Annotated in this window: 54 protein-coding genes and 6 pseudogenes (1 of these 60 running past the window's edge); 33 read left to right on the top strand and 27 right to left on the bottom strand. The window is 71.8% G+C overall.

Annotation, left to right across the window (positions count from 1 at the left end; all coding sequences use genetic code 11):
- From ACIRU3_RS36875 to ACIRU3_RS36865, 3 genes are all read right to left on the bottom strand, one after another.
- Positions 1 to 402 carry the beginning of a hypothetical protein gene (locus ACIRU3_RS36875; RefSeq protein ID WP_404066104.1) on the bottom strand. Its footprint begins 795 nt before the window's first position, so the window shows 402 of its 1,197 coding nt (coding positions 1-402); it begins with the start codon at positions 400 to 402; the stop codon falls past the left edge of the window.
- Between the two features lie 218 nt (positions 403 to 620).
- Positions 621 to 1,274, bottom strand: coding sequence for a hypothetical protein (locus tag ACIRU3_RS36870; protein WP_404066101.1), 654 nt, complete (start codon positions 1,272 to 1,274; stop codon positions 621 to 623).
- A 161-nt stretch (positions 1,275 to 1,435) separates the two neighbouring features.
- Positions 1,436 to 1,888, bottom strand: a complete 453-nt coding sequence (locus tag ACIRU3_RS36865; RefSeq protein ID WP_404066098.1) for a hypothetical protein — start codon at positions 1,886 to 1,888, stop codon at positions 1,436 to 1,438.
- A 527-nt stretch (positions 1,889 to 2,415) separates the two neighbouring features.
- On the opposite strand from ACIRU3_RS36865, the pseudogene ACIRU3_RS36860 reads away from it, so the two are divergent.
- A pseudogene (locus ACIRU3_RS36860) lies at positions 2,416 to 2,643 on the top strand (IS5/IS1182 family transposase); the annotation flags it as partial.
- A 50-nt stretch (positions 2,644 to 2,693) separates the two neighbouring features.
- On the opposite strand, the gene ACIRU3_RS36855 reads toward ACIRU3_RS36860, so the two are convergent.
- Complete coding sequence (locus ACIRU3_RS36855; protein ID WP_404066096.1) at positions 2,694 to 3,248, bottom strand: hypothetical protein; 555 nt, start codon at positions 3,246 to 3,248, stop codon at positions 2,694 to 2,696.
- A 98-nt stretch (positions 3,249 to 3,346) separates the two neighbouring features.
- Between ACIRU3_RS36855 and ACIRU3_RS36850 the strand changes: the two are divergent.
- The 15 genes and pseudogenes from ACIRU3_RS36850 to ACIRU3_RS36780 all read left to right on the top strand — a co-directional run.
- Positions 3,347 to 3,687 (top strand): annotated as a pseudogene (locus ACIRU3_RS36850) (transposase family protein); the annotation flags it as partial.
- A gap of 186 nt (positions 3,688 to 3,873) precedes the next feature.
- Positions 3,874 to 4,213, top strand: a pseudogene (locus ACIRU3_RS36845) (glycosyl hydrolase 53 family protein); the annotation flags it as partial.
- A 161-nt stretch (positions 4,214 to 4,374) separates the two neighbouring features.
- On the top strand, positions 4,375 to 4,665 hold the full coding sequence (locus ACIRU3_RS36840) for an ArsR family transcriptional regulator (RefSeq protein WP_404066094.1): 291 nt from the start codon (positions 4,375 to 4,377) through the stop codon (positions 4,663 to 4,665).
- Positions 4,666 to 4,717: 52 nt separating this feature from the next.
- Positions 4,718 to 5,668, top strand: a complete 951-nt coding sequence (locus tag ACIRU3_RS36835; protein ID WP_404066092.1) for an SMP-30/gluconolactonase/LRE family protein — start codon at positions 4,718 to 4,720, stop codon at positions 5,666 to 5,668.
- 69 nt (positions 5,669 to 5,737) lie between these two features.
- Entirely contained in the window at positions 5,738 to 6,199 is a 462-nt protein-coding gene (locus ACIRU3_RS36830; RefSeq protein WP_404066089.1) for a CrcB family protein, read from the top strand.
- Complete coding sequence (locus tag ACIRU3_RS36825; protein WP_404066087.1) at positions 6,196 to 6,576, top strand: DUF190 domain-containing protein; 381 nt, start codon at positions 6,196 to 6,198, stop codon at positions 6,574 to 6,576. The genes ACIRU3_RS36830 and ACIRU3_RS36825 overlap by 4 nt, the downstream gene beginning before the upstream one ends.
- The gene (gene crcB / locus ACIRU3_RS36820; RefSeq protein WP_404066084.1) at positions 6,573 to 6,947 is read left to right on the top strand and encodes a fluoride efflux transporter CrcB; all 375 of its coding nucleotides are present in this window, start codon (positions 6,573 to 6,575) and stop codon (positions 6,945 to 6,947) included. Before ACIRU3_RS36825 ends, crcB begins: the two co-directional genes overlap by 4 nt.
- Positions 6,948 to 7,040: 93 nt before the next feature.
- Complete coding sequence (locus ACIRU3_RS36815) at positions 7,041 to 7,877, top strand: undecaprenyl-diphosphate phosphatase (RefSeq protein WP_404066082.1); 837 nt, start codon at positions 7,041 to 7,043, stop codon at positions 7,875 to 7,877.
- Between the two features lie 171 nt (positions 7,878 to 8,048).
- Positions 8,049 to 8,726, top strand: a complete 678-nt coding sequence (locus ACIRU3_RS36810) for a FadR/GntR family transcriptional regulator (protein WP_404066200.1) — start codon at positions 8,049 to 8,051, stop codon at positions 8,724 to 8,726.
- Entirely contained in the window at positions 8,723 to 10,177 is a 1,455-nt protein-coding gene (locus ACIRU3_RS36805; RefSeq protein WP_404066080.1) for an amino acid permease, read from the top strand. Before ACIRU3_RS36810 ends, ACIRU3_RS36805 begins: the two co-directional genes overlap by 4 nt.
- Positions 10,178 to 10,209: 32 nt before the next feature.
- Positions 10,210 to 11,226 (top strand): asparaginase, encoded by a 1,017-nt coding sequence (locus tag ACIRU3_RS36800; RefSeq protein ID WP_404066197.1) that lies wholly within the window; start codon positions 10,210 to 10,212, stop codon positions 11,224 to 11,226.
- A 49-nt stretch (positions 11,227 to 11,275) separates the two neighbouring features.
- On the top strand, positions 11,276 to 12,685 hold the full coding sequence (gene aspA, locus ACIRU3_RS36795) for an aspartate ammonia-lyase (RefSeq protein ID WP_404066078.1): 1,410 nt from the start codon (positions 11,276 to 11,278) through the stop codon (positions 12,683 to 12,685).
- Positions 12,686 to 12,735: 50 nt separating this feature from the next.
- Positions 12,736 to 13,674, top strand: a complete 939-nt coding sequence (locus ACIRU3_RS36790) for a glutaminase (protein ID WP_404066075.1) — start codon at positions 12,736 to 12,738, stop codon at positions 13,672 to 13,674.
- 194 nt (positions 13,675 to 13,868) lie between these two features.
- On the top strand, positions 13,869 to 15,263 hold the full coding sequence (mptB, locus tag ACIRU3_RS36785) for a polyprenol phosphomannose-dependent alpha 1,6 mannosyltransferase MptB (RefSeq protein WP_404066072.1): 1,395 nt from the start codon (positions 13,869 to 13,871) through the stop codon (positions 15,261 to 15,263).
- A 5-nt stretch (positions 15,264 to 15,268) separates the two neighbouring features.
- Positions 15,269 to 16,648, top strand: a complete 1,380-nt coding sequence (locus ACIRU3_RS36780; RefSeq protein WP_404066195.1) for a glycosyltransferase 87 family protein — start codon at positions 15,269 to 15,271, stop codon at positions 16,646 to 16,648.
- A gap of 59 nt (positions 16,649 to 16,707) precedes the next feature.
- On the opposite strand, the pseudogene ACIRU3_RS36775 reads toward ACIRU3_RS36780, so the two are convergent.
- Positions 16,708 to 17,541: pseudogene (locus ACIRU3_RS36775) on the bottom strand (D-alanyl-D-alanine carboxypeptidase family protein); the annotation flags it as partial.
- 99 nt (positions 17,542 to 17,640) lie between these two features.
- A complete protein-coding gene (gene rho, locus ACIRU3_RS36770) occupies positions 17,641 to 18,789 on the bottom strand; it encodes a transcription termination factor Rho (protein ID WP_404066069.1) in 1,149 nt (382 codons plus the stop codon).
- 727 nt (positions 18,790 to 19,516) lie between these two features.
- Between rho and ACIRU3_RS36765 the strand changes: the two genes are divergently transcribed.
- Entirely contained in the window at positions 19,517 to 20,731 is a 1,215-nt protein-coding gene (locus tag ACIRU3_RS36765; protein ID WP_404066193.1) for a cytochrome P450, read from the top strand.
- Between the two features lie 226 nt (positions 20,732 to 20,957).
- Positions 20,958 to 21,842 (top strand): hypothetical protein, encoded by an 885-nt coding sequence (locus ACIRU3_RS36760; RefSeq protein WP_404066066.1) that lies wholly within the window; start codon positions 20,958 to 20,960, stop codon positions 21,840 to 21,842.
- A 154-nt stretch (positions 21,843 to 21,996) separates the two neighbouring features.
- On the opposite strand, the gene ACIRU3_RS36755 is transcribed toward ACIRU3_RS36760, so the two are convergent.
- Positions 21,997 to 22,395, bottom strand: a complete 399-nt coding sequence (locus ACIRU3_RS36755; RefSeq protein ID WP_404066063.1) for a nuclear transport factor 2 family protein — start codon at positions 22,393 to 22,395, stop codon at positions 21,997 to 21,999.
- 100 nt (positions 22,396 to 22,495) lie between these two features.
- Here ACIRU3_RS36755 and ACIRU3_RS36750 point away from each other — a divergent pair, with 100 nt between their 5' ends.
- On the top strand, positions 22,496 to 23,272 hold the full coding sequence (locus ACIRU3_RS36750; RefSeq protein WP_404066060.1) for a class I SAM-dependent methyltransferase: 777 nt from the start codon (positions 22,496 to 22,498) through the stop codon (positions 23,270 to 23,272).
- Here the strand turns inward: ACIRU3_RS36750 and ACIRU3_RS36745 are convergent.
- From ACIRU3_RS36745 to ACIRU3_RS36715, 7 genes are all read right to left on the bottom strand, one after another.
- Positions 23,250 to 23,993: a GntR family transcriptional regulator gene (locus ACIRU3_RS36745; RefSeq protein WP_404066058.1), complete on the bottom strand. Its 744-nt coding sequence runs from the start codon at positions 23,991 to 23,993 to the stop codon at positions 23,250 to 23,252. The genes ACIRU3_RS36750 and ACIRU3_RS36745 overlap by 23 nt on opposite strands.
- Before the next feature lie 130 nt (positions 23,994 to 24,123).
- On the bottom strand, positions 24,124 to 25,293 hold the full coding sequence (locus tag ACIRU3_RS36740) for a serine hydrolase domain-containing protein (protein WP_404066055.1): 1,170 nt from the start codon (positions 25,291 to 25,293) through the stop codon (positions 24,124 to 24,126).
- A 149-nt stretch (positions 25,294 to 25,442) separates the two neighbouring features.
- Positions 25,443 to 25,847: a nuclear transport factor 2 family protein gene (locus ACIRU3_RS36735; RefSeq protein ID WP_404066053.1), complete on the bottom strand. Its 405-nt coding sequence runs from the start codon at positions 25,845 to 25,847 to the stop codon at positions 25,443 to 25,445.
- Between the two features lie 25 nt (positions 25,848 to 25,872).
- The gene (locus tag ACIRU3_RS36730; RefSeq protein ID WP_404066051.1) at positions 25,873 to 26,841 is read right to left on the bottom strand and encodes an acetylxylan esterase; all 969 of its coding nucleotides are present in this window, start codon (positions 26,839 to 26,841) and stop codon (positions 25,873 to 25,875) included.
- 132 nt (positions 26,842 to 26,973) lie between these two features.
- The gene (locus tag ACIRU3_RS36725; RefSeq protein ID WP_404066049.1) at positions 26,974 to 27,558 is read right to left on the bottom strand and encodes a hypothetical protein; all 585 of its coding nucleotides are present in this window, start codon (positions 27,556 to 27,558) and stop codon (positions 26,974 to 26,976) included.
- Between the two features lie 326 nt (positions 27,559 to 27,884).
- Entirely contained in the window at positions 27,885 to 28,664 is a 780-nt protein-coding gene (locus ACIRU3_RS36720) for a ferredoxin reductase (RefSeq protein ID WP_404066046.1), read from the bottom strand.
- Positions 28,657 to 29,262, bottom strand: coding sequence for a sulfite oxidase-like oxidoreductase (locus ACIRU3_RS36715; protein ID WP_404066044.1), 606 nt, complete (start codon positions 29,260 to 29,262; stop codon positions 28,657 to 28,659). Before ACIRU3_RS36715 ends, ACIRU3_RS36720 begins: the two co-directional genes overlap by 8 nt.
- 185 nt (positions 29,263 to 29,447) lie before the next feature.
- Here ACIRU3_RS36715 and ACIRU3_RS36710 point away from each other — a divergent pair, with 185 nt between their 5' ends.
- Complete coding sequence (locus ACIRU3_RS36710; protein ID WP_404066041.1) at positions 29,448 to 30,209, top strand: GNAT family N-acetyltransferase; 762 nt, start codon at positions 29,448 to 29,450, stop codon at positions 30,207 to 30,209.
- 13 nt (positions 30,210 to 30,222) lie between these two features.
- On the opposite strand, the gene ACIRU3_RS36705 is transcribed toward ACIRU3_RS36710, so the two are convergent.
- Complete coding sequence (locus ACIRU3_RS36705) at positions 30,223 to 30,666, bottom strand: MarR family winged helix-turn-helix transcriptional regulator (protein WP_404066039.1); 444 nt, start codon at positions 30,664 to 30,666, stop codon at positions 30,223 to 30,225.
- Between the two features lie 83 nt (positions 30,667 to 30,749).
- Here ACIRU3_RS36705 and ACIRU3_RS36700 point away from each other — a divergent pair, with 83 nt between their 5' ends.
- Positions 30,750 to 31,832 carry a hypothetical protein gene (locus ACIRU3_RS36700; RefSeq protein ID WP_404066037.1) on the top strand — a complete coding sequence of 361 codons (1,083 nt, stop codon included), beginning with the start codon at positions 30,750 to 30,752 and terminating at the stop codon, positions 31,830 to 31,832.
- 75 nt (positions 31,833 to 31,907) lie between these two features.
- Here the strand turns inward: ACIRU3_RS36700 and ACIRU3_RS36695 are convergent, their stop codons facing one another.
- Genes ACIRU3_RS36695 through ACIRU3_RS36685 form a run of 3 tightly spaced genes read right to left on the bottom strand, consistent with a single transcriptional unit; the run spans position 31,908 to position 35,832 of the window.
- On the bottom strand, positions 31,908 to 33,146 hold the full coding sequence (locus tag ACIRU3_RS36695; protein WP_404066034.1) for a VWA-like domain-containing protein: 1,239 nt from the start codon (positions 33,144 to 33,146) through the stop codon (positions 31,908 to 31,910).
- Entirely contained in the window at positions 33,143 to 34,396 is a 1,254-nt protein-coding gene (locus ACIRU3_RS36690) for an AAA family ATPase (protein ID WP_404066032.1), read from the bottom strand. Before ACIRU3_RS36690 ends, ACIRU3_RS36695 begins: the two co-directional genes overlap by 4 nt.
- 44 nt (positions 34,397 to 34,440) lie before the next feature.
- Positions 34,441 to 35,832, bottom strand: a complete 1,392-nt coding sequence (locus ACIRU3_RS36685; protein WP_404066029.1) for a hypothetical protein — start codon at positions 35,830 to 35,832, stop codon at positions 34,441 to 34,443.
- A gap of 327 nt (positions 35,833 to 36,159) precedes the next feature.
- On the opposite strand from ACIRU3_RS36685, the gene ACIRU3_RS36680 reads away from it, so the two are divergent.
- The gene (locus tag ACIRU3_RS36680) at positions 36,160 to 36,960 is read left to right on the top strand and encodes a putative protein N(5)-glutamine methyltransferase (protein ID WP_404066027.1); all 801 of its coding nucleotides are present in this window, start codon (positions 36,160 to 36,162) and stop codon (positions 36,958 to 36,960) included.
- Positions 36,961 to 37,149: 189 nt separating this feature from the next.
- On the opposite strand, the gene ACIRU3_RS36675 is transcribed toward ACIRU3_RS36680, so the two are convergent.
- The gene (locus ACIRU3_RS36675; RefSeq protein ID WP_404066024.1) at positions 37,150 to 39,228 is read right to left on the bottom strand and encodes a SpoIIE family protein phosphatase; all 2,079 of its coding nucleotides are present in this window, start codon (positions 39,226 to 39,228) and stop codon (positions 37,150 to 37,152) included.
- A gap of 319 nt (positions 39,229 to 39,547) precedes the next feature.
- Here ACIRU3_RS36675 and ACIRU3_RS36670 point away from each other — a divergent pair, with 319 nt between their 5' ends.
- Together ACIRU3_RS36670 and ACIRU3_RS36665 are read left to right on the top strand one after the other, a co-directional pair.
- Positions 39,548 to 40,435: a hypothetical protein gene (locus ACIRU3_RS36670; protein WP_404066022.1), complete on the top strand. Its 888-nt coding sequence runs from the start codon at positions 39,548 to 39,550 to the stop codon at positions 40,433 to 40,435.
- 123 nt (positions 40,436 to 40,558) lie between these two features.
- A complete protein-coding gene (locus ACIRU3_RS36665; RefSeq protein WP_404066019.1) occupies positions 40,559 to 40,927 on the top strand; it encodes a hypothetical protein in 369 nt (122 codons plus the stop codon).
- 28 nt (positions 40,928 to 40,955) lie between these two features.
- On the opposite strand, the pseudogene ACIRU3_RS36660 reads toward ACIRU3_RS36665, so the two are convergent.
- Positions 40,956 to 41,129: pseudogene (locus ACIRU3_RS36660) on the bottom strand (tautomerase family protein); the annotation flags it as partial.
- Positions 41,130 to 41,131: 2 nt separating this feature from the next.
- On the opposite strand from ACIRU3_RS36660, the pseudogene ACIRU3_RS36655 reads away from it, so the two are divergent.
- The 3 genes and pseudogenes from ACIRU3_RS36655 to ACIRU3_RS36645 form a co-directional block, all read left to right on the top strand.
- A pseudogene (locus ACIRU3_RS36655) lies at positions 41,132 to 41,341 on the top strand (tautomerase family protein); the annotation flags it as partial.
- A gap of 138 nt (positions 41,342 to 41,479) precedes the next feature.
- A complete protein-coding gene (locus tag ACIRU3_RS36650) occupies positions 41,480 to 43,495 on the top strand; it encodes an FAD-dependent oxidoreductase (protein WP_404066016.1) in 2,016 nt (671 codons plus the stop codon).
- A gap of 30 nt (positions 43,496 to 43,525) precedes the next feature.
- Positions 43,526 to 44,110, top strand: coding sequence for a PadR family transcriptional regulator (locus tag ACIRU3_RS36645; RefSeq protein ID WP_404066013.1), 585 nt, complete (start codon positions 43,526 to 43,528; stop codon positions 44,108 to 44,110).
- Positions 44,111 to 44,397: 287 nt separating this feature from the next.
- Here ACIRU3_RS36645 and ACIRU3_RS36640 read toward each other — a convergent pair whose 3' ends face one another.
- Positions 44,398 to 44,946, bottom strand: coding sequence for a hypothetical protein (locus ACIRU3_RS36640; RefSeq protein ID WP_404066011.1), 549 nt, complete (start codon positions 44,944 to 44,946; stop codon positions 44,398 to 44,400).
- A 554-nt stretch (positions 44,947 to 45,500) separates the two neighbouring features.
- Positions 45,501 to 46,481 (bottom strand): fibronectin type III domain-containing protein, encoded by a 981-nt coding sequence (locus tag ACIRU3_RS36635; RefSeq protein WP_404066008.1) that lies wholly within the window; start codon positions 46,479 to 46,481, stop codon positions 45,501 to 45,503.
- A 376-nt stretch (positions 46,482 to 46,857) separates the two neighbouring features.
- Between ACIRU3_RS36635 and ACIRU3_RS36630 the strand changes: the two genes are divergently transcribed.
- Positions 46,858 to 47,547, top strand: a complete 690-nt coding sequence (locus tag ACIRU3_RS36630; RefSeq protein WP_404066005.1) for a glycoside hydrolase family 75 protein — start codon at positions 46,858 to 46,860, stop codon at positions 47,545 to 47,547.
- A gap of 133 nt (positions 47,548 to 47,680) precedes the next feature.
- Here ACIRU3_RS36630 and ACIRU3_RS36625 read toward each other — a convergent pair whose 3' ends face one another.
- The 3 genes from ACIRU3_RS36625 to dhaK are packed head-to-tail and all read right to left on the bottom strand — an operon-like array spanning position 47,681 to position 49,735.
- Complete coding sequence (locus tag ACIRU3_RS36625; RefSeq protein WP_404066003.1) at positions 47,681 to 48,091, bottom strand: PTS-dependent dihydroxyacetone kinase phosphotransferase subunit DhaM; 411 nt, start codon at positions 48,089 to 48,091, stop codon at positions 47,681 to 47,683.
- Entirely contained in the window at positions 48,084 to 48,695 is a 612-nt protein-coding gene (gene dhaL / locus ACIRU3_RS36620) for a dihydroxyacetone kinase subunit DhaL (RefSeq protein WP_404066000.1), read from the bottom strand. The genes ACIRU3_RS36625 and dhaL overlap by 8 nt, the downstream gene beginning before the upstream one ends.
- A 47-nt stretch (positions 48,696 to 48,742) precedes the next feature.
- Entirely contained in the window at positions 48,743 to 49,735 is a 993-nt protein-coding gene (dhaK, locus tag ACIRU3_RS36615; protein ID WP_404065997.1) for a dihydroxyacetone kinase subunit DhaK, read from the bottom strand.
- Between the two features lie 528 nt (positions 49,736 to 50,263).
- Between dhaK and ACIRU3_RS36610 the strand changes: the two genes are divergently transcribed.
- Positions 50,264 to 50,623, top strand: a complete 360-nt coding sequence (locus ACIRU3_RS36610; protein ID WP_404065995.1) for a hypothetical protein — start codon at positions 50,264 to 50,266, stop codon at positions 50,621 to 50,623.
- Positions 50,624 to 50,645: 22 nt separating this feature from the next.
- Here ACIRU3_RS36610 and ACIRU3_RS36605 read toward each other — a convergent pair whose 3' ends face one another.
- Positions 50,646 to 50,780: a hypothetical protein gene (locus ACIRU3_RS36605; RefSeq protein ID WP_404065992.1), complete on the bottom strand. Its 135-nt coding sequence runs from the start codon at positions 50,778 to 50,780 to the stop codon at positions 50,646 to 50,648.
- A 204-nt stretch (positions 50,781 to 50,984) separates the two neighbouring features.
- Here ACIRU3_RS36605 and ACIRU3_RS36600 point away from each other — a divergent pair, with 204 nt between their 5' ends.
- Entirely contained in the window at positions 50,985 to 51,329 is a 345-nt protein-coding gene (locus ACIRU3_RS36600; RefSeq protein WP_404065989.1) for a DUF3040 domain-containing protein, read from the top strand.
- Between the two features lie 55 nt (positions 51,330 to 51,384).
- Entirely contained in the window at positions 51,385 to 51,840 is a 456-nt protein-coding gene (locus ACIRU3_RS36595) for an RpiB/LacA/LacB family sugar-phosphate isomerase (RefSeq protein WP_404065987.1), read from the top strand.
- A 95-nt stretch (positions 51,841 to 51,935) separates the two neighbouring features.
- Here ACIRU3_RS36595 and ACIRU3_RS36590 read toward each other — a convergent pair whose 3' ends face one another.
- Positions 51,936 to 52,301: a DUF6479 family protein gene (locus tag ACIRU3_RS36590; protein ID WP_404065984.1), complete on the bottom strand. Its 366-nt coding sequence runs from the start codon at positions 52,299 to 52,301 to the stop codon at positions 51,936 to 51,938.
- Between the two features lie 167 nt (positions 52,302 to 52,468).
- Here ACIRU3_RS36590 and ACIRU3_RS36585 point away from each other — a divergent pair, with 167 nt between their 5' ends.
- Both ACIRU3_RS36585 and ACIRU3_RS36580 read left to right on the top strand, forming a co-directional pair.
- Positions 52,469 to 52,843 carry a ferredoxin gene (locus ACIRU3_RS36585; protein WP_404065982.1) on the top strand — a complete coding sequence of 125 codons (375 nt, stop codon included), beginning with the start codon at positions 52,469 to 52,471 and terminating at the stop codon, positions 52,841 to 52,843.
- An 83-nt stretch (positions 52,844 to 52,926) separates the two neighbouring features.
- Positions 52,927 to 54,105, top strand: a complete 1,179-nt coding sequence (locus ACIRU3_RS36580; protein WP_404065979.1) for an acyl-CoA dehydrogenase family protein — start codon at positions 52,927 to 52,929, stop codon at positions 54,103 to 54,105.
- The last annotated feature ends 638 nt before the right edge of the window (positions 54,106 to 54,743 follow it).

The following is a 54,743-nucleotide window of genomic DNA, read 5'->3' as shown; positions in this document are numbered from 1 at the left end:
CACCGGCGCACAGCCGGTGTCCGGGGTGACACCGGCGCCCTCCCGGCGGACTGGATGCTTCTGGTTCCAACGATGCATCCTCGCTGTGACGCTGCCGGTCACGGGGTTGAAGACATACGAGCCCAGTCGAACCCAGTTGTCATGCGCGGAGCCGTCTTTGAGGTATCCGGTGGAGACGACGAAGTTGGTCTTGCCTCCGGGTAGTCCGTGTGGAACGGCCTCGACCGGTATGACGGCCTCCAGGACCGCCACCAGGGCCAACAGCACGAGGCGAAGAGTTCTGATCACGTTGTAACTTTGAGTGTCCGACCCGCCACAGCGCATCACTCGCAGGGCGCAACCAACCGGCTCGTGGAAGCACTGTGCCGGCTCACACCAGGAACATGCGCGGGCGGCGAACACCTCCCGTGCCGATTGCTGCGTCGCCGCCAGTGGCCGCCGCAGCGTGCCCCGGCGACGAGGAGGCCGTCCTCCTCGCGGGTGCTGCGTTACCACAGGCAGGCTGGGACGGTGAGCGGCGGCAGCGCCCGGGCAGTACTGCTCAGTACCCCCATTGCGTACGGGAAGCGGCGCACGCCACCCGCGTCGGCGGGCGGGTGGCGTGCGCTCGGCCGTTGGCTCTACAGGCGGACGCTCGACTCCCAGCCCGCGTAGCCGAGGTAGATGTTGAAGTACCACTTCGGCGGGATCGAGACGCCGCTCTTCAGGCTGTTCATCGCACTCGAGTACGCCTTGAACGTGAGCACGGACCGGGTCAGGCAGTTGTTGCCCAGCCAGTTGTACTCGGTGTTCATCAACAGCTTGAACCTCGTGACCGCGCCTGTGGGGGATCCACTGGACGTGTTCTTGCAGCGGAATTCCGTGTACTTATTGATCCGCTGTGCCTTGAAGTTGCCGAGCATGGAGTTGACGTCCTCGGGGCCGCGCAGCCAGTTGCCGGCGAAGCCCTTGGACGCCTTGGTCTCGGTGGCGCCGGAGAACCACCGGCCGGAGCCGTCCATGACGGCCCATCCGGCATGGCCCGCGCCATACGCGCCGTTCGGAGCGTGGAACAGACAGACGCGGCCTCCTGCCGTCGGTGCACTCGGGGTGAGACGGTCGGCGATGCCGGTCGCGGCCTGCTCGGTGCGGTCCATGGCACGGGCCGCAGTGGTGGCCGGGCTGGGCGTTTCGGCGCGGTCGGTGGCCTGTGCGGCCGGGACGAGGCCGGCCGTCGCGGCGCAGACGGTGGCGATGAGGGCTGCGAGCCGGCTGCGCGGGCGGGAGTTGGGCATGGTGAAGTTCCCTTCTTGGTCGTGGTCGGGTCGTATGCGCGGGCAGTTCAAGCCAGCGCTTCGGCGGGGTGCTGTCGAGGCTGGCCTCGGGATCCGGTTGCGGAATGGGTGTGGCGGGCGTTGGGCTGGGCGCCGTTTGCCCGCCACGGCATCGATGTCGCTCAGCCCCGAAGGCCGTTGATCCAGTCGAAGAGCTCGTCGGCTCCAACGCCCCACTCGTGAAGCTTCGTGATGATCCAGTTCGGAACGGTGTACCACCGGGTCAGGAACGCGTCCCGGCCGTTCTTGACGGCCTGCTTCAGGGACTTGAAGAGTCCCGTCCCCTTGAGGAACTTCGCGACGGTCCCCCAGGGATTGGGGGCGCTCTGCACCTCTTGCCCGTGCGCTGGCAGTTGCTGTCCAGCGGGAGTTGCGGGGGCGCGGTGTGACAGGGGCGGCTGCGTGAACGCGGAGGGGGACGAGATGACCGTGGAGGCGGAAGGGGCCGAGGCGATGGTGGACGCCGCTTCCACCGCGTGGTGTGGGGTTGCCGAGGCGGTGGTTGCCGTGGCACCACCGCCGAGGGTGACCAGGATCGCCATGGTGACGGCCTTCTTCTTCACCGTTGTGAACATGCGGTTCACCTTCCGTTCCGGGTTGCGGATGCCGGGCGGCTGCCCGACGAGATGGACCGTGCCGGGCCTGGGGTGCACTGCGGAAGGAGTTGCCGGTTTCCCGTTCGTCCGGAAACCCGAAAACGCCCTCTGAGCTGCTCCTTTTCGCGTTGGAGGTCTACTCCTCGCCTCGCGTCCCCGAGGGGTGTGAGGTGTCGTTTGCCGCCCCACCGTGGTGGATCGAGCGCAGGATCACTGCAAGTAGGAGCACCGGAGCATCGGGTCTGCTGCACGATCGGGTGACACCTGAACTGGCTTGCCTTGTAGGACGGGTGGAAAGGATGTCGCTGCGCCCAAGGTTTGTCCGGAAGAGTTCCGCCAGGACTTCGTGCGGGTCGCGAGGAACCGCGGCCCGGGTGTGACGGTGGAGCAGGTGGCCACCGACGTCGGGGTGGCGAGGCTTTGCACCGCCTGCTCCGTAGCCGACCTCCACCAGATGGTTGGGAGACAGGTACCAAGCGCTGGCCTGACGACAGGGCCAGGGGCGCGGTGTGTCGAAGTCGGCAGCCGACCGCATCCTCGACCGTCTCGCGCCGCTGCCGGCGATTTCGCCGGCTCGCCGGCTGCGCAAGGACACCGTCCATATCGTCGACGGCACCCTGGTGCCCACCCGGGTCTGCAGCATCGCCGCCTCGAGCCAGAACTACCGGTACTCGACCAACCTGCAGGTCGTCATCGACGCCAACAGCCGCCTGCCGTTGCTAGTGGCTGTCCCGAAATGATCACGGAGTGCGGGGCAGAGCTCCCCGATGGGCTGAGGACAGGCTCAGCCGGTGGCTTGTGAAGTACCCAGACAGCGGGCGAAGTCGGCAAGAGTCCGGAAGTCGTCCTCTCGCAGGCCGATCCGCGGGTCGACGTGGTGCAGAAGGCCACGTGCGCGGTGGTGGGCGGTCACGTACGCCTGGTCCAGGTCGCTCTGTTCGTCGTCCACCCACGCGAAGGGGCGGCCGTTGGCGTAGTCCACCAGGGGAGCAGTCTTCCAGTGAACTCCGTCGGGGCGGTCTTGAAGCAAGGCGTCACCGAAGTCGACGAAGGGGAGTTCGGGAAGGCCGAGCACCGGGGCAATCCACCGATTGGCATCAGCCATCCATGTGGTGGCCCAGCACAGCTCGTAGTCGAGCCGGAGCAGGACTCGTCCGTGCTCTGGGTTGAGCCAGACCCGCAGGGGCCGCCGACGGAGCGAGAGTGCTCGGTGTTCGTCGGGGGCCCCGTCGTTTCGGGGCACTCTGAGGGTGGTGTAGCCGACGGGGCGCTTCTCCGGCTTGGCCGCGTAAGGGTTGAGGGGCCCGTCCACATCGAGGAACAGCAGTGGTCGGCTCACGGTCTCCCCCTGCCACGCTCGTCATCGGCTGCGCCGGTGGAAGCGTAGCGGCAGCGATGGTCTCGGCAACGCACCCGGTCCGATGTGATGATCACGGCGTGGTGGGTGTGATCACGGCTTCGGAGCCGTCACGGACAGCCCCGTTCACCGGGCTGAGTCCGCGCCAGTTCAAGAAAGGCCGTGACTGTGGTTGAGCAAGGGAGTGCGACAAGAGTCCAGCCAGGCCGACCCGTGGGCTCTGAGCCTGGCTGACCGAGCGCTGCTGGTAACGGCGTACTGGCGCACGAACCTCACCCTGCGCCAGCTCGCTTTGCTGTTCGGGATTTCGAAGCTGACGGCCGACCCCGTGGTCGCCGACATAGGTCCCCGCCTGGCACTGCAACCGAGGCGCCGATTTCGGCGAGACACCGCGCTCATTGTGGACGGAGCCCTGGTCCCCTTCCTCGGTCGGTCTCCTCCTGGGGGTGTCGTTCCTGCCGGAGGCAGGCACGCCCCCCAGGGACTGACTCAAGGTCCCTCCCACTGAAAGGGGTTGGGCCCCGGAGGAGCCCTTTCCCCTCCTTCATCTTCCGTGGTTTGCTTATCTCGCACGGAATATCAATTTAATTCCTCTGTTTTTGAGGGCTATCCCTTCCACCTGGACAGCGACGACTCGCTCACCAACCAGATCGACACCACCGGCGAGCTGGGCTCCGGCTGTCCGGCGACCGTGACCGGCCGGACCAAGTGGATGAACGACGTGGCGAGCATCGTGGAGTCCGTCCCGGGCGGCCTCGGCCGCGGCCTCGGCGTCTTCTCCTGGGAGTTACCTGGACGGCCGTCACCGGCAATGGCCGGGACCCCACCGATAGGGCCTCGGGCAACGGCTGGGAAACCGGGCCCTGTTCGGTTACGACGACAAGGCGCTCTCCTCCATGACGTGGTTCGGCCACCGCTGGACCACCCTTGACGGGGCCGGGCCGTAAGGGGACGGCCGGGCCCCTTCCCGTTCCCGTGACCGGGTCCGGGTCGGCGGTATCGGCCGTCCGGTACCGGACAACGGCGATGGAGTCCGGTACGGAACGGCGTCGGCTGCGCGAGAGTGGAAACACGGCGCGCGAGGAGGCCGGGGACGGAGGCGGGACGGATGATGAGGAACACTTCGGGCCGCATGCGGCAGGACATCCTGGACTGGCTCAAGGACCCGGTGACCCACTTTCCTTCACGGCACCGCCGCGGCGGCCCGGCCGAGACCGGCGTCACCGCCCGGGCGATGGCCGCCAAGCTCGGCGTCTCCCGCCGGACCGCCGCCGCCCACCTCGAACTCCTCAGACGCCTCGGCCTGCTGCGCACCCGGCGGATCCGCTGCCGCACCCACTACCGGCGCGACGAGATCCGCATCGCCGAGGTGACCAGGATGTTCGAAAAGGGTTGGTGAGCGGCGGCCGGCTGGGAGGATGGGCGGCCGAGACGGCGAAGGGCAGGCACCTATGACGACGGCACTCGTCCCGCTCCACTACATCGCTCTGGGCGGTCCGGGCCCCGAGGACGTGGTGGCCGACCCCGAAGGCCGGGTCCTCACCGGGATGGCGGACGGCCGGATCCTGCGCATCCGTCACCTCGCGGACCCGGACACGGCCCGTTCCGAGGTACTGGCCGACACCGGCGGCCGTCCCCTCGGCCTGGAACTCCTCCCGGACGGGGGCCTGTTGGTGTGCGACGCGGAACGCGGGCTGCTGCGCGTCGACCCCGACGGCACGGTGACGGTCCTCGCCGACTCGGTGGCGGGGGAGCGGCTGCGGTTCTGCAGCAATGTCGTCGCCCTGGACGACGGCAGTGTGTATTTCACCGTCTCCAGCCGCCGCCATCCCCTGGACCACTGGATCGGCGACATCGTGGAGCACACCGGCACCGGACGCCTGCTCCGCCTCCCGCCCGGGAGCGGCACACCCGAAGTCCTGCTGGACGGGCTGCAGTTCGCCAACGGCCTTGCCCCGAGCGCCGACGGCTCCTTCCTGGTGATCGCCGAGACGGGCGCCTGCCGCCTCACCCGCTACCACCTCAGCGGCCCGCGAGCCGGACACACCGAACCGTTCGCGGACCTCCCGGGCATGCCCGACAACCTGTGGCGCGAGGGCTCCGACGGACCGATCTGGGTGGCCCTCGCGGGGCCACGGGTCCCCCCGCTCGACCTCCTGCACCGCACCTCGCCGGCCGTGCGCCGTGCCGCCGCCCGGGTCGCCGTGCACGCCCCGTTCCGCCCGGGCGGAACGATCGGCGTGCTGGCCCTCGACGACCACGGTGGGACCGTCCACCACCTCACCCGCCGCCGCTCCGGTTTCCGCATGGTGACGAGCGTCTGCCGGGCCGACGGGCTGCTGGTCCTGGGCAGCCTCTGGGAGCCCGGCGTCGCGGTCTGCGCGCGGCCCTCGGGCGGATGACACGGCGGTACCCTGGTGCCCGGCCGTGATCACCGTGTGGGGCAGGGCCGAACAGGAGACGTGCCAGCAATGACAGCCCCGGAAGCCGAGAGCCTCCGTGCCCGCTCCGCGCCCCCGCGGCATTCCGAGTGGCGCACCCAGACCCCCGTCGTCGCCGTGGTCGCCGTCGGCGGCGCTCTCGGCGCGACGGCCCGCTACGCGTTCGCCCTGGCCTGGCCCACGCCACCCGGCGGCTTCCCCTGGGCGACCTTCTGGACCAATGTCATCGGCTGTGCCGTGATCGGCGTGTTCATGGTGCTGATCACCGACGTGTGGGGCGCCCATCGCCTCGTACGCCCCTTCTTCGGCACCGGCGTGCTCGGCGGCTTCACCACCTTCTCCACCTACGCCGTCGACATCCAGCGGCTGGTCGACGGCGGCCACCCCCGCACCGGGCTGGCCTATCTGGCCGCGACCCTGTTCGCGGCCCTCGCCGCGGTGTGGCTGGCCTCGGCCGCCGCCCGCCGGGTGTACGCGTGGAGGCGGCGATGACGTCACTCACCGGCCGGGCCCTGCGGCTGACCGTCTTCATCGGCGAGGACGACACCTGGCACCACAAGCCCGTCTACACCGAGATCGTGCACCGCGCCCACGCCGCCGGACTCGCCGGGGCCAGCGTCTTCCGGGGCATCGAGGGGTTCGGCGCCTCCTCCCGCATCCACACCTCCCGGCTGCTGTCCCTGAGCGAGGACCTGCCGGTGGCGATCGTCGTGGTGGACACCGAGGAGCGGGTCCGGGCCTTCCTGCCCCAGTTGGACGAGCTCGTCGGCGAGGGCCTGGTGACCCTGGAGAAGTGCGAGGTCATGCGGTACGTGGGCCGTGGTCCGGGCCCGGACGGGACGGATCCGAAGGGTAAGAAGTCGTTGTGAACTGGCTGCTGGTCGTCCTGGGGGCCGTGGTCGGCGCACCCCTGCGCTATCTCACCGACCGCGCCGTCCAGGCCAGACACGACTCGCTCTTCCCCTGGGGCACCTTCGTGGTGAACGTCACCGGCTGCCTGATCCTGGGGCTGCTCACCGGCGCGGTCTCCGCCGGAGCCGCAGGTCCGCACGTGCAACTGCTGATCGGCACCGGGTTGTGCGGGGCGCTGACGACGTACTCGACCTTCTCCTACGAGACCCTGCGGCTGACCGGGGCCGGTGCGGGGCTCTACGCTGCCGCCAATGCCGTCGCGAGCGTCGTGACGGGTCTCGCGGCGGCCTCCGCGGGTGTGTCCCTCGCCGGGGCCCTGTGGGGTTAGGGCCTGCACAGGGCCCCGGCGCTTGGCACACGGCCGGGCATTGTGAGTACTGTCTACAGCACTGTCGACCATCTATCCTCAGAACTGGATCCCATGAGCGCCATCTCTGTCGGTCAGGCCGTCGTCCTCGGAGTGGTCGAGGGGGTGACCGAGTTCCTCCCCGTGTCCTCCACCGGCCACCTCAAGATCGCCGAGGGGCTCATGGACATTCCTGTCGACGACAAGTCCGTCGTCGGGTTCTCCGCCGTCATCCAGGTCGGCGCGATCGCCGCCGTGCTCGTGTACTTCTTCAAGGACATCAAGCGGATCGTCTCCGCCTGGTTCCGCGGTCTGACCAAGCCCGAGGAGCGCTACCACCACGACTACAAGTTCGCCTGGTGGGTGATCGCCGCGACGATCCCGATCGTCGTGGTGGGCCTGGCCGCGAAGCCGCTGATCGACGGCCCGCTCGCCTCGCTCTGGGTCGTCGCCGGCTCCTTGATCGCCGGCTCCGGCGTGATGTGGGTGGCGGACCAGATGGGCCGGCACAAGCGCGGTGAGGACGACACCTCCTTCAAGGACGCGATGCTGGTCGGCTGCTCCCAGATCCTCGCCCTGCTCTTCCCTGGCTTCTCCCGCTCCGGTGCCACCATGTCCACCGCGCTCATCCTGGACCTGGACCGCGTCGCCGCCACCCGCCTGTCCTTCTTCCTCGGCATTCCGGCCCTGACCGGCGCCGGCATCTACGAGCTGAAGGACGCCCTCGGCGCGGGCGTCGGCGCCGCCCCGCTGGCCGTCGGCACGATCGTGTCCTTCGTGGTCGCCTACGCCTCCATCGCCTGGCTGCTGAAGTTCGTCGCCAAGCACTCCTTCAACGCCTTCGTGATCTACCGGATCGTCATCGGGGTCGGGCTCCTCGGCCTGCTCGCCACCGGCACGCTCAGCAGCTGAGCGAGCCTCGGACCACCCACGGGGTGCGGATGCCTGTATTCAGGGCGCCGCACCCCGTGAATGTTTCCTTACGTGAACGCCTTGACAGTTCCCTCCCGTAACCCGCAGGATCGCTCCGTGAACCTGTCAGACAGCCAGACAGGTGGTCGGGTCCCGCGGCGCGTCAGCGCCATGGAAGCGGTCCTCGGCCACCTCCGCGGCGCCATCGAACGCGGCGAGTACGCCATCGGCGACAAGCTCCCCTCCGAGGCCGAGCTGTGCCGCACCCTCGAGGTGTCCCGGCCCGTGCTGCGCGAGGCGCTGCGCGCGCTGCAGACGATGGGGCTGACGGTCTCCCGGACCGGCAAGGGCACGTTCGTCGTCGCGAGCGCCGTCGAGGACCCCACCTTCGGCGACTACGCGGCCAGCGACCTGCTCGAGGTGCGCCGGCACATCGAGATCCCGGTCGCCGGGTACGCGGCCCTGCGCCGCACCCCGGAGAACCTCGACCACATGGCTCATCTCCTGGACCGCATGGAGGGGGAGACGGACACCACCGCGTGGGTCGCGATGGACAGCCTCTTCCACCTCGCCGTGGCCGAGGCCGCCCAGAACCCGGTCTTCCGCCGGGTCATCGAGGAGATCCGCGACGCACTGGCGCGTCAGTCGGCCTTCCTCAACGAGCTGGGCGGACGCCGTGAGCAGTCCAACCGCGAGCACCGCGCGATCGTCGAGGCGCTGGTCGACGGTTCCGAGCACGACGCCGTCGAGGCCATGAAGCATCACCTCGACCGTGTCGAGACGACCCTCACCGACATCGTGCGCTCCGGGCGTACGGACCTCCCCACGGAAGGCGGACCCGAGGCGTGAGCGAGCAGCACCTCAAAGACGAGACGCGCCCCTCGTCGGGCCATGTCGCCGATCACGTCGACCCCGGAGACGCGGGCTACAGCAAGAGCCTGAAGCACCGGCACGTCAACATGATCGCCATCGGTGGTGCCATCGGCACCGGCCTCTTCCTCGGCGCGGGCGGCCGGCTCGCCGACGCCGGGCCCTCCCTGTTCGTCGCGTACGCCGTCTGCGGCGTCTTCGCCTTCCTCGTCGTCCGCGCGCTCGGCGAACTCGTCCTGTACCGCCCCTCCTCCGGCGCCTTCGTGTCCTACGCCCGGGAGTTCCTGGGCGAGAAGGGTGCCTACACCGCGGGCTGGATGTACTTCCTCAACTGGGCGACCACCGGCATCGCCGACATCACGGCCGTGGCGACCTACACCCATTACTGGGGCATGTTCTCCGACATCCCGCAGTGGGTGATCGCGCTCATAGCCCTGGCCGTGGTCCTCACCGTGAACCTGATCTCGGTGAAGATCTTCGGCGAAATGGAGTTCTGGTTCGCGATCGTGAAGGTCAGCGCGCTGGTGATCTTCATGTGCATCGGCATCTTCCTGCTGGTCACCCAGCACCCCGTGGACGGCGTGACCCCCGGCCCGTCCCTGATCACCGACAACGGCGGCGTCTTCCCGAACGGCCTGCTGCCCATGCTGCTGATCATCCAGGGCGTCGTCTTCGCCTACGCCTCCGTCGAGCTGGTCGGCGTCGCCGCCGGCGAGACCGAGAACCCCGAGAAGATCATGCCGAAGGCGATCAACTCGATCATGTGGCGCGTGGGCCTGTTCTACGTCGGCTCGGTCGTCCTGCTCTCGATGCTCCTGCCCTGGAGCAAGTACAGCGCCGGCGAGAGCCCCTTCGTGACGGTGCTGTCCAATATCGGCGTGCCGGCCGCGGGAGGCGTGATGAACCTGGTCGTGCTCACCGCGGCCATGTCCTCGCTCAACTCCGGCCTGTACTCCACCGGCCGCATCCTGCGCTCCATGGCGGTCAGCGGCTCCGCCCCGAAGTTCACCGCGCGGATGAGCCGCAGCCAGGTCCCGTACGGCGGAATCCTGCTCACCAGCGGTATGTGTGTCCTCGGAGTCGGCCTGAACTTCGTCGTCCCCGCCGACGCCTTCGAGATCGTTCTGAACTTCGCGGCGATCGGAATCCTTGCCACCTGGGGCATGATCATGCTCTGTCACCTGCTCTTCTGGCGGAAGACCCAGAAGGGCGAACTCGCCCGGCCCTCCTACCGGCTGCCGGGTTCCCCCTGGACCGAACTCGTGACGCTGGGCTTCCTCGCCTCCGTCCTGGTCCTCATGTACGCCGACGGCGGCGCCGGACGCACCACCGTGCTGTTCCTGCCGCTGATCGCCGCAGCGCTGGTCGCGGGCTGGTTCGCCGTCCGCAGCCGCACAGCGCGCAAGTCCACCACCGGAGCCGATGCGTGACCCGCACGGCGCTCCCCGACAAGCAGGCAGTGATGTACAGCAGTTCCCCTGCGGACGCACCCCTCGTCCGTGAGCCCCTCCACGCCCCCGTCGCCCACCTCATACGCGGCGGGGTCGTCGAGGGCATCCACTACGGCTCGGTCGTCGTCCTCGGCGCCGACGGCCAGGTCCAGTTCCAGCTCGGCGACATCGAGGCCGCGTTCTACCCCCGCTCGGCCCTCAAACCCGTCCAGGCCGTGGCCATGCTGCGGGCGGGGCTGCCGCTCGACGGCGAGCTGCTCTCGCTGGCCGCGGCGAGCCACTCCGGCGAGGAACGTCACCTGGCCGGCACCCGGCGGATCCTCGAACTCGCCGGGCGCACCGAGGCCGACCTGCGCAACGTGCCCGACATGCCGTACGACCCGGTCGTGCGGGACGCCTGGGTCCGCGAGGGCCGGCCGCCCTCCCGCCTCGCCCAGAACTGCTCCGGCAAGCACGCGGCGATGCTGTGGACCGCCGCGATCAACGGCTGGTCCCTGGCGGACTACCTGGACCCGGCGCACCCGCTCCAGCAGGCGGTCGCCGAGATCGTCGAGGACCTGACCGGCCAGCGGGTCGCCCAGGTGACCGTCGACGGCTGCGGCGCGCCGCTGTTCTCCATCTCCCTGCACGGCCTCGCCCGCGCCGCCGCCCGCATCACCACCGCCGTCCAGGGAACACCCGAGGCGCGCGTCGCCGACGCGATGCGCGAGCACGCCGAGATGGCCTCCGGCTCGGGGCGCGACGTGGCGGCGCTGATGCGGGCGGTACCCGGCCTGCTCGCCAAGGACGGCTTCGAGGGCGTCCAGGTGGCCGCGCTGCCCGACGGCCGCGCCATCGCCGTCAAGATCGCCGACGGGGCCGACCGGGCCCGCGTCCCGGTCGCCGCGGCCGCCCTCGCGCGGGCCGGCGTCGACCCGGACCTCCTCACCGAGTTCGCGGGCGCACCGCTGCTCGGCGGAGGAGAGCCGGTGGGGTGCGTGCGTCCGGTACGCGCGCTGGACCCGGTTTCCCTCACCGCCTGCGTCTGACGTCACCGCTCACCCCACCCTTGTAGCTCCGAAAGAGGCCCGCACCCTCATGACCGCCGCCACCCGAAGCGAACACGACCTGCTCGGCGACCGCGACGTCCCCGCCCACGCGTACTGGGGCATCCACACCCTGCGCGCGACGGAGAACTTCCCCATCACCGGCACCCCGATCTCCGCCTACCCGCACCTGATCGACGCCCTGGCCGCCGTCAAGGAGGCCGCCGCCCTCGCCAACGAGGAACTCGGCCTGCTGGCACCGGAGAAGGCAGCCGCGATCGTCGCCGCCTGCCGGGAGATCCGCACCGGCGCTCTCCACGACCAGTTCGTCGTGGACGTCATCCAGGGCGGCGCCGGCACGTCCACCAACATGAACGCCAACGAGGTCGTGGCGAACCGCGCACTGGAACGGCTCGGGCACGCCAAGGGGCAGTACGGGCACCTGCACCCCAACGAGGACGTCAACCTCGGCCAGTCCACCAACGACGTCTACCCGACCGCCGTCAAGATCGCGACGGTGTTCGCGGTGCGTGGCCTGCTCAAGGCGATGGCCGTCCTGCAGGACGCCTTCGCCCGCAAGGCCGTCGAGTTCCGTGACGTGCTGAAGATGGGCCGCACCCAGCTGCAGGACGCGGTGCCGATGACCCTCGGGCAGGAGTTCTCGACGTTCGCCGTGATGCTGGACGAGGACCGCAGCAGGCTCGCCGAGGCCGTCGAGCTGATCCACGAGATCAACCTGGGCGCCACGGCCATCGGCACGGGCCTCAACGCCCCGGCCGGCTACGCCGAGGCCGCCCGCCGGCACCTCGCCGACATCACCGGGCTGCCCCTGGTCACCGCGGCCAACCTGGTCGAGGCCACCCAGGACTGCGGCGCCTTCGTCCAGATGTCCGGCGTGCTCAAGCGGATCGCGGTCAAGCTCTCCAAGAGCTGCAACGACCTGCGCCTGCTGTCCTCCGGCCCGCGCGCCGGCCTGGGCGAGATCAACCTGCCGCCGGTGCAGGCCGGCTCGTCGATCATGCCGGGCAAGGTCAACCCGGTGATCCCCGAGGTCGTCAACCAGGTCGCCTTCGAGGTGATCGGCAACGACGTCGCCATCACCATGGCCGCGGAGGCCGGACAGCTCCAGCTCAACGCGTTCGAGCCGATCATCCTGCACTCCCTGTCGGAGTCGATCACACACCTGCGGAACGCCTGCCTCACCCTCGCCGAGCGCTGTGTGGACGGCATCACGGCCAACACCGAGGTGCTGCGCGCGACCGTCGAGAACTCCATCGGTCTGGTCACCGCGCTCAACCCGTACATCGGGTACACCGCCGCCACCGACATCGCCAAGGAGGCCCTCGCCACCGGCCGGGGCGTGGCCGAACTCGTCCTGGAGAAGGGTCTGCTGCCCGCCGAGAGGCTGGCCGACCTGCTGCGCCCCGAGATCGTCGCGGGCAGCGCGGCACCTGCCGCCTGACCTGCGGCCAAGCCCCTGCGTTTGCGCGCCTGGACCGGCCGGGAGGCACAATGGTGATCATGACAACGACGTCGTCCCTCACCTTCCTGCCGGTCCTGGAGCGCATCGCCGAGGAGATGGAGCGCACGCCCGGCAGCGGGCGTCCCGCCGACTACATCCCGGCCCTCGCGGCCCGCGATCCGCGCAGCTTCGGCATGGCCGTCGCCGAGCTGGACGGCACGGTGTACGGGGTGGGGGACTGGCGGCAGCCCTTCTCCACGCAGTCCATCACCAAGGTCTTCACGCTCGCCCTGGATCTGGCCCGCGAGGGCGACGAACTCTGGGAGCACGTGGGCCGCGAGCCCTCCGGCAACCCGTTCAACTCGCTGGTGCAGCTGGAGTACGAGAACGGCATCCCGCGGAATCCTTTCATCAACGCGGGCGCGCTTGTCGTCACCGACCGCCTCCAGACCCGGACCGGTGACGCGGCCGGGGAACTGCTGGCCTTCCTCCGCACCGAGAGCGGCAATCCCTCCCTGGACTTCGACAAGGATGTCGCCGCCTCCGAGAACGCGCACGGCGACCGGAACGCGGCCCTCGCCCACTTCATGGCGTCGTACCGCAACATCGACAACGACGTGCCGGTCCTGCTCGACCAGTACTTCCGGCAGTGCTCCATCGCCGCCTCCTGCGCCGACCTCGCCCTCGCCACCACGTTCCTCGCCCGGCACGGCATCCGCGCCGACGGCACCCGGCTGCTCACCCGCAGCCAGGCCAAGCAGGTCAACGCGGTGATGCTGACCTGCGGCACGTACGACGCGGCCGGCGAGTTCGCCTACCGTGTCGGCCTGCCCGGCAAGAGCGGTGTCGGCGGCGGGATCATCGCGGTCGTCCCGGGCCGCTGCACGCTGTGCGTGTGGAGCCCGGGGCTGGACGAGCGCGGCAACTCGGTGGCGGGGGTGGCGGCCCTGGACCGGTTCACGACGCTCACCGGACTGTCGGTGTTCTGACGCGGCAGAACTGGAATTCACCCACCGGGATGCGGTCCGCGGCTCGCCAGGTGAACCGGCGGGAGGTCGTGAGGACCTCCCGGACCAGCAGAATTCGCCGCTGCTCACATGCTGGTCACGTGCGAGCCGTCCGCCGGTGAGTGGAGCGTCGCCTTCCGGCCACCCGGCGTTGACACGCTGACCCAGTGTTGGCCATGGCTTTCCCCGTCGATCTCCGCCGCTGCCAGGTTCTGGGCCTGGCCGGTACCTCCTTCCTGGCGTTGGGGGGTGAGACAGCCGGCGCCCTGCCCGTCCAGGATCTGCTGGCCCCCGCCTCGGCGCGGGCGGCGCTGGGGCTGGTCGGGGTCTACTTCGGCGTCGTGCTGCTGATAGCGGCCTGGGTGCTCCTGGGCCGCCTGGTGCGCGGTCCGCAACCGCCCACCCAGCGGTCCCTGCTGCTGGTCCTGGCGGTGTGGGCGGCCCCGCTGCTGCTCGCGCCCCCGCTGTTCAGCCGGGACGTCTACAGCTACCTCGCCCAGGGCGCCATGGTCGACGCCCACATGGACGTGTACGCCCAGGGCCCCGCGCAGCTCGGCGGCCCGCTGGCCGACGAGGTGGCGCCGGTGTGGCAGCACACCGCCGCCCCCTACGGCCCCACCTTCCTGTGGCTGGCCTCCGCGTTGTCCGGCCTGACCCGCGGCGAACTCCCCGCAGGTCTGCTGGGCATGCGCCTGGTCGCCCTGTTCGGCGTGGCCCTCATGGCGGCCGCGCTGCCCCGCCTGGCCCGGCACAGCGGAGCCGACCCCGCCGCCGCGCTGTGGCTCGGCGCCCTCAACCCGCTGGTCCTGCTGCACCTGGTCGCGGGCGCCCACAACGACGCCATCATGCTCGGCCTGCTGGGGCTCGGCCTGGTCGCCGCGCTCGGCCGGTGGCCCGTCCTGGGGGCGGTGCTGGTCACGCTGGCCGCCCTGGTCAAGGCGCCCGCCCTGCTCGGCCTGCTCGCGGTCGTGGCCCTGCAGGTGCGCTCCGGCCGCCGCCCGCTGTGGGCCACCTTGTCGACGGCGGCCGCCGCCACGGCGACCACGGTGGCCGCGACCGCCGTGGCCGGAACGGGATACGGCTGGATACGGGCCCTGGACACGCCCGTCTCCCCGCACAACTGGGCGCTCACCAGTCTGCTGGGCCGTGCCACCGGCGCCCTCCTCGACCATCTCGGCAGCGACCTGGCGCCGTTGGCGGTGCCGGCCTGGCATGTGCTCGGGCTGGCCGCCACCGTCCTGGCGGTGGTGCTGATATGGCTCCGGCTGCGCCCGCGTCCGGTGTACGCCCTCGGCCTGAGCCTGCTGGCGGTCGCCGTGTTCGGCCCGGCGATCCGCCCCTGGTACGTGCTGTGGGGCCTGTTCCTCATCGCGGCCGCCGCGCCCAGCACCTCGGTACGGCACCGGGTGGCCGCCCTGGCCGGCGTCCTGGCCCTCGCGGTGCTGCCCAGCGGCGGCCCGGCGGATCTCGGCCAGCTGGTCCTCGCGGTCTCCGGCGGGCTGCTCGGCGTGGTCGTCCTGTGGCAGGCCCACCAGGCGTCCCAGGAACCGGCGACGGGACGGACGGCATGACAATGCTGACGCTGCCGCGCACGGACCGGGGCCGGATCCTGCTCGTGCTGGTCCTGGCCGCCGCGGTGACCGTGTTCACGGCGACCGTGCCGCTGCTGCGGGACTTCTTCGACCTGCGCGTCTACTACGGCACGATCCACACCTGGGTGCGGCACGGCGGCCGCATCTACGACTATCAGGTGCCGGGGACGTCGTACGGCTTCACGTACCCGCCGTTCGCCGCACTCGCCATGCTGCCCCTGGCCCTGCTGGGCCGGCACGCGGCGATCGCCGCCTCCCTGCTGGTGAACCTGACGGCGCTCGGGGTGGTCCTGCGGATCCTGGCCGGTTCGCGCTGGCGACGGCTCGGCTGGTACCGCTGGTCGCTGGCCCTCTGTCTGCTCGCGCTTTTCGAGCCGCTGCGGGACACCTTCAGCTTCGGCCAGGTGAACCTGGTGCTGCTCGCCCTGGTCCTCGGCGACTCCTGGCTGCTGGCGACCGGGCGGAGCCGCTGGGCGGGCGCCGGGATCGGACTCGCCGCCGCCGTGAAGCTGACCCCCGCCCTGTTCATCGCTCTGCTGCTGCTCGCCCGGCGGTGGCGGGCGGCCGGGGTGGCGACCGCCGTGGCCCTCGCGGCGACCGGCCTGGCCGCCTTGGCGGACCCGGGGGCCTCCCGTTACTACTGGACGGAGGCCCTGTGGGACACCGGCCGGGTCGGCCGCCTGGACTACGTCTCGAACCAGTCGCTGCAGGGCGTCCTCGCCCGGCTCGGCGAGCCGGACCGGCCGCTGTGGGCCGCGGCGGTCCTGGTGGTCCTGTGCGTGTGGGCGTGGCGGGCGAGCCGGGCGCTGGCGGCCGGCGACTGGACGGCGGCCTTCGCCCTCACCGGTGCCGCGGCCTGCCTGGTCAGCCCGATCACCTGGGTGCACCACCTGGTGTGGCTGCTGCCCTCCTTCGCGGTGCTCGCGCGCGCCGGGCACCCGCGGCTTGCGGGCGCCCTGTACGCGGTGCTGTGCACCAGCGTGGTCTGGCTGTGGTTCGACGACGCCTCCGGTATCGACGGTTTCCTCGGCAGCAACATCTACACCTGGATCACGCTGGGCCTGCTGCTGGGTCTGCCGGTCGGTCAGTCGCGCTCGGCCCGGTTGCCCTTGGCCCGCAGCGCCAGCGCCACGGCCCCCGCGCCGAGTCCGGCGAGACCGACGACCGCCGCGGGCGACCAGTTCAAGTCGTCGTCCGGCTCCGAGGACGTGGCCGCCGCGACGGGTGCGGTGGCGGAATCGGACTTCGACCCGACGCGCAGCCCGTCCAGCGAGCCCACCGGATCCACCCGCCCGGCGGCCGCGAAACCCCAGTCGAGCAATTCGCGGGCCTCCTCGTACACGGTCAACCCGCCGCCCGCCTGAGGGTTCATCACCGTCACCACGAGGGTGCGCCCGCCCCGGCGGGCCGCGGCGACGAGGGTGTTGCCCGCGTCGGTGGTGTAGCCGTTCTTGATGCCGATCAGACCCGGGTACGGCGCCACGCCGTCCTCGCCGGTCAGCAGGCGGTTGGTGTTCTCGATCGCGTACGGCCATCCGTCGCCGGGGAACTGGGCCTCGGCGGTGGAGCAGTACCGGGCGAAGTCGGGGTTGCGCAGCCCGTCCCGGCCGAACACCGCCAGGTCGTACGCAGAGGAGACCTGCCCGGGGGTGTCGTAGCCGTCCGGGGAGACGACGTTGGTGTCCAGGGCGCCCAGGGAGCGGGCCTTGGCCTGCATCCGGGTGGCCGTGGCGCGCCAGCCTCCGCCCAGTGAGGCGAGCACGTGGACGGCGTCGTTGCCGGAGCTGAGGAAGACTCCGCGCCACAGGTCGGAGACCTGGTAGCTGTGTCCCTCCTCGACGCCGACCAGGCTGCTGCCCTCTCCGACGTCCTTCAGCTCCTCGTACCGGACGGTGTGCTGCATGGTGGCCGGCAGTTTCGGCAGCAGCGTGAGCGCGAACAGGGTCTTCAGGGTGCTCGCGGGCGGCAGTCTGCGGTGCGCGTCGGAGGCGGCGAGGACATCGCCGCTGCCGGCGTCGGCCACCAGCCAGGACAGCGCGGAGACCTCCGGCACCTCGGGTGCGCCGAGGCGCGGTCTGACCTGCGTGCCGGAGCGGTAGAGCAGCGAGGGCCGCGGCACCGCCGCCCGTGGCCCGGGCGGTGCGGGATCCCCCGCACGGTGCGCGGTGGCGGCGGCGGTCGGCGCGAGGGCCAGTACGCCAGCGACGCACAGGGCACAGGCCGACGACACGGTCCGACAAGAGAATCCGGTAATCATATGATCAACGTAGGAACGGGAGCGGCATACGGCGCGGTGCCCGGGCCGGACGGTCTACGGGAGCACCCGGATGCCGCATTCCGGGGCGGCCGGCGTCGCTCAGGCCGGGGGCAGCGTCGGCTGGATGCGGCGCAGGAACGTGGCGTTGTCGGGGGTGTCCCGCATCCGCTCCAGCAGGGTCTCCAGGGCGGCCGGTCCGCCCTCCCGGGAGCGCAGGGCCCGGCGCAGGCCCCGAGTGGCGGTCAACTCGGCCGGGGTGAGCAGGAGTTCCTCGCGGCGGGTGCCCGTGGGGTCGATGTCCACGGCAGGGAAGACCCGGCGGCCGGCGAGTTCCCGGTCCAGCCGGAGCTCCATGTTGCCCGTGCTCTTGAGCTCCTCGAAGAAGTAGCCGTCGGCACGGGAGCCGGTGTCCACCAGGACGGTGGCGAGGACGGTGAGCGAGCCGCCCTCCTCGGCCTTGCGGGCGGCGCCGAAGAACCGCTTGGGGCCGAGCAGCGCGCCCGCGTCGACCCCGCCGCTCAGGGTGCGTCCGCCGGCGGCGGAGGCGTTGTTGTGGGCCCGGCACAGCCTGGTCAGGGAGTCCAGCAGGATGACGACGTCCTCGCCGGCCTCGACGAGCCGCTTGGCCCGCTCGACGACCAGTTCCGCGAGGGCGATGTGCTCCTTCGGCGCCCGGTCGAAGGTGGAGGCGTACACCTCGCCGCGCACCGAGCGGCGCATCTCGGTGACCTCCTCGGGACGCTCGTCCAGCAGGACGACCATCAGCCGGCATTCCGGGTGGTTGCCGGCCACGGCGGCGGCGATCTGCTGGAGCAGCACGGTCTTGCCGCTCTTCGGCGGGGCCACGATCAGCCCGCGCTGGCCCTTGCCGACCGGCGCGAACAGGTCGGTGACCCGCCCCGCGAGTCCGGAGGCCGGGTGTTCGAGTCGGATCCGCTCCTGCGGGTGGAGCGGGGTGAGGTCGCGGAAGTGGCGGCGGCCCCGGAGCTCGCCCGGAGCCAGCCCGTTGACCTGCGCGACGTCGGTCAGGGCGTGCTGTGCGCCGCGGACACCCTCGACGAGGTCGCCCTTGCGCAGGCCGTGCCGGCGGATCAGCGCGGCGGGGACCTGCGGATCGGCGGGGGAGGGCCGGCAGTTCACGGCCCGCAGGTGCCCCTTCCCGTGTGCGTCGATGTCCAGGACACCCGTGACGGGCCGGGCGGCCGGGGCCTGCTGCTGAACGTGAGGGGGTTCGAGTGTGGTGGTCATGGTGGTCCTTTCACGGACGGAAGACATGAGGAAGGGGGGGAGCCGCGAGACGGGAGGGCGTATGGGCCTCCGGGCGGCGGAAACGACACCTCGGACCGAGGTGGTGATGAGAATCTGACGCGCCTGGGCCGGAAAACGACCGGCGGATCAGCGTGAGAGGGGAAACTGGCACCGGCGCCCACTAGAGGGCGTACACAAGTGCTGACTGCACGGTACCACTCGATGGGAGGGTACCGCTGCGATGGCGTCAACACGCCGATGACGCGACCTGTTCCCGCGGTGGGTGGAGAGGCTGGCAGGTCCCTGAGTGCACTGGTCGTCGACCCCGGGGCACTGGGCAGGCTGCGGCGCGGGGAAGCCCCGGACGCCCGCTCCCGGCCCGGGCCAGATCCTCGTGGCGGTACGGCACCCTCCCGAAACGCGGCCGGCTGCCGTACGCCCGATCGGTCGCACCCGGCGTTGGGAGCCCGGCTTCGACGCGGCCGGTGTCGTGGTGGCCGTCGGGACCGCGCGTCCCCGTCGGCCGGCGCGGGCCGTGGGAGGAGATCGCCGACGCGGCAGGGACGCCGGCGAGCGGGAATCTGCGGGCGAAGGCCGTCCTGGACGTGAGTTGGCGCGCGACGCCGCTCCGCGGAGCGCCCACCGGCGCCTACGATCGGGCTCGTTCGCGTCCTACGGCCGTCAGGAGAACCCGGTGGAGTCCACTCCCGCCACTGCACCGCACCGCATGGATCCCTCCGGGGGATGCCCGCACGCCGACAACGCCCGGCTGCTGGCCCGTGGCGCCGTGGCCTCCGTGGTGCTGCCGGGCGGGATCGAGGGGATGGCCGTCCTCGGCCACGAGGCGCTCAGGGAGTTCCTCCAGCATCCCGAAGTCGCCAAGAACGCATGCCACTTCACGGCCCTGCGCGAGGGACGCATCGGCGCGGGCTGGCCCCTGCTGACCTTCGCCACCGTGCAGGGAATGACCACCGCCGACGGGGACGACCACCGTCGGCTGCGGTCGTTGGTGAGCCGGGCGTTCACACCCCGCCGGGTGGAGGAAATGCGGCCTCGCGTCGAGGAGTTGACAGCCACGCTGCTCGACGGCCTGGCGCGGGCGGCGGAGGCGGGCGGCGGGGTCGTCGATCTGCGGAAGCACTTCGCCCTGCCCCTGCCGATGGGTGTCATCAGCGAACTGCTCGGCGTCGACAGCGAGTTCCGCGACCGTCTGCACGATCTGTCCAACCAGGTCGTGGCCACCGACATCGAACCGGAGGAGGCGGTCGCCGCCAACCGGGAACTCGTCGCCGTCCTGGCCGAGATCGCCGCCGCGCGGGCCGAGCGCCCCGGCGCCGACCTCACCAGCGCCCTGATCGCCACTCGCGACGAGGACGGCGACCGCCTCAGCCAGCGGGAACTCATCGGCACCCTGGTGCTGATGATCATCGCCGGCCATGAGACCACGCTCAATCTGATCACCAACGCCGTACGCGCCCTGTGCGGCCATCGCGACCAACTGGAGCTGGTGCGCACGGGGAAGGCGAGCTGGGCCGACGTGGTCGAGGAGACCCTGCGCTGGGACGCGCCGGTCAGCTACTTCCCGTTCCGCTACCCGGTACGGGACCTCACCGTCGACGGCACGCTCGTACCGGCCGGCACCCCGGTCCTCGCCGGGTACTCCGCCGCCGGACGCGACCGGGCCGCGCACGGTCCGGACGCCGACCGATTCGACGTCACCCGGTCCGCCCGCCCCGACGCCGTACGCCATCTCTCCCTCGGACACGGCGCCCACTTCTGCCTGGGCGCCCCGCTGGCCCGGCTGGAGGCCACCGTCGCGCTGGAGCGGCTGTTCACCCGTTTCCCGGGACTGGACCTCACGGTGCCCGAGACCGAGATGTCCCGTCACTCCAGCTTCGTCGGCAACAGCGTCCGTGCGCTCCCCGTGAGCCTGGGCGCCTGAGCCGCGTTGCCGCTCGTCCCGTACCGCCCGAGTGCGGCGGTGATGCCGGAACTCGGCGCCTCTGCCGCGGCGTTGCGGCCGCGCCCCCCGAGACGCGGCGATGCCGGGGGCGTCCCTCCAAGCCCTGGTCCGGCCGTATGCCACCGACCCGCACCAGATGTCCCCACACCATAACGATGCCGGACGTCAGGGGACTTGACCCCTTACCATGCACTATCGTCACGACATGTCCACGCCACCGCAGCCCCCGCAGCCGGCCGATCAGCCCACGCCGCAGCCGGGACAGCCCGCACCGCAGCCCGCGGTCCCGCCGCAACCGACGGCCTACCCCTACCCGAACCCGCAGTCTCCCCCGGCGGGGAACTTCTACGCGCAGCCGACCATGGTCGGGCAGCCTGCCCCGCCACAGGCCGGGATGCCGGGTAACCCCTACGCACAGCCGCCTCAGTACGGACCCGTACCCGGCCCGCCGTCCGGTGGCGGTGGTGGTGCCGGCCGGGCAGTGCTGTGGCTCGCCGTCGGCGCGGTCGTCGCCTCCGCCGCGTGGGCGGCCGGTGTGTTCCTGATCGGCGGCAAGGGCGACAGCGCGGACCTGCGCGGCTACTCGGCGCCCTCCAACATGTGCTCGGGCGCGGACTACTCGTCGTTCAAGGACGAATATCCCGAGAGCGACTCGTCCCCGACGCACAACTCGCTCAAGGACGAGGCGCTGGACGAGAGCTACTGCAGCCTGAGCCTGAAGAAGACCGGCTCCACCTACGGGGACGCCTATCTGTCCATCCAGGTCGACCTGCACAAGAAGACGGACCCCGGCCCGGAGTTCACCGCCGCCTGGAAGAACTACGGCGACAGCCACACGGGTTACGACGTCAGCACGGTCAAGGGAATCGGCGACGAGGCCTATCTCGTCAGCCAGGACACCAGCAGCGGCTCCTCCAGCGGATCCCATTACGCCACTCTCGCCGTACGCGACGGCTGGGTGACGTACACGATGAGCTACAGCGCCTACCTCAGCTCGTACGACAAGGACAAGGACCCGCCCGTGCTCACCGACGTGTCCGACTGGCTGAAGACGGACACCAAGGCCACGATGGAGCAGCTCAAGGACTGACGCTCCCACCTGGTCCGGCGCATCCGGGATCGCACGCTCGCCGCCTCGGGCGGCACACCGGCCGTCGGCCATGCCCTGCGAGCCGTCGCGCGGACGGTCGGCCGAGCCATCGTGCGGACGGCCGACCGAGCCGCCCCGGGCGGAGCCCCGCCGCTCAGGCGGACCGCGCCTGGGCCTCCTTGGCGATCTGCTCGAACCGCGCGCCCATGGCCTCGGCGAGGGCCTGGGCGCCCGACAGCGGACGGACCATGACCATGAAGTCGTCGATCAGGCCGTCCTCGTTCACATGCAGGAAGTCGCAGCCGGTCAGCTCCCGGTCGCCCACCCGGGCCGTGAAGACCAGCGCCTGGTCGGCGGCGTCCGGGGCACCGATCTCACGGACGTACCGGAAGTCCTCGAACACCTGGGAGACCGCGCGCAGGATCGCCGCGGTGATCGCCTTGCCGGGGTACGGCTTGAAGACGACCGGGCTGGTGAAGACGACGTCGTCGGCGAGCAGCGCCTCGACGGCGTCCATGTCCCCGGCCTCCACCGCCTCGCGGAATGCACGCATCGGATCACCTCACATAGTCAACAAACTGAATAGCTGCGGATGAGAGTAATCGTCGGCGGTATACGTGTCCACTGCGGCCGGAGCCCCCTAGGCTGACGGAATGTTCAGCCCCGAAGGCCCCACGCTCCGCGAACTCACCGTGCAGGCACTGTCGTCCGTCGAGCGCGGATACGACCTGCTGGCCCCGAAGTTCGACCACACCCCCTTCCGGACGCCCGACGCGGTGCTGGACTCGGTGGCGAAGGCGCTCGGCCCGCTGGGTCCGTTCGAGGACGGTCTGGACCTGTGCTGCGGAACCGGCGCCGGGACGGACGTCCTGGCAGGGCTGTGCCGGCGCAGTGTCACCGGCCTGGACTTCAGCGCCGGCATGCTCGACGTCGCCCGGCGGCGGGCCGTGGCGCCGGGGGAGGGCCACCCGGCGGGTGCCCAGGGCCCGGACGTCGCCTGGGTGCGCGCCGACGCCCGGGCCCTGCCCTTCACGGCCGCCTTCGACCTCGTGGTCAGCTTCGGCGCGTTCGGTCACTTCCTGCCCCGGGAACTGCCCGGGCTGTTCACCCAGGTCCACTCGGTCCTGCGGCCGGGCGGCCGCTTCGTCTTCCCGGTTCTCGCCCCGCCCCGCCCGGCCGGCCCCGCGTTCTGGATGCTGCTCGGCTTCGACGCGGTGATGCGGGTGCGCAACGCCCTGTGGCGACCGCAGTTCGTCATGTACTACCGGGCCTTTCGGCTGGGTCATGTACGGGAGGAGCTGACGCGCGCAGGGTTCTCGGTCGAGCTGCACGCCCTGCCCGAGTTCGGGCGGCGCGGCGACGGCAGCCCCCGTGTCCGGCTGGTGTCGGCGCGCCGGAGCGGTGGCGCTACCCCGCCGCCGGCAGTGTGAACTCGTAGACCAGTGCGTCCCGTTCCGCGTTCACCACCAGGTCGGTGATCTCCAGCGGGCGCGCGTACTGGTCGTGCACCCGGCGGGTCACCCGGACCGAGGAGGCGTCGCCGACCTGGGTGATGGAGTCCCGGTGGTGCAGGGTCAGGCCGGCCTTGCGCATCCAGTCGTAGGCCCGGCGCAGCTGCGCGGGAGTGGCCCCGTCGGCCCGGTCGCGGTAGCGGCCAAGCTCGGCGACCTCGGTCAGCGCCACGGCCGAGAACGACGTCACCGCCGTACGCAACGAGCGGCCGTCGGGCGTGGCCGACCGGTAGCGGTGCACCAGCGTCGGGCGGTGCGGGGCCAGGCCCAGCGCCTGCGCGTGCTCGGGCGGCGGTGCCTCCCAGGTCACGGTCGCCCGGTCCACGGCGGACAGGTCGGCCGGCCGGGCGCCGACCGGGAAGGTGAGCGAGACCGGGTCCTCGACCGGACGGCCGGGCAGGGTGGCGTGGCTGCCCCGCCGGTCGGTGGTGACCAGACCACTGCGGCGCAGCGCCTCCAGTGCCTGCCGGACCGTCTCCCGGCTGACCCCGAAGTGCCGGGCCAGATCGCGCTCCGCGGGCAGGCGCTCACCGGGTGGGACGGTGCCGTCGCGCAGTTCGTCGAGCAGCAGCGACGCGACCTGCCAGTACAAGGGGCGGCCGTCGGTCTGCGGGGGATCGTGCGGGGTGGTGCGGGCCATGCCGCGCCTCCTGTTGGTGACAAGACGTAGCCGTGCGGGCTCATTGCGCGACCACATCTAGCATTGGTCTAAACCACAAGGGAAGGGCGGCCGGGCGGTTCGGCCGAAACCCACCCGCGCGATCCTGGGGTCACAGGGCGCTGTAGAGGGAAGCCACCAGCGCCATCTTGCGAGGGTCGTCCGCGATGCGTGGCCCCATCCGGTTCATCGCATAGCCCAGCGAGACCCCTGCCTCGGGGTCGGCGAGCCCGCAGGAGCCGCCGAACCCGTCATGTCCGAAAGCCCACGGATTGGGTCCGTACGAACCGTTGGGTCCGCTGAGCCACAGGCCGAGCCCGATCTCCGTCTCACTCTCGAAACCCGCTCCCAGGACCAGATCGCGGCAGCTGCCCTGGCCCTCGCGCACCCGCTCCGCCGCCTCGGGCGACAGGATCCGCCGGCCGCCGTAGGAGCCCCGGCCGGCGAAGACGCCGTACAGCGCCGCGATCGCCCGGGCGGTGCCGTGCCCGTTGGCCGCGGGGATCTCCGCAGCCCGCCACTCGGGCGTGTTCGCCTGCGTCGCGCCCACCACCGGGTTCGCCAGCGCGGCGATCGCGGCAGGTGACAGCTGGCTGAAAATGGCAGCCTGTTCGCTGGAGTCCGCCGCCCGGGGATGCACCAGCTCGGCCGCCCGGCCGGACTCCTTCTCGGGCAGGCCGATGGTGAAGTCACAGATCCCGAGGGGGCCGGTCACCTCGCGCTCCAGGAAGGCCCCGAGCCGCATTCCGGATACGCGCCGTACGACCTCGCCGACCAGGAAGCCGTAGGTCAGCGCGTGATACCCGGACCGCGTGCCCGGCTCCCACCACGGCTCGGCCGCCGCCAGCCGCTCGGTCGTCAGCTCCCAGTCGTAGAGCTGCTCGACCGAGTGCGGCTCGCGCAGACCGGCAAGTCCGGCCCGGTGCGACAGCAGATGCCGTACGAGGACCCGTTCCTTGCCTGCGGCCGCGAATTCCGGCCAGTACACGGACACCGGCCGGTCGAGGTCCAGCAGACCCCGGTCGGCGAGGAGATGCGCGCACAACGCCACCGGGCCCTTGGTGGTCGACCACACGTTGACCAGGGTGTCCCGCTCCCACGGCCGGGTGCCCGCCGCGTCCGCCCAGCCGCCCCACAGGTCCACGACGGTCTCGCCGTCGACGGTCACCGCCACCGCGGCCCCCAGCTCGCCCCGCTCCCGGAAGTTCTCCTCGAACGCCTCCCGCACGGCCGCGAAACGCGCGTCGCAGTGGCCGTGGACCTGTGCCTCGTGTGCGGACATCGGACCTCCGTCGTCGCCGGAAGCCGGGCCGCGGCGCTGCGACCCGGGCGTGCCCCGAACGTACCGACTGGTCGGACTGGAGGGAAGGAGGCGGACGGACCAGAGAATGATGGGTGGGCCAGGGGGTGATCAGCGGGCCCAGGGGATGATCAGAGGAAGAACAGCCGGCCCGCCGGCTCCTGTTGGCCCTCGGAGGTGTGCCAGTAGTCCCGGCTCTCCACGACCCGCCCCTCCCCGTCGAACCGCACGAACACACAGCCCGCCAGCGTGGCGTGGGCGCCGCCCTCCTCGCTCAGCACCCGGAACTCCGCCACCGCGACCCCGTCCGGCCCCACCAGGGGCGCGGAGAACCGCACATCGGCCACTCGCTCCTCGGCGAACGACCAGCGCAGATACGCGGCCAACTCGTCCCGGCCCCGGTGCGGCTCACGGAACGGCATCGACCGGTGCACACAGTCCCCGGCGTACAACTCGACCAGCGCATCCGCGTCGTGCGCGGCCCAGGAACGCTCCCAGACCCGCACGAACCGCTCGGCGGCCATGCGCGTGTCCATGTCCACGTCCTTCCCGTTCGTCCCCTCAGGCGTACGACCTCAGCCAGAGCAGCTTCCGCTGCTCATGGAACGGCCCGCCGCCCTCATGGTCGTTGAAGTCGTACACCTCGATCGCCTTGTCCCCGTGCGCCCAGGCGTTGAACGCCGCGAACACGGTCGACGGCGGGCAGGTCTGGTCCTCCAGGGCCGCCGAGAAGAGGGCCGGGGCCCGGCCGCGGGCCGCGAAGTGCACACCGTCGAAGTAGGAGAGGGTACGCAGCGCCTCCGCCGTGCGGCCGCGGTGCGTCTTGAGGAACAGGCCTATCTCCCGGTACGGGTGACGCTCCGTCAGCGTGGTCGCACGCGGGAAGTCGCACAGGAACGGCACGTCCGGGGCGACCGCGGTCACGTCGGGGATCAGCCCGCCGACGGCGAGCGTGATACCGCCGCCCTGGCTCTCACCCATCACCACGGTCCGCCCGGCGTCGGTGAGCGGGTGCGAACGGGCCGCCTCCACCGCGCGCACGGCATCCGTGAACACGCGGCGGTAGTAGTAGTTCTCGGGGGCGTCGATGCCCCGCGTCATGAAGCCGGGATAGGCGGGCGCGGCGCCCACCGGGTCCGCCGTGCCGCCCCCGCCGCCCCACACGCTGCCCTGTCCGCGCGTGTCCATCACGAAGTGTGCCCGGCCGGTCGACGCCCACAGCAGCTTCTCATGCGCAAGCCCGCGCCCGCCGCCGTAGCCGATGAACTCCACGACCAGCGGCAGCGGTTCGGTGGCGCCGGACGGCAGCCGCAGCCAGCCCTTGACCGGATGGCCACCGAACCCGGCGAACGTCACGTCGAACACGCGCACGGTGGACAATTCGGTGTCCACCGGCTCGAAGCGGGCGTCCAGGTCGTGCTCGCGCGCCTCCCGGAGCGTCTTGCCCCAGAAGGCGTCGAAATCCTCGGGCGCGCCGGACTCGCTGCGGTATGCGCGGAGTTCGTCGATCGGGAGGTCGAACAGGGCCATCGTCAACCGCCTTTGTGAAGATACGTGCAGCGGGACTGCGTGATCTCACCGTACGCGGATGGCCGGATGACTCGCCAGGCCCTGGTCAAGGGTGCGAAACCGCTTGCTGCGGTGGGTGCGGTCCGCCGTCGGTCACGTCCGTGGCTGCGTCCACTTCGGACCCGTGCGGGCCCATTCCCGCTCCCACTCGGCCAGCCGGTGGCGCAGCGCGATCCGGCGCTCCACGGCGTGCCCCAGCAGGACCACGGCCGCCGCGCCGGCCGCCGCACACACGCCGACGGTGACCGTGTGCTGCCAGACCGCGGCCTCGTCCGGCGGCGGGGCGACACTGCGGCCCCGGGCGTCGAACCACACGGTCACCACGTCACCGGCCCGGGTCCCCGGTTGGACGCGGGCCAGCGCGGTACGTGTCGCCTTGCCCGGCTCGGTCCACCGGACCCGGGCACGGTAGGCATGGTCTCGGTCGCCCTGCACCGTGGGCAGCTGCTCGGGCCTGTTGCCGATCACCACGGCCCGCACGGAGTGCCGTTCGGCCCGCTGCGCCACCGCGAGAGACCGCGCCCGGTCATGGGCGTACACGCCCGCCGCCACCCCGACCAGGGGCGCGACCACGAACAACAGGACGGCGACGATCAGGACCGTCCAGGCCTCCAAGAGGTCCGACCGGCGCCGCAGCGGATTGTGCCGCCAGCGCCAGCCCCGCACTTGGGTGCGCATGTCCACCTCCTCGCCGCCGGTCGAGCCGGAGTGCCGGGTGAGCCCGGCCACCGGTCGTCCGCCCCCGCTGCCGCACACGAGCGTCCACAGAGGTCTCGTACCCCGTACGGCGCGCCTCGCTCACGCCGCCGACCGCGACTTCAAGCCCTCATGGAGCACGGCACGAGGCATGCGCCCCATGACTGCGCGAGCGGTCGCGTGCGCGCGACCGCTCGCGCTGGGGCGTGCTTTGTGGATCATGTCGGCGACGCCGGAAGACCGCCTGGGCCCCGGCGTCAGATTCGCGCCCATCCTTCGGGCGGACGGCGGCAGTCCGACGGCGGGACTCAGCCGAAGCGTTCGATGCGGATCCGCTCGACCGGCTGGCCCGCCTCGACCAGCAGACGGGAGGCGTGCTCGGCGAACCCGTTCGAGCCGCACACATAGGCCTCCCACCCACCCGAAGGCTGCTCGGCCAGGAGGGGCGCCACATGCGCGGCCGCCATACGGCCCACCGGCACTCCCGTGGGGGCGCTGCGTGTGAAGACGGTCGTGGTCTCCGCGCCCAGCTCCCGGGCGTAGATCAGTTCCTCGGGGCGGCGCGCCGACACCAGCATCCGCAGCGGCACGGCAAGGCCCCGCGCCCGCTGGTGCCGCACCATCGACATCAGCGGTACCACCCCGGAACCGGCACCGAGCAGCAGGGCGGGCCGGTCGCCCGGCCAGGCGAAGAAGCCGCTCAGTGGCCCGCGCACCTCGACCGTGTCACCGGGCCGGGCCACCCTGTGGAACCAGCCCGAGATCTCGCCGTCCGGCACATGGTCCAGGGTCAGCTCGATGTGGCCGGAGTCGTCCGGTGCGGAGGCGATCGAGTAGTGGCGCTGGGCCACATAGCCGTCCTCGGCGGTCAGCCGCAGCATCAGGTGCTGTCCGGGCAGGTGCCCGGCCCAGTCCGGCACCGCGAGCCGGAACGTGGCGGCCTGCGGTGTCTCGCGCCGGATCTCGGTCAGGGTGGCCGTCTGCCACTCCGTCGCCGTCTGATTGCCGACGGCGATGCGCCCGGGAACGGCGAAACGGGTCCGCGGGACCGCCGGGGAAGAGGATGTCTTCGTCACCGTCTCAGTCACCGGAATACCGCTGTTCCTCCCAGGGATTGCCCCTGTGGTGGTAGCCGTTGCGCTCCCAGAACCCCGGCTCCTCGTGGTCGAGGAGGGTGATGCCGGCGATCCACTTGGCGCTCTTCCAGAAGTACAGGTGCGGCACCAGCAGCCGCGCCGGGCCGCCGTGCTCCGCCGCCAGCGGTTCGCCGTCGTACTCCCAGACGATCCAGGCCCGTCCGCCGGTGAGGTCCGCGAGCGGCAGGTTCGCGGTGTAACCCGTGTGCGCATAGGCGATCACGTGGGTCGCGGACCCATGGGGCCGCACCACATCGAAGAATGTGTCCAACGAGACACCGCCGAACCGCACCCCGAACTTCGACCAGCTCGTCACGCAGTGGATGGCGCCCTCGTACGAGGACGCCGGCAGGGCGTGCGCCGTCTCCCAGTCCCAGGTCCAGGGCCGCTCCACCAGTCCGTCGATGCGGAAGGACCAGTCGGCGGGGGCGAGGTCGGGGGTGACCTCGGCGGACAGGACGGGCCAGTCGTCCCCGGCGTCGTACTGCCCCGGTGGCAGCCCTGGATCGGTGACGCGCGGGCGACCCGTGAAGCCTCGGGTGACGTTCATGCTTCAACCGTACGTGCTCGGAGCGGGTGTTCCGTCCGGGGTCAGTGCCCCGATCATTGCGGTCGTACGAACTCCGGGCGGGGCCGGGAATAGCCGTCCGGCCCGCTTCCTTGGCGCTGAGTGCCGGACCATACGCCGGTGGCAGCACGACGGAAGCGAGGAAGCATCGTGATCGAGGTGGCCGCATGAGCGACCTGACCAGCGCCTGCGAGGCCCGTGACGAGGCGACCGCGGTCCCGCACGTCCTCGACAACCCCGCTCTGGCCTCCCTGACCGGCCCGCACGCCCACTTCGCCGAGCGGCGCGGCCGTGTGCTGCGCTACCCGGTCGACGTCTCCCCGTGGCTGGCCCTTCCCGCCGAGCCGGACGCGGACGACTGGGCGGACCTCGCCGCGCTGGCCGGCCCCGGCGCCGAGGTGCCGTTGCCCGGCTACCGCGGGGAGGTTCCGGACGGCTGGGAGGTGACCTTCCGGATCGAGGGAGTGCAGCTCGTGGACGACGGCGTGGCCGCCGCACCGGACGCGGAGGCGGTCCCGCTCGGCCCGGCTGACGTACCCGAGATGCTCGATCTCGTGGCACGCACTCAGCCGGGCCCGTTCGAGCCGCGCACCATCGAGCTCGGCAGCTACCTCGGCATCCGCCGCGAGGGCGCCCTGATCGCCATGGCGGGTGAGCGGCTGCACCCGCCCGGCTGGACCGAGATCAGCGCGGTCTGCACCGATCCGTCGTTCCGGGGCGAGGGCCTGGCCACCCGGCTGATCCTCGCGGTCGCGCACGGCATCCAGGAGCGTGGCGAGAGCCCGTTCCTGCACACCAGCGCCCGGAACACCAACGCCATCCGGCTGTACGAGTCCCTCGGCTTCCGGCTCCGCCGCCGCACGGCGTTCCTCGAGGCCCGGGCGCCGCAGCGGCGGGCGGACGGCCGGGAAGCCGTAGCGGTGTCGTAGGCGGGAGGCGCTCTCAGTCGGGGTCGGCGGCCGTCGCCGACCCCGCGTTGTACCGCTCCAGATACCGGGCGAACCGGATCAGGTCCTCCTCCGGCCAGTCGGCGAGCCGCTCCCGGAAGGCGGCCCGGCGGCTCCGGGTGACCTGGGCGAGGATCTCCTGGCCGGCCTCCGTCAGGTGCAGCACCTGGACGCGGTGGTCCTCCGGGTCCGTGCGGCGCTCGATGAGCCCGGACCGCTCCAGCGCGGCCACCTGGCGGCTGACCGTGGACTTGTCCAGGGCGTAGTGCGCGGCCAGGTCGGTGGCCCGGCAGCCACCGCACTCCTCCAGATGCCCGAGCAAGGTGAACGAGACCAGCGACAGCTCGGGGTGCATGCGTCCTGCCGACGCGCGGGCCCGCCGGGCGAAGATCGTCATCTCCCGCTGGATCGCCTCGACGGCCGTCGTCGCTGCTGTCACGGAATACCTCCTCCAGGGATCTAGTTGTATAGTACAACTTGAAGTGGAAGTTGTATAAGCCAACTATTGGAGGTTCGCGCCCGATGAGGTCACCAGCGCTCCGCCATGTGCTCACGCACCTGATCACCCCGCTGCTGATGTGCATAGGCATGGGGCTCGCGTACATGGGGGCCTTCGTGACCCCGGAACCCCACCACCTGCCGGTCGCCGTCGTCGGCTCCGGACCCCGGGCGAAGGTGTTCGCCCATACGGTCAAGGACACCGCGGGGGACAAGCTCGACGTCCGCACCGTGGCCACCCGCGCCGAGGCCGTCGACCAGCTCAAGTCCCGTGACATCACGGGCGCCTATGTGCCCGGTGCGAAGGCCCCGGAACTCCTGGTCGCCAGTGCCGCCTCCGACATGGGCGCCGTCGCGGTCGAGAAGGTCTTCACGCCCGTCGCCGAGGAGCAGAACCTCCCGCTGAAGGTCACCGACGTGGCAGCGCCGGTCGCCGACGACCCCACCGGACAGGGCCTGTTCTTCCTGCTGATCGCGCTCAGCATCGGCTCCTATGCCTCGGTCGCCGCCCTCGGCGCCGCCGGCAGCACGCTCCCGATGCGGGTCCGGGCCCTGCTCGCGCTCGGTGTCTCCGCCGTGGTCGGTGGCATCGGCGCACTGCTCGCCGGACCGGTGTTCCACCTCGCCCGGCATGGACTCGGGAGCCTGTGGGGCATGGCGTGGCTCTACTCCGCCGGCATCCTCTTCATCGGCGTCGGCCTGCACACCTTCCTCAAGCGGTGGACCACGCTGACCATGATGGTGCTGTTCGTGATGCTGAACTTCACCAGCTCCGGCGGCCTGTTCCGGCCCGAGCTGCAGAACGGCTTCTTCGGCACCCTGCACGCCTTCTGGAACGGCGCCGGCTTCGTCGAGGGCATCCGCAGCCTGCTGTACTTCGGCAGCGACGGCCTCGCGCGCAACGTGTGGACGCTCGTCGTCTGGCTGGTCCTCGGCCTGGCCGTGACCGCGATCGCGGCCGGGTACGAGCGGGCCCGGGTACCCGAGCAGGAGACCGCGCTTCCCGAGTCCGCACCGAGCAGGAAGCACGCCCGGCGGACCGCGGAGCCCGAGGCAGCGACCATGGCACCGGCCGAGGAAGAGGTCGAGGAGGCGGTCGGCGTCTGAGCGCCCGCCGCACCGGGGGAGGGGCTCCGCCCGTACGGCGGACGGAGCCCCTCCCAAGAGGATTCAGCCCACCGCCTACCCGATCGTCACCACCCGCGCCCACTCGGGCGGGGAGTCCGGCCGGTACTCGGGATTGTTCTCCGACCGCCGTCGCAGCTGCTGCCGGGGGAACAGGCCCACCACCGTCCGGCACGGTGGTCGCCGCTCCGGCCAGGGCGTCTGCCCGTCCGTCAGGACCACCACGACATCGGGCGCCGGCCGCGCCCGCAGCGCACGGGCGAATCCCGTCCGCAGATCCGTCCCGCCACCGCCCACCAGCTCGATCCCCCCGGCCCGGCACACCGGATGCACGGTCTGCGCCGCCGCGTCGCACGACACCACGGTGACCAGGTCGCGACGGCCGCCCACGGCACGGGAGATCGCGGCGACCTCCAGCAGCGCACTGCCCAGTTCGGCGTCGCTGACCGACCCGGAGGTGTCGACGACCACACAGACCCGAGGGGGCCTGCGCCGCAGGCTCGGCAGGATCGCACCGGGCACCCCGGCCGAGCGCCGCGCCGGGCGGCCGTAGCTGTAGTCGTCGCCCGAACCCGTCCCGCAGGCCGCCGAACGGACCGCCGCACCCAGCAGCTCCCGCCAGGGCTGCGGCGGATGGAACACCTCCTCGGCCCAGCGCTGCCATCCCTTGGGGGCGCCCCCCGGCCGGCCGTTGATGCCCTGTGCCACCCGGAAGCGCACCGCGTCCCGTTCCTGCTCGCTGAGCCCGTGGGCACCGTCCGGCCCGAGGTCCCACTCCCGTTCCAGCCCGTCGGCGCCACTGCCGCAGTCCAGCCAGGCCAGCGCCTGCAGCCGCGGTCCCAGCCGGAACTGCCGCAGGTAGTCCTCCATCAACTCGCCCTCGGGCAGCCCGAGATCATCCGGTGTGACGGCTCCCTCGGGCCGCACCAGCCCGTCGCCGTACACGTCGTCGTTGATCTCGAGGTCCGCGGCGATGTTCATCCGCAACCGTTCCCCGAGGCCGGTCAGGCCGCGCTGCCGGGCGACCCGGTCGCCGCGTCCGTGGTGGTCGCGCAGCAGGTGCGTCACCTCGTGCACCCACACCCCGGCGAGATCCTCCACGGGGGTCCGGTCCACGAACGCCGGCGAGACGTAGCACCGCCAGTGCCGGTCGACGGCCATCGTCGGCACCTGCCGCGATTCGACCGTGTGCAGCGCGAACAGGGCCGTCGCCAAGTAGGGCCGCGCCCTGGCGGCGTGCAGCCGGGCGGCGAAGAGCTTGCCGAGGTCCAGCGCCCCCGGAGCGCCGGCCGTCATCGGCCCGCCCCGGTCGCGACCGAGGCCCGGCGGGTGGCTTCGTCCGCACGCCGGGAAAGCGACACCACACCGGCCAGCCGCTCGATCGCGGCCGGTACGTCCCAGTCCTCCCGGCGCAGCGAGGCCAGCGTCGTCGCGGGGACGACCACCACGTCCGGGGCCCCGGTCTCCATCGCATGGACCAGCAGCGTCCACGCCGCGTCCCAGCGGGCCCGCTCCGGCCGCTTGCGGACCGCGTCCACCACGCCGTCCAGCACGGCCTGCCGAAGATCCCCGCGCCCGGGCAGCTCGGCACCGGCGGGATCGGCCAGCAGCACCTCGGGGTCCGGCAGGTCGAGCCGGTCCAGGCTCGCCTGCAGCTCAAGGCCCGGCCCGTCCCCGACGGCGCCCCGGACAAGGAGAGACAGCACCTCGCGGGAGGAGCCGGCGGCGGTCGCGAAGGCGATCAGACGCAGGGTCATCTCCCAGCTGCGGGGCGACGGCCAGGCACCGCCCCGGCGGGTCTCGCCGCTGGGCAGCCGGTGCACGAGCGCCGGTCGCGCGGTGAGGAAACCACAGACCGCGCGGCGCGCGAAGTCCACGGCCTCCGGCAGCTTCTGGGCGTCGAGCCGGGGCAGGGTGGCCCGGGGCCAGGTCCCGCCCAGGCCCCGTACGACGACGTCATGGTCGTGCGTCCACTGGAGGTGCACGAACCGGTTGGCCAGGGGCGGACTGAGTTCCCACCCGTCGGCGGCGGAGGACCGCGGATTCGCGGCGGCCACGATCCGCACGCCGGGCGGCAGCCGCAGCGCGCCGATCCGCCGCTCCAGCACCAGCCGGAGCAGGGCCGCCTGGACGGCCGGGGGCGCGGTGGACAGCTCGTCCAGGAACAGCAGCCCGCGCCCGGCCCGGACCAGCCGCACCGCCCAGTCCGGCGGTGCCATCGGGACCCCCTGTTCCGCGGGATCGTCCCCTACGACGGGCAGCCCCGAGAAGTCGGAGGGCTCGTGGACGCTGGCGATCACGGTGGTCAGCGGCAGGTCCAGGGCGGTCGCGAGCTGGGTCAGGGCCGCCGTCTTGCCGATGCCCGGCTCGCCCCACAGGAGCACCGGCAGGTCGGCGGCCACGGCCAGGGTCAGCGCCTCCAGCTGGGTGTCGGCACGGGGTTCGGTGCTCGCGTCCCGCAGCAGCGCCAACAGATCTGCGGCGACGTCGAGTTGAGAGGAATGAGCCGGAACGTTGGGCGCGACGAGGGAAGTGTGAGCAGACATATTGATCACCTGAGGGTGTGAAGTCAGCGGAAGAAGAAGGGAATTCAGCGCAGAACGGTCGCGTGACGCGGACGGCCACGGCGTTGCTGGCGGACGGCACGACGGTTCGGATGCGGATCGCACGGGGTACGGCCGGGGCCGACGAGACCTGCCCGGTAGAGCCCGTACGTGATCCTCCGTTCCGCGGCCCTCTCCAGCTCGTCCCGCAGGGAGCCGTCACGCAGCAGCGCGTCGGGTCCCAGCAGGCCCTCGACCACGGCCAGCGCGCCGGCGGTGTCGCCGTGGTCCAGCCGCTCGCGGACACCCGTCAGGCAGTCCGGACGCCGGTGCGCATCGTCGACGGCCTGCAGACAGGGGAGCGGCGGGCCGCCGAGCGCGACCAGCAGTTCCTCCCGCCGGATCTCCTCCGGGAGATGGTCCAGCGCGGCCAGTACGCCGTCGACCAGGCCGATCCGGTGCCGGGCTCCCCGGCACTCCACGAGCCGCGGTTCCCCCGCCCGGTCGGGACTCCGGGGCGCAGCGGACGGCACGTGGTCCGGTACGAGGGCGGAGGCGACCAGCGGATGCAACCGGCCGGCATCGAGCAGACCGGCCCGCAGCAGTTCCAGATCGGGCAGGATCCGGGTCGCCGCATCGGGCAGGACGGGCAGCCCGGACACGCCGCCCTCCGGGAGCGACGCCGCGACCCGAAGCGACGCCGCTGCCCCACCGTCGCCGTGCGGGACCAGGTCCAGCACGAGTCTGCGGCGACCGCCGAGCCGCACCACGAAGGCGCCGGCGGACCGCCCTTCGGCGCCGAGCAGAACGGCCGCCTCGGCCGCCCACCGCTCGACGGCACAGCCGGGTCCCGGCGGCACCAGGTCCGGCGGCCCAAGGTCCGGCACCGGCTCCTCGGCACCGGACCGCACCCGCAGCTCACCCGCCCTGCGCGCATCCCACAAGTGCCGGTGCAGATCGAACCGGTAGCGCCGGCTGGGGCGCGGATGCGGATGCCGAGCGGTGCCCGACGGGGACCCGTCCCACAGCGCGAGGCCGATCCGCTGACCGGCGTCCGCCCAGGCCGGCGGGGTCCGGGCCACCAGGTGCACCGGGCCGTCCCCGCCACGCCCCTGCCCGTCGTACCGGGCGAGTGTGAGGGTCAGCCCCGGGCGCAGCAGCCCGTCGGGCGCGATCCTCGGCATGTGCCAGCGCAGCAGGTCGGGAGCGAGATGGCGCAGGTCGGCGCGGACCCGGGTCGCGAGATCACGGCCGTGGGCGCGGGCGACGGAACGCAGATCGAGATCGACGTCGACACCGGCGGCGGCGCACGCCCCCGCCCAGTCCCCGGCACGGCGCCGGGCGGTCGCGGTCTTGATCATGGACGGCGGCACGGCGAACTCGCGCACGCGCAGCCACAAGGAAAGTCGGGAATCCCCGTACGCGGTCTGAGTGAGCATCAGCACTCACCTTGCGCGGACGGAACCCCCGATCTGTCAACAGAATGAGTCGTCATCGCGGCGATCGTAACGGGCCCCGTGCCCACCGCGCCAGGGGAATTCCTCGAACCCGGCGCGGACGACGGCCGATGCGGGCGCTGGGGTATTCTGGCCGTCCTGCCGCGGACGTCCGCGGCCCCGGGCTGTCGAGGAGGTGAGACCCATTACCGCTGTGTCAGCTGGGGTGCTCTCTCCTTGTGACAGCCATCTGTGACAGCGCGGACCACCGGCACCGGTGACCGCGAGAGCGCCCTTCGGCTCCAGGTTCCCGAAAGGCTCTCGGCCTCCATGCCCTCCACGCCCCCTCTCTCCCCTTCCGCCGTCGTCACCGCGCTGCGCACCGCCGGGTGTGTCTTTGCCGAGGACGAGGCGGAGTTGCTCCTCGCCACCGCTCGGACCCCCGCCGAACTGGCCGCGATGGTGGACCGGCGCGCCACCGGACTTCCGCTCGAACACGTCCTCGGCTGGGCCGAGTTCCACGGTCTGCGCGTCGCCGTGGAACCCGGTGTCTTCGTCCCCCGCCGCCGTACCGAGTTCCTGATCGACCAGGCACTGGTCCAGGCCCCGGACGCACGGGTCGTGGTCGATCTGTGCTGCGGCTCCGGAGCGCTCGGCGCGGCCCTGGCCGTCGCGCTCGGCACCGTCGAGGTGCACGCCGCCGACATCGACCCGGCCGCCGTACGCTGTGCCCGCCGCAATCTCACCCCCTACGCCGGCCGGGCCCACGTGGGCGACCTGTTCGATGCCCTGCCCGCCGGCCTGCGGGGCCGGATCGACATCCTCACGGCCAACGTGCCCTACGTCCCCAGCGCCGAGGTGGCACTCCTCCCGGCGGAGGCCCGCGACCACGAGCCGCACATGGCCCTCGACGGCGGCGCGGACGGTCTCGACGTCCTTCGCCGGGTGGCCGCGGCGGCACCCGAGTGGCTGGCGCCCGGCGGCTGTCTCCTGGCCGAGACCGGCGAACACCAGGCGCGGTCCGCTGTCGAGGCATGCAACGACGCCGGCCTGACGACCCGTCTGGCGGTGTCGGACGAGGCGTACGCACATGTGGTGATCGGCGTACGGGAGCAGCGGCCCGGGCCCTGACCGTGCGAAGGCGGGGTCGTCCCGTCGTCACCGGGTGACAGTGGTGATGTCGTCGAAGCAGCGGATGGAGATCGGCTCGGTGAGCAGCCGGCCGATCGCAATCCACACCAGGCCGGGAGGCCCTCACCCGTTTCAAGATCGATCAGCCGTGAACCCCATGACTGTCCACAACCTCTCCGGACAGAACACCTAGGGCAGCTCCTGCGCCCGGGCGATGAGCAGGGCCACGTCGTCGTGGTTGTCGGGGTGGTGCAGCGTGCGCAGGAGCAGGTCGCAGGCCTCCTCCAGCGGGCGGGCGGGGTCGTCGAGCAGGGACAGCAGGAAGTCCAGGCGTTCGTCCAGCGAATGGCGGCGGGTCTCGACCAGCCCGTCGGTGTAGAACACCAGCTCGTCGCCCGGCTCGAAGTCGACGGTCACGGTGGAGAACTCGACCCCGCCCACGCCCAGCGGCACCCCGGTGGGCAGGTCGAGCAGCTCCGGCGGGCGGCCGGGCCGGACCCGGGCCGGGGGCAGGTGGCCGGCGTTGGCGATCCGGCACTGGCGCAGATGCGGGTCGTGGACGGCGTACACACAGGTGGCGATGGAGTGGTCCAGGGCCGACGTCGTCTTGTCCAGGTGCTCCAGCAGCAGCGCCGGGTCGAGGCCCAGGGAGGCCAGTGTGGTGGTCGCGGTGCGCAGCCGGCCCATCGTGGCGGCGGCGCTGATACCGCTGCCCATCACGTCGCCGACCACCAGCGCCGTCCTGCCGCCGTCCAGCGGGATGACGTCGAACCAGTCGCCGCCGACCTCGCTGGTGGCGCCCGCCGGCTGGTACCGGGAGGCCACCTCCAGGCCGGTGGTCACCGGCGGATGACTGGGCAGCAGGCTGCGCTGCAGGGTGAGCGCGGTGTTCCGGGCGTTCTGGTACCAGCGGGCGTTGTCGATCTGTACGGCCGCGCGGGCCGCCAGCTCCCGGGCCAGCAGGACGTCGTCCTCGCCGAAGGGCGCGGGATTGCGGGTGCGCTTGAGGTCGAGGGCGCCCAGTACCTCGCCGCGCGCGATCAGCGGCACGGCCAGATACGAGTGCAGTCCGGCCCGGCCCAGCAGCACGGCCGCCTCGGGTGAGCGGGCGATGCGCGGCAGGTCCTCGTCCTTCACCTGCGGCACCAGCACCACCTCACCCGTACGGACGCACTCGGTGACCAGCCGGTCGGGAGCGTACCGGGCGATCTGGCCGGGCGGGTCGGCGGCCCGGACGGCCTCCGACTCCTGCTCGGCCCGCAGCGCCAGGGCCCGGATCACCGCGGCCTCCGCCGGGCCGAGCGTGCTGGGCCTGCCCTCCACCACCGCGTCCAGCAGATCCACGGCGGCCACGTCGGCCAGCTCGGGCACGGCGACCTCGGCCAGTTCGCACGCGGTGCGCTCCAGCTCCAGCGTCGTACCGATCCGGGCGGAGGCGTCGGCGATGACCGCGAGCCGGCGCCGTGCGGCCTCCGCCTCGACGGAGGCCCGGTGCTGCGCGGTGATGTCGGCCAGCGAGATGGCCACCCCGAGCACGTTGTCCATCGAGTCCTCGAGGCGGTACAGGGACAGCGACACGGTGCGGTCCTGATCCGTGTCGGCCGGGGTGCGGCCCACGACGGCCTGGTCGATCAGCGGGGTGCCGGTGGCGAGGACCCTGAGGGCGGCGCCCTCCAGAACGTCGGCGTTCAGCAGCGGCAGCACCTCGCGGAGCGTACGCCCCACGTGCTCGGCGGCCGGGACCCCGTCGATCTGCTCCAGCGCGGGGTTGACCGAGACGAACCGCAGCCGGGTGTCCAGGACGGCGAGCCCGATGGGGGACTGCTGCACCATCCGCTCGGACAGCGCCACGTCCTGTTCCAGCCGCCGTACGGTCGACTGGTCGGCGGCGAGCCCCAGCGCGTAGATGTGGCCCCGGTCGTCCAGCAGCCGCATGTTGCGGAACTCCACCACCCGGGTGCTGCCGTCCTTGTGGCGGACCGGGAAGCCGCCGGCCCAGCTCTGGCCGGTGCGCATGACGTCGGCGAACAGCTTGCCGACCAGCTGGATGTGCCGCTCGTGCACGATCAGCCGGGCCGCGAACTCGCCCAGCGCCTCCCGCGCGGTGTAGCCGAACAGCTCCTCGGCCTGTGGGCTCCACAGCACGATGCGGCCGTCGGTGTCCAGAACCACCGACGCCACACCCAGCACGTCGAGCAGCCCGCCCGGCCGCACCGGCCCGCGCGCGGGCTCGCCGCCCTCCGCCACGGGAGCCTCGGCTGCACTCATGCCACGCACCGCCTTCGCCCGTCCGCACGGCACGTTGTCCCCCGTGCCGACTCCCCTTGTTCTACCGCGCTCACACCCGACTCTCCGACGCCGTCGTCGCGTATCTCCACCATCTCTCAACACACCGGCGGTCGTCCGGCGAAGTCGCCAGGTCGACGGCACACAGGGTGCGGCGGTCGCCCGCGGTGTCCGCGCACCCCTGTGCCCGGGGCCGTGAGAGTTCACGCTCATGTTGCTCTATTGGTCTGTACATGACCACTCGATCGGGCCAGACTGTCCGCCGACCGAGTGCCCCCACCCCTCGTTCCAGGAGTCGGCCATGCCCGCGTCCCCGTCCGCCCGGCAACGTTGTCACCCTTTCCTCGCCGGACTCGTCACCCTGGCCAGTGCCGCCGTCGTGTCCCTCGCCGCACCCGCCCCTGCCTCGGCCGCCGACAACTGGACCGAGATCGGCTCCGACCGCGCCGACCCGCTGACCGAGAGCCAGGGGCTGACCTCGGTGGAGGTCCCGGCGAACAGCCCCAACCGGTACACCGGCATCGGCACCATCCCCATGAGTGTCTCCAGCCGCGGCTGGAACCACGTCGGCGACCCCGACGCCTCGTACAACGGCTACTACATCGAGCCCTACCAGCAGGACGCCGGCAACTCGAAGATGTTCCGCGTGCAGGCGCCGGGTGGCACCTGGTCGGAGTACGTGCACACGCTCAGCCCCGGCGAGGCCCTGAACAACTCCTGGGACGCGATCTCGCCCGACGGCCAGTGGATGCTGTCGGGAGAGTGGGGCACGATGAACCGCCTGCTGGTCTTCCCGACGCCGGGCGTGAACGCGAGCACCTCGCCCTCGGCGAACCTGCCGCACGTCTCCGACGTCAAGCTCGACCATGCCGTGCGTGACGTCCAGGGCTGCGACTTCTCCGGTCCGACGACCCTGCTGTGCTCCTCGGACGACCCGGACGGCTCCCTGTTCGGCATGACCAAGCCGCTGCTCCAGATCGACCTGTCGGCCGCCCCGGGCGGCTCGGGCGACGTCTCCGGTCATGTCACGGCCCTGCGCCGGCTGCCGCTGCGCAGTTCCTGCTCGGGCACCTTCGAGACGGAGGGCATCGACTACGACCGCCGGACCGGCGTCCTGCGGGTGATCGTCGTGTCGCCGGGGTTCTGTGTGCTCACGGACAGCAAGACGTACAAGTTCTCGCGCGGCTGATCCCCTGCCGTCCCGGGGTCGCGACAGGTGGTGCGTTTGCGGACAGTGGTGGTTTTCTGGGGAGGTGGCGCGGTTCGCGGGAACCCGCGAGTGCGCGCCACCGCCATGAGAGGAGCGATCACGATGGACCGTGAGCGATCGCACGAGGAGTCCGTCTCCGTCGAGATCAGCGGATGCAGCAAGGAAGACGCCCGGATCGTGTTCGACGCGCTGTGCGGGTGCTTCGAGTCCGACAGGTCCGCCGAGGACGTGCCTCAGCAGCTCCATGAGACACGCCCGATGGTATGGCTCGGCACCTTCGAGGTCACCGACACCCACACGTGCGCGCCGCCCGCCCGGCTCTCGTCAAGCGTCGAGGCCGACGCGCAGGGAAGCTACTGGGCGGTCAACCGGCTCCACACGACGCTGGACTCCCTGTTCGCCGTGCGCAATCTGTCCTCGGCTTCGGGGGACCAGGAGAGGGAACTGCACGTCCTGCTCGAAAGCCGGTGACGGCGGCTCCGCCGCACCGCCCCCGCCGCTACAGCGTCCCGGCCGCCTGCGCACCGCCCCCGGTGGCCGGGGCGTACTGCGCTTCGCCGTTGACGAGGGACCAGTCGATCGACTCGTTCTCGGTCACGGCGAAGAACACATTGCGCGGCTCGACGCCCGCGTACGCGTGCGCGAGCTCGGCGATCCGCCGGTACAGCGCCCGCTATGCCGTTCGTCCGCATTGACGCGCTGGGCGCCGACAGCGACCGCCTCGACGCTCTCGGCCGTGCCGTACAGGACGCCCTGACGGAAGCGATCGGCATTCCGCCCGACGACCGTTTCCAGGTCCTGGTGAGTCACGACGGCGCCGGCAGCACCCTGCGCCACGACGACTACCTGGGCGTCCACAGGGACGCAGAGTTCCCCTTCGGGGCTGCCCCATGGTCGATCGCATTGTACATACTAATAGGTACAGAGTGATCGGGCTCACCTCGACGGGTTTATGCAACTAGTTGCACAATGGGTTCGGGGTCCTCTACAAAAGAGGCGACCACACCGCGCACGGAGGGCACGATGAGCCGTTACCCGCACCTGATGTCCCCGCTCGACCTGGGATTCACCACGCTGCCCAACCGCGTGCTCATGGGCTCCATGCACGTCGGTCTCGAAGAGGCCGAGCGCGGCTTCGAGCGGATGGCGGCGTTCTACGGTGCCCGCGCGCGCGGGGGAGTGGGCCTCATCGTCACCGGCGGCATCGCGCCCAACGACGAGGGCCGTCCGTACGAGGGCGGCGCCAAGCTCACCACCGAGGCGGAGGCCGAGCAGCACCGCGCCATCACCGAGGCCGTGCACCGCGAGGGCGGCCGGATCGCGATGCAGATCCTGCACTTCGGCCGGTACGCCTACCACCAGGACCTCGTCGCCCCGAGCGCGCTGCAGGCCCCGATCAGTCCCTTTGCGCCCCGCGAACTCGGCGACGCCGACGTCGAGCGGACCATCGACGACTACGCCCGCGCCGCCCGCCTCGCCCGGCAGGCCGGCTACGACGGCGTCGAGATCATGGGCTCCGAGGGTTACCTCATCAACGAGTTCATCGCCGCCCGGACCAACCACCGGGAGGACCGCTGGGGCGGCTCCTACGAGAACCGGATGCGCTTCCCCGTGGAGATCGTCCGCCGGGTGCGCGAGGCCGTCGGCGAGGACTTCATCATCGTCTACCGGCTCTCCATGCTGGACCTGGTCCCGGGCGGCTCCTCGCTGGAGGAGGTCGTCACCCTCGCCAAGGCCGTCGAGGCCGCCGGAGCGACGATCATCAACACCGGCATCGGCTGGCACGAGGCGCGTATCCCCACCATCGCCACCTCCGTGCCGCGCGGCGCCTACACCTGGGTCACCAAGAAACTCATGGGCGAGGTGTCCGTCCCGCTGGTGACCACCAACCGCATCAACACCCCCGAACTGGCCGAGCAGTTGCTGGCCGAGGGCCACGCCGACATGGTCTCCATGGCCCGCCCGATGCTCGCCGACCCCGACTTCGTCGCCAAGGCCGCCGCCGGGAAGCCGGAGGCCATCAACACCTGCATCGGCTGCAACCAGGCCTGCCTGGACCACACCTTCAGCGGCCAGATCACCTCCTGCCTGGTCAACCCGCGCGCCTGCCACGAGACGGAACTGGTGCTCTCCCCGACCCGGCGGCGCAAGAACGTCGCCGTCGTGGGCGCCGGACCGGCCGGCCTCGCCTGCGCGGTCTCGGCCGCCGAACGCGGCCACCAGGTCACCCTGTTCGACGCCGCCGGCGAGATCGGCGGCCAGCTGAACGTGGCCCGCAAGGTCCCCGGCAAGCAGGAGTTCGACGAGACGCTGCGCTACTTCCGCCACCAGCTCGACGAGCACGGCGTGGACGTACGCCTCGACACCTGGGTCACCGCCGCGGACCTGGCCGACTACGACGAGGTCGTCGTCGCCACCGGCGTCACCCCCCGCACCCCTGACATCCCCGGCATCGACCACCCCCGCGTCCTCGGCTACCTCGACGTCCTGCGCGACGGCGCCGCCGTCGGCGAGCGCGTCGCCGTCCTCGGCGCCGGCGGCATCGGCTTCGACGTCGCCGAGTACCTCACCGACGGCGGCGACAAGGCGAGCGAGGACCCGGAGACGTACTTCCGCACCTGGGGCGTCGACATGGACTACGCGGCACCCGGCGGCCTCGCCGCACCGCAGCGGCCCGCCCCGCCGCGCACGGTCCACCTGCTCCAGCGCAAGACCAGCAAGGTCGGTGCCGGCCTCGGCAAGACCACCGGCTGGATCCACCGCGCCGAGCTGAAGCACCGCGGCGTGACCATGGTTCCGGGCGTGCGCTACGACCGGATCGACGACGCGGGCCTGCACATCACCGTCGGCGAGGAGAGCACGGTCCTGGAGGTCGACACCGTCGTGCTGTGCACCGGCCAGGAGCCGCGCCGCGACCTGTACGAGGAGCTGGTCGCCGCCGGCCGCAGCACACACCTGATCGGCGGTGCCGACATCGCGGCCGAGCTGGACGCCAAGCGGGCCATCAAGCAGGGCACCGAGCTGGCCGCGGCCCTGTAGGGGCCCTGCGAGCGTCCCTAGGATGAGTCCATGTCACTCCCGCACGCCATCCTCACCGCCCTGCTGGAGAAGCCGTCGTCGGGCCTTGAGCTGACCCGCCGGTTCGACAGGTCGATCGGCTACTTCTGGTCCGCGACGCACCAGCAGATCTATCGCGAGCTGGCGAAACTGGAGGCCGAGGGCTACATCCGCACCCTGCCCCCCGAGCAGCCGGCCCGCGGGCAGAAGAAGAGCTACGAGGTTCTGCCCGCGGGCCGCGCCGAGCTGGCCCGCTGGACCGCGGCCTCCCAGGATCCGAAGCCGCAACGCGACATCCTGCTGCTGCGGCTGCGCGCCGCGGCGGTCGTCGGCACGGCGGGCCTCGAATCCGACCTGCGCCGCCATCTGGAGCTGCACCAGCGGCAGTTGGCCGAGTACGAGAAGATCGAGCGGCGCGACTTCCCACCGGACCGGGACGCCCCTCAGGACCGCCTGCGTCACCTGGTCCTGCGGGCGGGCATCGACCTGGAGACCTTCTGGACCCAGTGGCTCACCCACGCCCTGAAGGAGTTCACCGAACTTCCCGCCGAGGAACCGGCGCAGGGTCCGGAACAGGCTGGGGGCACGCCCGGCTGAGGGCCGGGGACGGGCCGGAACCGGCGGTGCGTCACGTACGGCGGACGGCCGCCGTCCGGGCGATGTCGGCGGGTGGCACGGCGGGTTGGCGGCCGGCATCCGGTCGGCCTCGATGGGGTGGCATGTCCGGGGTGCCGGTGGCCGCTCGTTGCGATGCGGGGGCACGTCCGGCCGGTGGGTGCTGTCCGTTCGGCTGCGATGGCACGGCGCGGCACGCTCGGCCGGCGGAGGGCGCTCGGGCGGAAGCGGTGGGTGGTGTGTGCGCCCGGCCGCCGGGCGGTGCCGTCTCAGAGGCGGTAGGGCTTCGAGCGGCGGCGCAGGAACCAGGCCGTGGCGACCACGCCTGACGTCACCAGGGCCGCGCCGATACCGAGGGTGAGCGGACCGTAGTCCCGGGCCGCGCCGCCGATGCCGCCCATCACACCCCGCGAGGGCGCGGCCGGCGCGGCCGAGGACGTCGACGAGGTCGTGGGGGCGGCGGGGGAGGACACGATGACGGACTGGCTGCCGGCGGTCACGCCGTTCGAGCAGACCACCACGACCGTGTACGTCCCCGGGCTCACTCCCGACCAGGCAGCGGACTGGCTGATGGTCGTGCCTGACAGGGCCGCCTGCCGGCCCTGGGCGAAGTTCGCCTGACGGCTGCCGAGGAGCGAGGCGTTGCCCCAGCTGCCGTTGCTCAGGCTGCATGAGCTGGTGACGACCGAGACCGTGGAACCGGTGGTACTCACCGAGATTCCAGAGGCCGCGGCCGATGGCCCGGCGAGTGCGGTCGGGAGCGCGGCGGCGGCCGCCAGGGTCAGGCCGGAGCGGAGAAGGAGTCGGGAATTTCGCATTGGCTGGCCTCCGGCGGCACGGTTGGCGGTACGTCCCATGCGCCGCCGAGGGTCGGGAAACGTCCGTGCTGCCTCAAGGGCAGCAAACGCGGCGCCGCGCCCCGCCGCACGCGGACCGCGCCCGGTCAGGTGACGGGGCCCCGGCGCCCGGTACGGACCGAGGCGCCGCCGGCCGCCTCGCGCAGCCCCGTGTGCCTGCCGCCGGCCGTCTCGCAGAGCCCCGCACGGCCGGCCGCCTGCCGCCTCGTTCCGGTGGGCCGCCTCGCAGGGCCTCGTACCGTCGGCCGCCCGTCGTCTCGCAGACCCCCGCACGGTCGGCCGCGTGCCGTTCGGCGCCTCGTTCCGGGTCGGCCGTCCGCACTGCCTCGTACCGTCGGCGACTCGCACTGCCTCGTACCGTCGGCGACTCGCACTGCCTCGTACCGTCGGCGACTCGCATGGCCTCGTGCCGTCTACCGCCCGTACGGCCCCGTACCGTTGGCCGACTGTGTGGGCCGCCCGTACCCTCGGCCGCCAGCGCAGCCCGTGCCGTGCTGCGCGTAGAGCCCCTGCCGTCAGCCGTCCCCGCCCGTGGTCACCGTGCGCTGTGCCGAGAATCCGCCCCAGGTGCCGTCCGGCAGCCGTGCCCTCAGCCGTACCCGGTGCTCGGCCCCCGCGTCCCGTCCGGCGTAGAAGCTGTAGCGGGCCCGGCCGCGCGGCGGGTCGCCGCCCCACACCAGGGAGGTGGCCGTGGCGCCGTCCAGCTGGATCTGGTACTCGGTGATCACCCCGTCCGCGCGCGGTGGATCCCAGGACAGGTCGACGTAGTACGCCCCGGCGGACCGGTGGGTCGTGGCGGTGAAGCCGGTCGGCGCGGTGTCCCGGCCGTCGTCGGTGCCCGGCGTGCCGATCCGGACCGCGGCGCTCGCGAGCGAGAGGTTGTCGGCCGCGTCCCGCGCCCGCACGGTGAAGACGTACCGGGTGCCGGGGCGCAGTCCGGTGACCACGGTCGCGGTCTGGTTCCCGCCCACGCTGTGGATCTTCGCGCCGCTCTGGTAGACGTCGTACGACGCCACGCCCCGGTCGTCCCGGGAGGCAGCCCAGGACAGTTGGACCGCCCGGCTGCCGACCGCCCGGCCCGCCGGCCGCAGCGGGCGGGTCGGGGCCGAGCGGTCCGCCGCCACCACGGCGGGTGTCTTCGCGTGCACCTCGCGGCTGGGCGGCCCGAGGCGGCCGTCCTTGTCCCGGGCCCGCACGGTGAAGGCATACATGGTGGACGGCCTGAGCCTGGTGACGTCCACCATGTGTTGCGAGCCCGGTACTTCTGTGACCTTGGTGGAGCCGCGATACACCTCGTACGTACGGATCCCGGGACCGTCCGGCACCGTGTTCCACATCACGTGAACGCTGGTGGCGCTCCCGGCCGCGGCGGTGACGCCCGTCGGAGCGCCGGGCGCTCGCCCGCCGTCGCCGTCGGCCGCACCGCCCCAGCCGCAGGAGGCGACCAGGACCAAGGCTCCGCAGACCAGCACGGGTCGATGGCGAACGCGTCGCACGGCTCTGCCTCCCAGGGGACGGCATCACGGCAAAGGTCCGGACCAATATGCCCGGCGTGTGCGGCCGTAGCAAGGGGTCCGTGTTGGTGACCATGCGCGGGAGTTACGTATGCTGAGGCCTCTCTACGGCTGAACTGCCCGAGAGGCAAGGGCAGTTCGTGCCTGAGGCGCGGAAACGCTGTCGTCGCCGAACCCGCGCCGACGCGGGCGGCCGGGGGGTCTGGGTCGACACCGGCTCAGGTCCCCGGCCCCTGCCGTTCTCTCACGGGGCGTCAGGAGACTGCTCCATCCGGCCCCATGAGGGGTGGCTGTCTCGCCGACCGGCACCAGATTGGGCAAGGTGTCCGGAATGTCCCCTAAGAGAGGGTCTCTCAGAGTGCGTGTCCAGTCGCTGACGCTGGCCGCGGCCGGCGCCGCCCTGCTCGCCCCGACGGCGCTGCCCGCCGCCGTCCCACCCCGCGAGGATGTCGTGGCCCGCAAGGGCGCCGTGACCGCCGCCGACCTGCTGGACCGGGTGCGCAGATGCACCCAGGTCTCCAGGGGCCGGTACCGCCCCGACGGCGATGCCCGCGCGACCGTTCCCGTCTGCGGAACTCGTGGGGCGGTGTTCTGGAAGGCCGACCTGGACGTGGACTGCGACGGACGGCCCACCGCCCGCTGCAACCGTCGCACCGACCCGTACTTCTCCGCAGCCACCGCCTTCCAGCAGTCGGACGGCCGCCACCTGAACGCCGCCTCCCTGCCCTACATCGTGATCCCGGCCCCCAGCGGCATCTGGAACCCCTGGGCACAGGGCATTCGGGGCGGCGCCGTGGCGGCCGTGATCTACCGGGGCCGGGTGCGGTACGCGGTCGTCGGCGACACCGGCCCCCGCGACCTCATCGGCGAGGCCTCCTACGCCACCGCCCATGCCCTCGGCATCCACGCCGACCCACGCCACGGCGGAGCCCCCTCCGGGGTCACGTACATCGTCTTCAAGAACTCCCGGGTCACCCCCATCGAGGACCGCAGGGAGGCGACGGCGGTGGGGGAACGGCTGGCCCGGAAGTTCCTCCGGGGCAAGTGAGACCGGCCGGGCCGGGACGGGGCGTCCAAGGCGGGTCCCGAAGGCGGCCCGGCCGTTGTCCACGGCGCCGAGCCGGCGTGCTGCACGGGCAGGGGGCGGGGGACCGGGGGGCGGGGCCCCTGGGACGGCGGGCTCACGCCTTCCGGTAGCTGTACGCCTCCCCGGCGGCCGCCTCCACCGAGTCCAGGTCGGCTCCCGTGGCCGCCGTGACGACCGCGGCCACCGCTCCCTCGAGGAACGGCGCGTCCACCAGCCGTGCGCCGTCCGGGAGTTCGTCGCCCTCGGCGAGCAGCGCCTTCACGGTGAGCACCGCGCTGCCGAGGTCGGTGAGCACGGCCACCCCGACACCCCGGTCCACGGCCGCGGCCGCGGCGGAGATCAGCTCGGCGCTGGTGCCGACTCCGCCGCCCGCGGTACCGCCCGCCGGGGCGACCGGCACCGCGGTGTCCCCGCCCGCCAGGCTCTTCGCCAGCTCCGCGACGGAGGCCGCGACCTCCGCGCTGTGCGACACCAGCACGATCCCGACCAGTTTCCCGTCACTCATCGGACGCCTCCGAAGCCGCCTCTTCGAGTCCGGCGATCAGCAGCGCCGAGGACGTGGCGCCCGGATCCTGGTGGCCGATGCTGCGTTCGCCGAGATAGCTGGCCCGGCCCTTACGGGCCTGCAGCGGGATGGTCGCCTCCGCGCCCTCCTCGGCGGCCGACCGCGCCGCGGCGAAGCCGTTGCCGAGCGCGTCCACGGCCGGGACCAGGGCGTCGATCATGGTCTTGTCGCCGGGGGCGGCGCCGCCGAGCGCCATCACCCCGTCCACGCCGGCCCGGAGCGCCTCGGCCAGTTGCTGCACGCTCACCTCGGCCGCGTCCCCGAGCGCCTTGCCGGCCCTGCGCAGCAGGGTGCCGTACAGCGGCCCGGACGCCCCGCCGACCGTCGAGATCAGCCGGTGCCCGGCCAGGGTCAGCACGGTACCCGGGGTGTCCGGTGCCTCCTTGTCCAGGCTGTCCAGGACGGCCGTGAACCCGCGCTGCATATTGCTGCCGTGGTCGGCGTCCCCGATGGCCGAGTCGAGGGCGGTGAGCCGTTCCGCCTCCCGGTCGACGGATGCGGCGGTCGCCGTCATCCAACGGCGGAAGAAATCGGCGTCGAGCACTGGATCTCCTTGCGTGGTTGGGGTGTTGACCGTTTCCTTCCGCCGTATCACATTCCCCAGCGCAGTCCCGGGGTCTTCACCGGCGCGTCCCACAGCCGCAGCAGTTCCTCGTCGACCTGGCACAGGGTGACCGAGGCGCCCGCCATGTCCAGGGAGGTGACGTAGTTGCCGACGAGGACGCGGGCAACGGCCACGCCCCGCTCGGCGAGCACCCGCTGTACCTCGGCGTTGAAGCCGTACAGCTCCAGCAGCGGGGTGGCGCCCATGCCGTTGACCAGGACGAGCACGGGGTTGCGCGGGGGCATGTCCTCCAGGATGGCGTGCACCGCGAAGTCGGCGATCTCTCCGGAGGTCATCATCGCCCGCCGCTCCCGGCCCGGCTCGCCGTGGATGCCGATGCCCAACTCCAGCTCGCCGGAGGGCAGATCGAAGGTCGGGGTGCCTTTGGCCGGGGTGGTGACGGCACTCAGCGCGACGCCGAAGCTGCGGGAGTTCTCGTTGACCTGGCGCCCGATGGACTCCACCCGCTCCAGCGGCTGCCCCTCGGCCGCGGCAGCACCCGCGATCTTCTCCACGAACAGGGTCGCGCCGGTGCCGCGCCGGCCGGCCGTGAACAGGCTGTCGGTGACCGCCACATCATCGTTGACCAGCACCTTCGCGACCTGGATGCCCTCGTCCTCGGCTAGTTCGGCGGCCATGTCGAAGTTGAGCACGTCACCGGTGTAGTTCTTCACGATGAACAGCACACCGGCCCCGCTGTCGACGGCGGCCGCGGCCCGTGCCATCTGGTCGGGCACCGGAGAGGTGAACACCTCTCCGGGACAGGCCGCCGAGAGCATGCCCGGGCCGACGAACCCGCCGTGCAGTGGCTCGTGCCCCGACCCGCCACCCGAGATGAGCGCGACCTGTCCGGCCACGGGAGCGTCCAGGCGGGCGATCACCCGGTTCTCCACGTCCACGGCCAGCTCCGGATGAGCGGCCGCCATACCCCGCAGCGCATCCGCCACCACGGTTTCCGGGACGTTGATCAGCATCCTCATCTGTATCTCCTATGAAGACTAGCAGTGCGTCTCTGACCTGTGTTTTCCCTGGTCAGGATGGGTGAGGCTGGTTGTTGATGCCAACGGATCGGGTCGGTCCGCAGTGAGTTCCGGCGGTGCTCGGGCTGACCGAACGCTGACGTTGCTGACGGTGTACCAGATGACTCGAGGTGCGACTGGAGATGCGGCGGGGCGGTCCCGCCCTTCAGTATCGACCTTGCGGCAGCGAAGGTCATGTGCGCCGCGGGTGCAGCTTCCTGTCCGCCCGCGCCGTCGCCCCACTGTCACCGTGCGCGATCCGGCGGTCACTGCCCGCCTCGCGGGCGCCAGGGCATCAGCATCTGGGGACAGTCACCTGCGGGACGCCGGATCATGTCCGAAAAGCGCGGGCGACTTCCGTTGATTCATGGGGAAGGATTCGGCACGACATCCGAGTTCATGCGTGCCCGCGGCATTGGCCGGGAAGCAGGGTGCCGTAGTCACTGGCCGGAACGGTCGCGGATGCCGGGGCAGGCTTCGAGCAGCCGCGTGACGGCGGCCGCGGGTACCACGTCGTCGCCGGTCCACACTTCGCGGACCCCGGCGACGCGCGGTGCCCGGATCGGCCACCTCGTCTCCGCCGACCGGGACCCCCGCCGCTACGGCGACCCCGACCGCCTCGACATCACCGGCCGCCCCCCGGACGGCGCCGAAGGCCCAATCGGCTTCGGACACGGCATCCACTACTGCGTCGGCGCCACGCTGTCCCGGCTGCAGTGCGAGATCGCCCTGACCACCCTGGTCACAGGCCATCCCGGCATGCGCCTGGCAGACGGCCCCGAGAGCCTGCGCCGAACCGTCATTCCGTGGGCGCCACCGCGGTTGCCGCATCTGCGCGTACGCGTCTGACGGACCTTCAGGGATCTGCCGGTCACAGGAAGGAGGTCGGGAACGCGAACTCCTGCGGCAGGCCGCCCGCCGCCTCGCCGAACCCGAGTCGGCGACGGATCGGCGCCCGAACACCGGCCGATCGGGCCGGCAGCCGGTCACGAACGAAGCGGTCCATGTGGCGGCAGGCAGTGGCGCAATCCGGGGAGTCGTGGCCCGGACGGTCATGCACGCCGAACGCCGCGCACCTGCCCAGGGCGTCGGCGACCTCGGGCGGGCGCCCGGGTGATACGGCCGCTTCGACCGTGTCACCCAGGGGAACTCGGCCGCCCGGGAGGGGGAGCACGGAGGCCGCCGGCCGGCCGGAGGAGGTGCCGTTTCCGTGGACGACTGGGAGATCCCCGACGACGTATGGCTGTCGGAGGGTGAGCGCCTCGCGCTGCTGCGGATCGAGGCCGACCTGCGGCGGGACCGCCGCCTCGCACACCGGATGCGCTCGGCGCGCCGGATGGACCGGGCGCGCCGGAGCGCGTGGCTGCTCCTGGCGGTCCTGCTGCTCGCGGCAGCGTCCGTGTTCGTCGCCGTCATGGGCCTGCGCACCACGGACCCCGCGCTGCTGTGGTGCTTCGCCCTGCTGTGGCCGCTGACCCTGCTGCAGGCCTTCCGGCTGCTGCGCCGCGCGGCCCGTCGGCCCCGGCCGGGCGGCCGGGTCACCCCGTGGCTCTGACCGGGCGACGCGGCCGGCCGACCGGTGCGGCTCATCAGCGGCTAGGCTCCGAGGCATGCGGATCTCCGTCTCCTCCGACATGGACGAACCCGTGGCCCGGCTCCTCGCCGAGGAACTGCGCCGGCGAGGCCACGAGGTACGCGAGCACGGCGCCCTGCGGCCCGGCGCCGATCCGCAGTGGGCGGTCTGCTCGGAGGCGGCCGCCCGGGACGTCGCCGAGGGCGCGGCCGATCAGGCGGTCGTGTGCTGCTGGACCGGCACCGGCGCCTCCATCGCGGCGAACAAGGTGCCGGGCGTCCGCGCGGCCCTGTGTACGGACGCCGCCACGGCAGACGGCGCGCGCCGCTGGAACGACGCCAACGTCCTGGCGCTGAGCCTGCGGCTCACCTCCGCACCGGTGCTGACGGAGATCCTTGACGCCTGGTTCGCGGCCGAGCCGAGCCGGGACCCGGGGGACCTGCAGAACGTGGCCCGCGTCGGCCGCCTCGACGCCACCAGGAGGGACTCCTAGCGGCGCGGGCGGCCCGGCGCGGGCCGGTGGACGGGCGACGGGTCGTGCGTCGGATGCCGGGATGTTCGGTGCCGTGCGTCGGTGTTCGGTCGGATTCAGTGGGCGCCGAGGCCGCCGCCGCCGAACGAGCCGCTCGACCCCTTGCTCCAGCGCGGGCGATCCTTCGAGGCGCTCGGCCTGGTGTGCATGTTGGTCAGCTCGTACGGGGTGAGCGGACGACCGCCCTTGGGGGTCTGCGGAACCTCTTCAGGCTCCCTGTTCTCGCGGATCTCGCGTACCGCACCGTCCGGTGGCAGGTGTGGCTGCTCCTCGGGACGCGGCCGAGGGGGCTCGCGGTACTTGATGCGGGAGTTCATCCAGAAGCCGCCGGCGAGCAGAGCCAGGACGGCCAGAGCCACCAGGAAGAGCACGAGGCTCATCAGACCGCTCGCCGCGGCCAGCTGCATCTGTGCGGTACTCATAGGACAGGAATACCCCGCCCGGAACGGGACGAACCGGACACCTTGGGTGACCGCGGGTCCACGGACGGCGACCCGGCCCGGGTGTGGCACCTTCGTGGCCCCGTATCCGGGCTCGCGGTGCGCGGTTCTCGGTGTTTGCGATGCGACGGCTCGGCTACCCGTCCGCCGTGACCTCGCCGATTTCATCGCAGCAGCTCTACAGGTTCCTGGAGGACCGCTTCACCTGCGCCCAGGCCTGCACGGAGTGCGCCAGGGCGTGTGCGGTGCGTGCGAGCCTCCTCGACCCCGACAGTACCGAGCGCAAGGAGCGCGTACGCCGGCTGGCCATCATGTGCGCCGAGGTGTGCGACGCCACCTGCCGGATGCTGTCCGAGGAGGACCGGCAGGACGAGAAGGGGATCAGGATCCAGCTGGAGTGGTGCCGCTCGGTCTGCCTCGACTGCGCGTTCGCCTTCGAGGAGTACTCCGGCGCCGAATCGGCCGCGGACGCGTGCCGGACCTGTGCCGAGGCGTGCACGGATTTCATCGCGACGCTGAACTGAGCCCCGACGCGCCATTCCCAATTTCTGGAACACGTTCTACGGTGTGCGCCGTCAGGACCGCCCTTGGGGACCCTGGAGGCGCCGTGCACCTCGACCACACACCCGAGCAGCAGCGACTGCGCACCGAACTGCGTGCCTATTTCGCCGAGCTGGTGCCCGGCACCGCATACGCCCGGTACGCCGACCCGGCCGCGCAGAAGCGGTTCTACCGTGAGACCATCCGGCGGCTCGGCACGGACGGCTGGCTCGGCGTGGGCTGGCCCAAGGAGTACGGCGGCCGCGGTATGACGGCGATGGAGCAGTTCATCTTCTTCGACGAGGCCGCGCAGGCCGGTGTACCGCTGCCGCTGATGGCGCTGAACACCGTCGGCCCGACGATCATGCAGTTCGGCACCGAGGAGCAGAAGGCGTACTTCCTGCCGCGCATCCTCTCCGGCGAGATCGACTTCGCCATCGGCTACAGCGAGCCCGACGCCGGCACCGACCTCGCGTCCCTGAAGACACGCGCGGTACGGGACGGCGACGAGTACGTCGTGAACGGACAGAAGATCTGGACGACCAACGGCGACACCGCGGACTGGGTGTGGCTGGCCGTGCGCACCGACCCGGAGGCCCCGCCCCACAAGGGCATCACCATGCTCCTGGTGCCGACCTCCGACCCGGGCTACTCCTGCACCCTCATCAACACCCTCGCCTCGCACGACACCACGGCCAGCTACTACGAGAACATCCGTGTCCCCGTGTCCCGCCGGGTCGGCGAGGAGAACCAGGGCTGGCGGCTGATCACCAACCAGCTCAACCACGAACGCGTCACCCTCGCCGCCCACGGCACCATGGCGATCCGCGCCCTGCACGACGTGCAGCGCTGGGCGATGGAGACCAAGCTGGCCGACGGCCGCCGGGTGGTCGACCTCCCCTGGGTACGCCGTCTGCTCGCCCGGACCCACACCCGGCTCGACGCGATGAAGCTCCTCAACTGGCAGATGGTGACGGCCGTCCACGAGGGCACGCTCACCCCGCAGGACGCCTCCGCCGTCAAGGTCTACGGCTCCGAGGCCCGCCGGGACGCCTACGCCTGGCTCATGGAGGCCGTCGCCGCGGCGGGCCCGCTCAAGGAGGGCTCGGCGGGCGCGGTCCTGCACGGCGAGCTGGAGCGCGGCTACCGCTCGGCGGTCATCTTCACCTTCGGCGGCGGCAACAACGAGATCCAGCGCGAGATCATTTCGTGGATCGGGCTGGGCATGCCGCGCGTACGGCGGTGAGTGTGTTGTGACGAGGATTTTTAGTTGGCACAAAAGAGGGATAGTTGGCACCGGAATTGGCTGGGACCGAGACCGGCCGGCCGAGCCGTGACACGGCAATTGGCGCGGCAAGGGTGGCCCCAATTCACGCTCGAGTGGTTGCCGCCTGCCGGGCCGCGAGTTCTCCGTTGGCGCCGCGTCCGAGGTTCCCCGTGGACGTACACCAGCGGCAGCGGGCGTCCTGGCGGGGATCTTGGAGATGTCGTTCGCGAGTTCGAGGGCGGTGGATGACTGATCCGAGATCGTCGTCGTTCTCGTGCAGGCCGGCGGATGCGAGAAGGAAGTGGGTCACGGCCTCGCCGACGGCGAGTGTGTTGAAGGGCATCACGCTGGGTGCGGGTACACCGGGGACGTACCGGGCTTGCTCGCGCTCCGCCTCAGGGTGCATCTCGATAGCGAGTTCGGTCGGGTCGATGAGCCCGTTGCACCACATGCAGCCGATGCCGGGGGCGATCAAGCGAGTGGCGGTGTGGATCTGTCCGATGCTGCCATCTCGGGAGATGGGGTGGGCTTGATCCGCTTTGACGGACATCTGAGATCAGGGGTTCTGCCCCGGAAGGATGTCCATCATGGAGAGCATGGGGAAGAAGAAGCCTCGG

Origin of the sequence: Streptomyces sp. NPDC101151, from assembly GCF_044768335.1 — a bacterium.
GTDB lineage: Bacteria > Actinomycetota > Actinomycetes > Streptomycetales > Streptomycetaceae > Streptomyces.
The sequence above is the reverse complement of the archived record's forward strand: the minus strand, read 5'-3'. Positions and strand labels throughout refer to the sequence as shown.

Bases quoted from the DNA above. Each gene is read 5' to 3' on its own strand.
- ACIRU3_RS36680 (WP_404066027.1), top strand. From the start codon at position 36,160: ATGCCCTCCACGCCCCCTCTCTCCCCTTCCGCCGTCGTCACCGCGCTG.
- dhaK (WP_404065997.1), bottom strand. From the start codon at position 49,735: ATGAGGATGCTGATCAACGTCCCGGAAACCGTGGTGGCGGATGCGCTG.
- ACIRU3_RS36760 (WP_404066066.1), top strand. From the start codon at position 20,958: ATGTCCACGCCACCGCAGCCCCCGCAGCCGGCCGATCAGCCCACGCCG.
- ACIRU3_RS36665 (WP_404066019.1), top strand. From the start codon at position 40,559: ATGGACCGTGAGCGATCGCACGAGGAGTCCGTCTCCGTCGAGATCAGC.
- ACIRU3_RS36830 (WP_404066089.1), top strand. From the start codon at position 5,738: ATGACAGCCCCGGAAGCCGAGAGCCTCCGTGCCCGCTCCGCGCCCCCG.
- ACIRU3_RS36715 (WP_404066044.1), bottom strand. From the start codon at position 29,262: ATGAACGTCACCCGAGGCTTCACGGGTCGCCCGCGCGTCACCGATCCA.
- ACIRU3_RS36740 (WP_404066055.1), bottom strand. From the start codon at position 25,293: ATGTCCGCACACGAGGCACAGGTCCACGGCCACTGCGACGCGCGTTTC.
- ACIRU3_RS36870 (WP_404066101.1), bottom strand. From the start codon at position 1,274: ATGCCCAACTCCCGCCCGCGCAGCCGGCTCGCAGCCCTCATCGCCACC.
- ACIRU3_RS36825 (WP_404066087.1), top strand. From the start codon at position 6,196: ATGACGTCACTCACCGGCCGGGCCCTGCGGCTGACCGTCTTCATCGGC.
- ACIRU3_RS36810 (WP_404066200.1), top strand. From the start codon at position 8,049: ATGGAAGCGGTCCTCGGCCACCTCCGCGGCGCCATCGAACGCGGCGAG.
- ACIRU3_RS36590 (WP_404065984.1), bottom strand. From the start codon at position 52,301: ATGAGTACCGCACAGATGCAGCTGGCCGCGGCGAGCGGTCTGATGAGC.
- ACIRU3_RS36605 (WP_404065992.1), bottom strand. From the start codon at position 50,780: ATGGACCGCTTCGTTCGTGACCGGCTGCCGGCCCGATCGGCCGGTGTT.
- ACIRU3_RS36695 (WP_404066034.1), bottom strand. From the start codon at position 33,146: ATGACGGCCGGCGCTCCGGGGGCGCTGGACCTCGGCAAGCTCTTCGCC.
- rho (WP_404066069.1), bottom strand. From the start codon at position 18,789: ATGACCACCACACTCGAACCCCCTCACGTTCAGCAGCAGGCCCCGGCC.
- ACIRU3_RS36710 (WP_404066041.1), top strand. From the start codon at position 29,448: ATGAGCGACCTGACCAGCGCCTGCGAGGCCCGTGACGAGGCGACCGCG.
- ACIRU3_RS36640 (WP_404066011.1), bottom strand. From the start codon at position 44,946: ATGCGAAATTCCCGACTCCTTCTCCGCTCCGGCCTGACCCTGGCGGCC.
- ACIRU3_RS36800 (WP_404066197.1), top strand. From the start codon at position 10,210: ATGTACAGCAGTTCCCCTGCGGACGCACCCCTCGTCCGTGAGCCCCTC.
- ACIRU3_RS36835 (WP_404066092.1), top strand. From the start codon at position 4,718: ATGACGACGGCACTCGTCCCGCTCCACTACATCGCTCTGGGCGGTCCG.
- mptB (WP_404066072.1), top strand. From the start codon at position 13,869: ATGGCTTTCCCCGTCGATCTCCGCCGCTGCCAGGTTCTGGGCCTGGCC.
- ACIRU3_RS36730 (WP_404066051.1), bottom strand. From the start codon at position 26,841: ATGGCCCTGTTCGACCTCCCGATCGACGAACTCCGCGCATACCGCAGC.
- ACIRU3_RS36745 (WP_404066058.1), bottom strand. From the start codon at position 23,993: ATGGCCCGCACCACCCCGCACGATCCCCCGCAGACCGACGGCCGCCCC.
- ACIRU3_RS36765 (WP_404066193.1), top strand. From the start codon at position 19,517: ATGGATCCCTCCGGGGGATGCCCGCACGCCGACAACGCCCGGCTGCTG.
- ACIRU3_RS36725 (WP_404066049.1), bottom strand. From the start codon at position 27,558: ATGCGCACCCAAGTGCGGGGCTGGCGCTGGCGGCACAATCCGCTGCGG.
- ACIRU3_RS36625 (WP_404066003.1), bottom strand. From the start codon at position 48,091: ATGAGTGACGGGAAACTGGTCGGGATCGTGCTGGTGTCGCACAGCGCG.
- ACIRU3_RS36790 (WP_404066075.1), top strand. From the start codon at position 12,736: ATGGTGATCATGACAACGACGTCGTCCCTCACCTTCCTGCCGGTCCTG.
- ACIRU3_RS36700 (WP_404066037.1), top strand. From the start codon at position 30,750: ATGAGGTCACCAGCGCTCCGCCATGTGCTCACGCACCTGATCACCCCG.
- ACIRU3_RS36645 (WP_404066013.1), top strand. From the start codon at position 43,526: ATGTCACTCCCGCACGCCATCCTCACCGCCCTGCTGGAGAAGCCGTCG.
- ACIRU3_RS36670 (WP_404066022.1), top strand. From the start codon at position 39,548: ATGCCCGCGTCCCCGTCCGCCCGGCAACGTTGTCACCCTTTCCTCGCC.
- ACIRU3_RS36690 (WP_404066032.1), bottom strand. From the start codon at position 34,396: ATGTCTGCTCACACTTCCCTCGTCGCGCCCAACGTTCCGGCTCATTCC.
- ACIRU3_RS36755 (WP_404066063.1), bottom strand. From the start codon at position 22,395: ATGCGTGCATTCCGCGAGGCGGTGGAGGCCGGGGACATGGACGCCGTC.
- aspA (WP_404066078.1), top strand. From the start codon at position 11,276: ATGACCGCCGCCACCCGAAGCGAACACGACCTGCTCGGCGACCGCGAC.
- ACIRU3_RS36735 (WP_404066053.1), bottom strand. From the start codon at position 25,847: ATGGACACGCGCATGGCCGCCGAGCGGTTCGTGCGGGTCTGGGAGCGT.
- ACIRU3_RS36750 (WP_404066060.1), top strand. From the start codon at position 22,496: ATGTTCAGCCCCGAAGGCCCCACGCTCCGCGAACTCACCGTGCAGGCA.
- ACIRU3_RS36685 (WP_404066029.1), bottom strand. From the start codon at position 35,832: ATGCTCACTCAGACCGCGTACGGGGATTCCCGACTTTCCTTGTGGCTG.
- ACIRU3_RS36865 (WP_404066098.1), bottom strand. From the start codon at position 1,888: ATGTTCACAACGGTGAAGAAGAAGGCCGTCACCATGGCGATCCTGGTC.
- ACIRU3_RS36840 (WP_404066094.1), top strand. From the start codon at position 4,375: ATGATGAGGAACACTTCGGGCCGCATGCGGCAGGACATCCTGGACTGG.
- ACIRU3_RS36815 (WP_404066082.1), top strand. From the start codon at position 7,041: ATGAGCGCCATCTCTGTCGGTCAGGCCGTCGTCCTCGGAGTGGTCGAG.
- ACIRU3_RS36675 (WP_404066024.1), bottom strand. From the start codon at position 39,228: ATGAGTGCAGCCGAGGCTCCCGTGGCGGAGGGCGGCGAGCCCGCGCGC.
- ACIRU3_RS36595 (WP_404065987.1), top strand. From the start codon at position 51,385: ATGCGGATCTCCGTCTCCTCCGACATGGACGAACCCGTGGCCCGGCTC.
- ACIRU3_RS36650 (WP_404066016.1), top strand. From the start codon at position 41,480: ATGAGCCGTTACCCGCACCTGATGTCCCCGCTCGACCTGGGATTCACC.